Raw genomic sequence first — 42,170 nt, 5'->3', positions numbered from 1 at the left:
TACGACTCGCAGAACTACGGCGGCCAGGGCTACGGCTCGCAGCCGGGCTACGACCAGCAGGCCGGCGGGTACCCCACCCACTACCAGAACGGCTACCAGCAGCAGCCGTACGGCGGCCAGGACTACGGCAGCCAGGGGTACGGCGCCCAAGGGTACGGCGGCTACAACAACTACCCCGGCCAGGTCCAGGGCCCGGTTCCCGGCAAGGGTCTGGCCATCGCCTCCCTCGTGCTGGGCATCGTGGGTATCCTCTCCTTCTGGTTCCTGGGTCTGGGCGGTCTGCTGGGCCTGGTGGGTCTGGTGCTGGGCATCATCGGCCTGGTCAAGATCCGCCGGTCCAAGCGGGATTCGCCGGCACTGGCGATCGTGGGCATCGTGCTGTCCTCGCTCGCCCTGCTGGGCGGGATCCTCATGGCGGCTCTCTTCGCGTGGGTCTTCAGCACGTCCGACGACTGCCTGCAGTACGTGGAGCAGGGCAACCAGACGCAGTACCAGCAGTGCGTCGAGGGCTCGCTGAACGGGACCCTGGACTCCTGACACCCCTCGGTCACCCAGGCAGCTGGCCTCCGAGCTCACAAGGGGGGCTCTCAGGCGGGCCCAACCAGGAGCAGGACCTCTCGGCACCACGAGCCCGGCACCACTCGCACGAGTGGTGCCGGGCTCGTCCCGTTCTTTGTTTCAGAGGTGGACGGGGGCCGCGACAGCGGCGGGCTCAGTCGTGGCGCGTGCCGAGGACGTCGAGGGCGGCGTCGTGCAGGGCGCCGTTGCTCGCCAGGGCGTTGCCGCCGAAGGGACCGTCCTGGCCTGCCAGGGAGGTGAACCGCCCGCCGGCCTCGGTGACCACGGGCACGAGGGCGGCCATGTCGTACAGGTTGAGCTCGGGTTCGCAGGCGAGGTCCACGGCGCCCTCCGCCACCAGGCAGTAGGACCAGAAGTCGCCGTACGCGCGCGTGCGCCACACCCGGTCCGTGAGATCCAGGAACTGTTCGCGCACCCCCAGGTCCTTCCAGCCGCCCAGCGAGGAGTAGGACAGCGAGGCGTCCTGCAGGGTGGACACGGAGGACACTGACAGCCGCTGCGCCTGGGACAGCGAGCGGCCGGTGAACGCGCCGGAACCTGCCGCCGCCCACCAGCGGCGGTTCAGTGCGGGGGCCGAGACCACGCCCACCACCACCTCGCCGTCCTCCACGAGACCGATGAGCGTGGCCCACACGGGCACCCCGCGGACGTAGTTCTTGGTGCCGTCGATGGGGTCGATGACCCACTGCCGACCACCCGTGCCGGTGGTGCCGAACTCCTCGCCGATCACGGCGTCCCGGTTGCGCACCCGCCCCAGCTGGGCGCGGATGACCTGCTCGGCCTCGCGGTCCGCCTGGGTGACCGGTGTGAGGTCCGGTTTGGTGTCCACCGTGAAGTCCTGGGACTTGAACCGCTTCATGGTGGGCCCGTCCACGGAGTCCGCGAGGATGTGGGCCAGGCGGAGGTCGTCCGTGTAGTTGCTGGGTGCTCGCATGGGTCTACGTTATCGCCTGTCCGAGCCGCTTCTCGCTGGCCCCGCCCTGCGTCTGCCCGCGCGACGCCGCCAGCAGCCTCCGCAGCGATTCGAGCCGCTGCGGGGCGGCCGGGGACGCCTCCGGCCGCTGGACCCACGCGTCCAGCGCGCAGCCGGGGGAGCTCTCCATGTGCAGGCAGCCGCGGGGACAGTCCGCCGTGGCGGGCACGAGGTCCGTGAAGGCGTCCAGCAGGTTCTCCTCGGGCACGTGGGCGAGCCCGAGCGAGCGGATGCCGGGGGTGTCCACCACCCAGGTCCCCGGTGAGGTCCCGGGGACGGTCAGTGCCAGGGCGGACGAGGAGGTGTGGCGGCCGCGGCCCGTGACGTCGTTGACGCCGCCGGTGGCGCGCTCCGAGCCGGTCAGGGCGTTCACGAGGGTGGACTTGCCCACCCCGGAGGGACCCAGGAACACGCTGATGTGCCCGTCCAGCAGCTCTCGCAGCCGTGCGAGGGACTCCTCCGAGATGGCCAGGGACTCCTCGTGGCGCCCCGCCTCCGGGCGCTGACCGCGCTCGGTGGCCCGCTCCGTGGCGACCGTGAGCACGTCGAGGTCCTGCACGTAGGACAGGAACTCGGTGGGATCGGCGAGGTCGGACTTGGTCATGCAGACCACGGGGGTGATCCCGGCGTCCCACGCGGCCACCAGACCGCGGTCCACGAATCCGGTGCGCGGGGTGGGGGAGGCGGAGGCGAGCACCAGGACCAGGCGGTCCGCGTTGGCCACGATCACCCGTTCCACGGGGTCGGTGTCGTCCGCGCTGCGCCGCAGCACCGTGGCGCGGGGCTCGATGCGCACGATGCGGGCGAGGGTGTCGGCGGCACCGGAGACGTCCCCCACCACGCCCACCAGGTCACCGGGGACGATCGGCTGCCGCCGCAGCTCCTTGGCCCGCACGCACGTCACCGTGCGGGCAGCAGGACCGTCCTCGTCCACCACGCACGTGTACCGGCCGCGGTCCACGGCCACGACGCGCGCGACCACGGCGTCCTCGTGGGAGGGGCGCTGCTTGGTGCGGGGGCGGGAGCCGCGCTTGTTCGCCCGGACGCGGACGTCGGACTCGTCCCAGGTTCTGCCGGCCACGGCTCAGCGGCCCCCACTCACGAGGGAGGTCCACAGCTGCGGGAACTCCGGCAGCGTCTTGGCGGTGGTGGCCACGTTCTCCACGGTGATCCCGGGCACTCGCAGGCCCAGAACGGCTCCAGCGGTGGCCATCCGGTGGTCCTCGTACGTGTGGAACTCGCCGCCGTGCAGCGGCGCGGGCTCGATGGCCAGCCCGTCCGCGGTCTCCCGGACGCTGCCGCCCAGGGCGTTGAGCTCGGTGGTCAGTGCGGCGAGCCGGTCGGTCTCGTGGCCGCGCAGGTGCGCGATGCCGCGCAGCCGGGACGGGCCCTGGGCGAGCGCGCACAGCGCGGCCACCGTGGGGGCGAGCTCCCCGGCCTCGGAGAGGTCCAGGTCCACCCCCCGCTGCCGCTCTGGGCCGGTCACGCTGAGAACGCCGTCCCGGACCGTGACCTCGGCGCCGAAGCGCGGCAGGATGCGGCGCCAGTGGTCACCGCCCTGCGTGGTGCTCCCGGGCCAGTCGGGGATGCTCACGGTGCCCCCCGTGACCACCGCGGCGGCGAGGAAGGGACCGGCGTTGGAGAGGTCCGGCTCCACGGTTACGTCCAGGCCCGGCACGGCACAGGGGGCCACGCGCCACTCGCGCTCACCCGTGCGGCGGGCGTCGACGCCGGCGGCGCGCAGCACCTCCAGGGTCATGTCCACGTGGGGCAGGGACGGCACACCCCCGGCGGCGGGGTCGTGGCGCAGCACCAGGGGCGCGTCGAACCGGGTGGCCGCCAGCAGCAGCGCGGAGACGAACTGGGAGGAGCCGCTCGCGTCGATCGTCACGGTTCCACCGGGCACGGCGCCGGTGCCGACGACGCTCAGGGGCAGCGTGCCTCGGCCCTCGTCCACCACGTGCACGCCGAGCTGGCGCAGCCCGTGGAGCACGGGACCCATGGGGCGGACTCGCGCGGCGGCGTCGCCGTCGAAGTCCACGGTGCCCGAGCAGAGCGCTGCCAGCGCGGGCACGAAGCGCATGACGGTCCCCGCGAGGCCGCAGTCGATGCGGGTGGGGGAGAGGAGGGTCTGGTGCGCGGGCAGGGGCGTCACGCGCAGGTCCGGGCCGTAGGGGCCGGGGTCGGGAAGCGGGGTGATGCGAGCCCCCAGCGCCTCGAGAGCGGCGATCATGAGGGCGCTGTCACGCGAGTGCAGCGGCTTGCGCACCACCGAGGGCTCGGCGGCCAGGGCTGCCAGCACCAGGTACCGGTTGGTGAGGGACTTGGACCCCGGCACGGCGACCGTCCCGCTCACGGGTGAACCGTGCGGGAAGGGCGCCGGCCACGGGGTGGTGTCCTGGGCGTGCGACAAGCCGCTGCGCGTCACGTGGGGACCTCGGATCAGAAGGAGACGGCGTTCTGCACGGCCTTCTCGGCCTCGGTCAGCTTCTTCCTGGTGTCCTTGGCGACGTTCGCGGCGTTCTTGCGCACGTCGTCCGCGAGGTGGCTGGCGCGCCACGCGAGCGACGGGTTGCCGGAGGTGTCCACGGCGGCGATCATCACGCCACCCAGCAGGGACACGTTCTTCAGCAGACCGGCACGGCGCGCGGCCTTGCCCTCGGCGGTGGTGGCGTCCGCGGAACGGTACTGGGTGTAGCCGTTGAGCGCGGTGGTCCCCAGCAGCACGGTGGAGGACAGGCGCGGCAGCTTGCTCACGGCCAGCAGGGACGCGGCCGCGACCTGGGCCGCGGCGATGCCCTGGGCCACGACGGCGCGGTTGGCGGTCACGGGGCGCACCTGGGGGGCGGCCTTCTCCAGGGTCTTCAGCACGGGGTCCAGCTGCTTGGCGGCGGCGGACGAGTTGCGGAACGCGTCCACGCCTCCGGCGACGAAGCCGGTGGCGAGCAGCGGGCGGGCGAGACGACGAACAATGCTCATAATTCTCCTCCTTGGTCATCCCGGCATCTCCGGGAGGGCACGGCGTCCATCCTATCGGCCCGGGCACCGGGCATCCTCTGGGAATACCCGCACGCGCGACGCGTGTTACCCCGAATGTGCAGAAGCGCCACCCGCGTGCGGGGGCCACCACGACGGACCAGGGGAAGGCGGTGACGGCTCGCCATGAGCGCGCCCGCCCTAGACTGGCACGTGATGAACGATCAGCGAACTCACGATTCTCAGGCCGTGGAGCACCCCGAAGAGGTGCCCGACGGCGAGGAGTCCACCCAGCAGCGGCGGGAGCGCTTCGAGCGCGACGCCATGCAGTACGTGGACCAGCTCTACGCCGCGGCCCTGCGCATGGCGCGCAACCCCTCCGACGCCGAGGACCTCGTGCAGGAGGCCTACACCAAGGCCTTCTCCGCGTTCCACCAGTACAAGCCGGGCACCAACCTCAAGGCTTGGCTGTACCGGATCCTCACGAACACCTACATCAACCTGTACCGCAAGCGGCAGCGCGAACCCCGCCAGGCCAACACGGACACCGTGGAGGACTGGCAGCTGCACCGCGCGGAGTCGCACACCTCCACCGGTCTGCGCTCCGCCGAGGTCGAGGCCCTGGACCACCTCCCGGACTCGGACGTCAAGCGGGCCCTGCAGGAGCTGCCGGAGGAGTTCCGGCTGGCGGTGTACTTCTCGGACGTCGAGGGGTTCGCGTACAAGGAGATCTCCGAGATCATGGACACGCCCATCGGCACCGTGATGTCCCGGCTCCACCGCGGGCGCAAGCTTCTGCGCGAGAAGTTGGGCGACTACGCCCAGGAACGAGGATTCGACACGTCCAAGGCCCAGAAGAAGGCCCGGGGCGCGGCACCGGCGAAGGATCGAGGCTGACATCATGACGGAGAAACCGTGCAGCAACGGCTGCACCGACGAGCGCATCCAGCGGATCTACGAGTACCTGGACGGTGCTCTGACCACCGAGGACCTGCAGGAGATCCACGCCCACCTCACCGGGTGCTCGGAGTGCGAGCGCGAGTACAACCTGGAGTGCGTGATCCGCTCGGTCATGAGGCGCTCGTGCAACGAGACCGCTCCGGAGGACCTCAAGCGCTCGATCCTGGCCGGGATCGACGCACAGTGCAACGAGCACCCCGCCGCCTGAGGGCCGAGCCGCCGGGGCCTCCCGGCGACTGCCCCACGGCGGCCATCCGGAGGCTCGCCCCGCGCATGCGCTGAGGAGACGCAGAACGCCCGCAACCGGGAAGGTTGCGGGCGTTCCGTGTGTCGTGCGAAGAACCTCAGGAGTTGGGCCGCTTGCCGCGGTTTGCCGAGTTCTTGCGACGATCCTTGCGCTTACGTCCACGCTTGCTCATGATGTACCTCCTGCAGTGATTGGCTGGGACATCGTCCGCCAGTATCTCACATCCGGAGGCGCACCGTGTGCCGGGGAGGCCACGGGCCGTGGAAAGTGAGGAGCGGAGCCGACGACCGGTCAGCGGGGCTCGGGCAGCTGCAGCCAGTCGTACCAGCCGCGGTGGAGCACGAGCCACGCGATGAGCCCGTATCCGGCCTGCCCGGGGTTGCCGTGGTTTGCGGCCAGGTCCTTGCGCCACTGCTCGTGGTGCTGCAGGGGGTTGAACGTGTCCACGTACACGTGGTTGCGCCGCGTGGTGACGTCCCCGTACGCCGCGGAGAGGTCCGCGATCCTGCGGTTGCGCTGCGGGTCCAGCGTGGGGGGAGGGCCCACCACCAGCACCTTCGCGTTGTTCTGGGTGGCCTGGTCCACGATGTTGGCCATGTTCAGTCGGGACCGGGCGGAGGTGATGCCCAGGTCGATGTCCAGCGCGGAGGGGGCGATCACGAGACGGTTGTCGCACGCCGGGTCGAAGCGGCGCGCGGCCTCGTCGAACCAGCGCTCGTTGAGGCTCTCGCTGCCCTCACCCGGAGCGGCGAGGTTGTAGGCGTCCACGGGGACCATGTCCCGGGGGGTGCGGGCCATGACCCGACCGAACCAGCCGAGGGCACGGGGGTCGTCCACGCCGGCCAGCAGTTCGTCTCCCACGGCCACAATGCGGATCCTGCGTTGGTCCACTCTTTTACATCCTTCGTCTCGCTCATGAGGCCAGGGGGCCGTCGCGGGACGGCCCCCTGGCAGATCGGGTCCGACCGTGGTGGCCGGGGGAGGGTGCCCGCCGAGGGGGACGGCGGGCACCCTCCTCGGGATCACTCCCCGCGGTCGAACGCCTGCTGCACGAGCGTCTCCAGCTCCGCGGCGTGGCGCTTGGCCGAGCCGTTGGCGGGGGAGGCGGACGCCGGACGGGAGGCCAGGGTGACCGGGCGGTCCAGCTGCGGCACCAGGTTCACGGCCATGAACGGCCACGCGCCCTGGTTGGCCGGCTCGTCCTGGGCCCACAGGATGCGGGCGTCCGGGTACCGGTCCAGCTGCTCCTTGATCTCGTCCGCGGGCAGCGGGTAGAGCTGCTCCACGCGCACGATGGCGGTGGAGTGGTCGTCGGACTTCTTCCGCTGCGACTCGAGGTCGTAGTACAGGCGCCCGGACACCAGGATCACGTCCGTGACCTTGGAGTCGTCGAGCCCGGCCACGTCCGGGATCACCGGCTGGAAGTTGCCGTGCGTGAAGTCCTCCACGGGGGAGGCGGCGGCCTTCAGGCGCAGCAGCTGCTTGGGCGTGGCCACGATCAGCGGCCGCCGCGGGCGGGAGTATGCCTGGCGCCGCAGCAGGTGGAAGTGGTTCGCGGGGGTGGAGGGCTGGGCCACGATCATGTTCTTCTCCGCGCACAGCGCGAGGAAGCGCTCGATGCGCGCGGAGGAGTGGTCCGGGCCCTGTCCCTCGAAGCCGTGGGGCAGCAGCATCACCAGGTTGGAGCGCTGGCCCCACTTCTGCTCCGCGGAGGAGATGAACTCGTCCACGATGGTCTGTGCCCCGTTGGTGAAGTCGCCGAACTGCGCCTCCCACACGGTCAGCGCCTCGGGACGCTCCACGGAGTAGCCGTACTCGAAGCCCACCACGCCGTACTCGGAGAGCAGGCTGTTGTAGATCGAGAACCGCGCCTGGTCCGCGGAGAGGTAGTTCAGCGGGGTCCACTCGGCGCCGTTCTCGGCGTCGAAGAACACCGCGTGGCGCTGGGTGAAGGTGCCTCGGCGCACGTCCTGGCCGGACATGCGCACCGGCACCCCGTCCATCAGCAGCGAGCCGAAGGCCATGAGCTCGCCCATGCCCCAGTCGATGCCGCCCTCACGGGTCATGTCACGGCGCTTCTGCGCGAGCTTCTCCAGCTTGCGGTGCATGGTGAAACCCTCGGGCTGCTCCACGTAGACGTCGCCGATGCGCTGGGCGGTCTCCGAAGAGATGGCCGTGGTCTTGGGCACCGAGACCCCGGAGTCCGCCTGCTGGGCGGAGGGGCGCTCGATGTTCGCGATCGCGGCGGCGTCGCCGGTGACCAGCGGAACCGTGGAGTTCTGGGCCTCGTGGGTCTCCGCGAAGACCCGCTCCAGGCGCTCCTGGTAGTCCTTCAGCGCGCGGTCCGCCTCCTCCTGGGTGATGTCGCCGCGGCCCACGAGGTTCTCGGTGTAGACCTTGCGCGTGGAGCGCTTGCCGTCGATCAGGGAGTACATCAGCGGCTGGGTCATCGAGGGGTCGTCGCCCTCGTTGTGGCCGCGCCGGCGGTAGCACACGAGGTCGATCACGACGTCGTGGTGGAAGCGCTGGCGGTACTCGAAGGCGAGCTGCGCCACGCGGGCCACCGCCTCGGGGTCGTCCGCGTTCACGTGGAAGATCGGCGCCTGCACCGTGCGGGCCACGTCCGTGGAGTAGGTGGAGGTGCGTCCCGCGGAGGGCGCCGTGGTGAAGCCCACCTGGTTGTTGACCACCACGTGGATGGTCCCGCCCACGGTGTAGCCCTCCAGCCCGGACATCTGCATGACCTCGTACACGATGCCCTGCCCGGCCATGGCGGCGTCGCCGTGGACCTGGATGGGCAGCACGGGGAACTCGCCGTTGCCCTCGGGCCCGGCGCCGAGCACGTCGGTCTTGGCGCGGGCGATGCCCTCGATCACGGGGTCCGCGGCCTCCAGGTGGGAGGGGTTCGCGGCGAGGTAGACCTGGGTCTCGTTGCCGTTGTCCGAGGTGAACACGCCCTCGGTGCCCAGGTGGTACTTCACGTCCCCGGAGCCCTCGGAGGCCCGCGGGTCCTGGCTGCCCTCGAACTCGCGGAACACCTGGGCGTAGGACTTGCCCGCGATGTTGGTGAGCACGTTGAGGCGCCCGCGGTGGGCCATGGCGATGCCCACCCCGGCCAGGGAGGCGTCCGCGGCGTCGGAGATGATGGCGTCCAGCAGCGGGATCAGGGACTCCCCGCCCTCCAGGGAGAAGCGCTTCTGGCCCACGTACTTGGTCTGCAGGAAGGTCTCGAAGGCCTCCGCGGCGTTGAGCCGCTCCAGGATGTGGAACTGCTCCTCGCGGGCGGGCTTCTGGTAGTCCTGCTCCAGCTTGGCTTGGAACCACTCGCGCTGCTCGGGCTCCTGGATGTGCATGTACTCCACGCCCACCGTGCGGCAGTAGGCGTCCCGGAGCCGGCCCAGAATGGTGCGCAGGGTCAGCAGGTCCTCCCCGCCGAAGCCTCCGGTGGGCCACTCGCGGTCCAGGTCCCACAGCGTGAGCCCGTAGGTGCGGATGTCTAGGTCCGGGTGCTTGCGCATCACGTACTCGAGCGGGTTGGTGTCCGCCATGAGGTGCCCGCGCACGCGGTAGGAGTGGATCAGCTGCTGGATCCGGGCGACCTTGTTGACCTGGATCTCGGGGTTGACCTGGTTGTCCACGGCCCAGCGCACGGGCTCGTAGGGGATGCGCAGGGCCTCGAAGATGCGGTCGTAGAAGTCGTCCCCGCCCAGCAGGTAGTGCTCCACGAGCTTCAGGAACTCGCCGGAGCCCGCACCCTGGATCACGCGGTGGTCGTAGGTGGAGGTGAGGGTGATGACCTTGGAGACGGCGTTGCGGGCAATGGTGCGGGGCGAGGCGCCCTTGTACTCCGCGGGGTAGTCCAGTGCGCCCACGCCGATGATGCAGGCCTGGCCCTTGGACAGCCGCGGGACGGAGTGCACGGTGCCGATGCCACCGGGGTTGGTCAGCGAGACCGTGGTGCCGGCGTAGTCCTCCATGGTCAGGGCGCCGTTGCGCCCGCGCTTGACGATGTCCTCGTAGGCGGTCCAGAACTCCTGGAAGGACATGGTCTCGGCGCCCTTGATGTTGGGCACCACCAGGTTGCGCGAACCGTCCTTGTTGGGGATGTCGATGGCGATCCCGAAGTTCACGTGCGCCGGGTGCACCGCTGCGGGCTTGCCGTCCGGCTCGTCGTAGATGACGTTCATGGACGGGAAGTTGGACAGCGCCCGGATCACCGCGTAGCCCACCAGGTGGGTGAAGGAGACCTTGCCGCCGCGGTTGCGGGCCAGGTGGGAGTTGATGACCAGCCGGTTGTCGATCAGCAGCTTGGCCGGCACTGCTCGCACGGTGGTGGCGGTGGGCACACTGAGGGAGGCGTCCATGTTGGCGGCCACGGCCTTCGCGGGACCGCGCAGCTTGACCACGGTGTCCTGGGCGGGCTCCTCCTGCGCGGGGGACTCGTCGTTCTTGCGGTCCTCGGGCTGCGCCCTGATGGGGCGCTTGGTGCCGGTGCCCTCGTTGCTCTCGCTCTCACTGTCCACGCCCTCGGGGCGTCCCTTCGCCTTCGAGCCGGCGGTGGCCGGAGCGGGCGACGCCGCGCGCTCGGGCGTGGCGGCACCCGGCTTCGCCGCCGGGGTGGCGGCGGGAGCGCCGGGAGTGGGGGTGCTCGAGGTGGACGTGCCGCGCGGGGCCGCCGGACGGGAGGGTGCGGAGGCGGGTGCCGAGGTCCTGCCCTCGCCGTCCATCTGCTCGAAGATGGGCCACCACTTCTTGTCCACCGAGTTCTTGTCCGCCCGGTATTTGTCGTAGAGCTCGTCCACGAGCCATTCGTTGCCGGCAAATTCTTCGGGGATAAGGTGATGCGGCTGGTCTGGCACGAGTGATACGCCTCTTCCGTGTGTGCTTGGTGTCCCGGGTGGCGAGCTGGTCCTCGCGGCCCCTGTCCGACTCCTCCGGATCCTACCGAGGGGAGTCGCGTGCGGGCTTCATGGGCGAAGCCGTCCCGAGTCCGCAGTCTAGTGAGGCGGCCGGACGCGTGCCACCTATCACGCCCGCGGGGCACGGTGCCCGTCATGGCCGGGCGCCCACCCCGTAGACTCCGTGCTCGTGCGCTTCCTGACGACTCCTACCACGGACCTGACCTACAACGACGTCTTCCTGGTTCCCTCCATGTCCCGGGTGACCTCGCGCTTCGACGCGGACCTCTCGCCCGACGACGGCACCGGGGCCACCATTCCGCTCGTGGCCGCGAACATGACCGCGGTGACGGGGCGGCGGATGGTGGAGACCATGGCCCGGCGCGGTGGGCTGGGGATCCTGCCGCAGGACATCCCCCTGGACGTGATCGAGGAGGTGACGGCCTGGGTCAAGGACCGTTCACCGCGCTACGAGACCCCGGTGGTGCTGCGCGTCGACGACACCGTGCAGGACGCCCTGGGCATCATGCACAAGCGGGCCCACGGTGTGGTGGTCGTGGTGGACGAGGGCGGACGCTTCGCGGGCATGGTCCTGGACGCCGACTGCCGGGACGTGGACCGCTTCACCCAGCTGGGGGACCTGGCCCGGACCGACGGTCCGCGGTTCCAGGTGTCCGAGTTCTCCGGGACCTCGGAACCGGAGACCCTGCGCGCGGCCTACGAGGCCCTCTCCGACGCGCGGGTGGGCTCGGCGCCCGTCCTGGACGGGCAGACCGTGGCGGGGATCGTCACGCGCCAAGGGCTCGTGCGCTCCACCATCTACACGCCCGCCCTGGACGCCCGGGGCAGGCTGCGGGTGGGAGCCGCCGTGGGCATCAACGGGGACGTCGCGGGCAAGGCGGCCCGGCTCCTGGACGCGGGGGTGGACGTGCTGGTGGTGGACACCGCCCACGGCCACCAGGTCAAGGCCATGGACGCCGTGGCCGCGGTGCGCTCGCTGGATCCCGGGGTGCCGGTGGTCGCTGGAAACGTGGTCACGGCCGACGGCGTGCGCGACCTCGTCTCCGCGGGCGCGGACATCGTCAAGGTCGGGGTGGGCCCCGGGGCCATGTGCACCACGCGGATGATGACGGCGGTGGGTCGCCCGCAGTTCTCGGCGGTCGTGGAGTGCGCCGAGGCCGCCGCGGACCTGGGGGCCCACGTGTGGGCCGACGGGGGCGTGAAGCACCCGCGCGACGTCGCCCTCGCCCTGGCCGCCGGTGCGAGCCAGGTGATGGTGGGTTCCTGGTTCGCGGGCACCCACGAGGGGCCGGGTGAGCTGAACGTGGACGCGAACGGGCGCGCCTACAAGGAGTCCTTCGGGATGGCCTCGGCGCGCGCCGTGCGCCACCGCACCCTGGGTGAGGACCGCTTCTCCCGCGCGCGCAAGGCGCTGTTCGAGGAGGGGATCTCCAACTCCACCATGTACCTGGACCCGAGGCGCCCGGGGGTGGAGGACCTGCTGGACCACATCACCTCCGGAGTGCGCAGCTCCATGACCTACGCGGGTGCCACGTCCCTGCCGCAGTTCGCCCCCCGCGCGGTGGTGGGCATCCAGTCCGCCTCCGGCTACGACGAGGGCAGGCCCCGCTCCGAGTCCTGGTCCTGACGGGGCGGCCGTGGGGCGTTCTCATCCCGCCGCTACATGAGAATCGTTCGTGATATGCTCACGCCCGTTAACATGACACTGATTCTCATCGGCAGGCGCCGGGAGTCCGAGAGGGAGATGACGCCCATGTCCGCACCACGCACCGTCCGGCCCGCGGCCAGGACCGCTCTCGCGCTGGGGGCCCTGGTGGCCCTCGCCCTGACCGGGTGCTCCTCCCAGGGAGAAGGCGGGGCCACGGGCGGGGACCAGAAGATCCGCGTGGTGACCTCCACGAATGTGTACTCGGACCTGGCGTCCCAGGTGGGCGGCGACAAGGTGGAGGCCACCCCCGTGATCGACTCCACGGCCCAGGACCCCCACTCCTACGAGGCCACGCCCCAGGACCGGCTGACCGTGGAGAAGGCGGACCTGCTAGTGCGCAACGGCGGCGGGTACGACCAGTTCATGACGGACCTGGCCAAGGACGGCCAGCCCGTGGTGGACGCCGTGGACGTCTCCGGACTCCAGTCCCAGGAGGACAAGGACGCGGCGGCGGAGCACGAGCACGCGACGGAGTCCGGCGATGGGCACCAGCACGACCACGGGAGCTTCAACGAGCACGTGTGGTACGACGTCGAGAGCATGTCCAAGGTGGTGGACCGCATCGCCCAGCAGCTCGGGGACGTGGACCAGGGCAACGCGCAGTACTACACGGACAACGCCACCCGGGTGAAGGGCGAGCTGGACACCCTGGAGAAGAAGGTCAAGGGCATCGGCGCGGATGGCGGCTACGTGGCCACGGAGCCCGTGCCCGGGTATCTTCTGGAGGACGCCGGTCTGCACAACGACACCCCGGCGGCGTTCACCGAGGCCATCGACTCCGAGACGGACGCCTCGCCGGCCGTCCTGGAGCAGACCCTGAACCTGGTGAAGGACGAGCACGTGAAGCTGCTCGCCCTCAACAGCCAGACCTCCACGGGCCAGACGGACCGGCTGCGCAGCACGGCGGAGGACTCCGCAACGCCCGTGGTGGAGTTCACCGAGACCGAGCCGGACGGCCAGAACTACCAGCAGTGGATGACCCGGAACGTGGAGCACGTGGCCGAGGCCCTGAAGAAGTAGGGACATGGATGCAGCGATGACGGGCGGCGCCGAGCGGCGCGGCCGTGGACCCCGTGACGGGGAGAGGGCCGTGATCCGGCTCGAGGACGCGGAGCTGGCGTTCGGGGACCGCACCCTGTGGTCCGGGCTGGACCTGGAGGTCGTGCCGGGGGAGTACCTCGCGGTGCTCGGCTCCAACGGGACCGGCAAGACCAGTCTGCTGCGCGTGCTGCTGGGGCTGCAGCAGCTCACGAGCGGGTTGGTCAGGGTCAACGGCACCAGCCCGCGCGCGGCGGCCTCCCACGTGGGGTACGTGCCGCAGCAGCGCGGCTTCCCGGCACGCACGCCGCTGCGTGCCCGGGACCTCGTGGCCCAGGGCGTGGACGGCCACCGCTGGGGCGTCCGGCTGCACCCCCGCCGCGTGCACCGGCGCGTGGACGAGCTGCTGGCCCGGGTGGGGGCCGCCGAGTACGCGGACGCGCCCGTGGGTCTGCTCTCCGGCGGCGAGCAGCAGCGGCTGCGGATCGCCCAGGCGCTCGCCGCGGACCCCACCGTCATGCTGTGCGACGAGGCCCTGCTGTCCCTGGACCTGCACCACCAGCACGTGGTCAGCGAACTGGTCCACGAGCAGCGCGAGCGCACCGGGTGCGCGGTGGTGTTCGTGACGCACGACGTGAACCCCATCATCGAGCACGTGGACCGCATCCTGTACCTGGCCAACGGCTCGTTCCGCATCGGCACCCCGGACGAGGTGCTGCGCTCCGACGTGCTCTCCGAGCTCTACGGCACCCGGATCGAGGTGCTGCGCAGCAACTGCCGCATCCTCGTGGCCGGCAGCCCCGACAGCACCCACCACACCGAGTCCCCGGAGGAGCTGGTCCCGTGATCACGCCCGTCATGGACGCGAGCTCTTTCCTGGGTTCCGTGTTCGTCTTCGACAACTACGGAGAGCTGCTGGCCCTGCTGCGCAACTCCCTCTGGGCGGGTGCGGTCCTGGGTCTCGTGGGCGGCCTCGTGGGCACCTTCGTGATGATGCGCGACCTCGCGTTCGCGGTGCACGGCATCGCGGAGCTCTCCTTCGCGGGGGCGGCGGCCGCGCTGCTCGTCGGCTCGGACGTGGTCACGGGCTCGCTCGCGGGCTCCGTGCTCGCGGCTATCGTGATGGGCTTCACCGGTCTGCGCGCCCGCGAGGGCAACTCCTTCGTGGGCGTGCTCATGCCCTTCGGGCTGGGCCTGGGGATCCTCTTCCTCTCGCTGTACGAGGGCCGCTCGTCCAACAAGTTCTCCCTGCTCACCGGCCAGATCGTGTCCGTCTCCTCCCTGCAGCTGACGTCCATGGTGGTGCTCTCCGCGGTGGTGGTGGTGATCCTCGTGGCCGTGTGGCGACCCCTCACGTTCGCGAGCACCGATCCGCTCGTGGCCCGCGCCAAGGGGCTGCCGGTGCGTGGGCTGTCCCTGCTGTTCATGGTGCTGCTGGGGATCTCCGTGGCGCTGTCCGTGCAGATCGTGGGCTCGCTGCTGGTGCTCGCGCTGCTCATCACCCCCGCGGCGGCGGCCATGAACCTCACCGCGAGTCCCGCGCGGACCGTGGTGCTGTCCGTGGTCTTCGCGGAGCTCGCCATGGTGGGCGGGATCCTGCTGGCCCTGGGCGGGAACATCCCCATCAGCCCCTACGTCACGACCATCTCGTTCGTGCTGTGGCTCGTCTCCCGGGCCGTGCGCGCGGTGCGGGAGCGGACGTCGTCGTACCGGCGGGGCACGACGACGCCGCGCGGCCACCGGGGGCCCGCCCCGCACCAGTGCGTCCCGCTCCAGAACGTCTCGCACCAGCACACGGGGTCCTGACCGGCCCGCGCTCCCTGCCGTGGGGTCCGCCGCGTGGTGGCACGCCCGCGGACGCACCCTCCAGGCGGATGCACCCTCTGGGGTGACCCCTCCCACGGTCTGACGCGGCGGCTCGCCGGGCGGGGGGAGCGCGCCGCCCAGGGACGCACCGGGCCACCCGTGGTGACCGGCCGCCGTCGTCCCCCGCGGGGACGCGTGCCTCAGAAGAGGACGAGCTGGGCGCCCGGCAGCAGCCGCAGGGACACGGGCAGCGGTCCGAGGCGCTCGCCGTCCCCGTGCGCGGCGTCCCGCACGGGGTGGGCGGACGCCGCGCCCGCCAGGGCCACGGTGGCCCGGACCGCCGGTTCCACGGCGACCTCCGGCAGGGCCTCGTGGGTGCGCCGCCACAGTCGCGGCAGAGCACCCAGGAGCCGCGCGGGGCCCACGTCCGAGACCGTGAAGAGCTCCGCGACACCGTCCGCGGCGTCGGCACGGGGGACGATGCCCAGGCCGCCGCCGATCGAGGACGTGTTCGCCACACAGAGGAAGGTCAGCTCCCGCTGCTCGGCGCGCCCGGTGCCGTCCGGGGCCGTCCAGCTCAGGTCGTAGCGCCGGGCGCGCAGGGCCGCTGTCTCCAGCACCAGGGCCACCGCGTACTTCGCGGACGAGCGGACGCGGGGCCAGCCGTTGGCGCGGGCGTTGATCCGGGCGTCCAGGCCCAGGCACACCGCCGTGGTGCACACGTGCTCCGAGCCGTCGGCGCACCGCACGTGCAGCAGGTCCGTGCGGCGCGGCGGCGACTCCAGACCCCGCAGCACGCGTCCCGCGGCCTGTTCCGGGTCGTGGGTGGGCACCCCGTGGAAGCGGGCCAGGTCGTTGCCGGAACCGGCGGGAACGAGCCCCAGTGGAAACTCCACCCCCTGTCCGGCCAGGGTGCGCAGGCACTGCAGCACCAGGTGCGCGGTGCCGTCCCCGCCCACGGCGACCACCGCCGCGGTGGTCAGCGGGTGGGCCCGCAGGTGGGACGTCACCTCGTCCGCGAGGCGGGCCGCGGTGTCCGCGGCCAGCGGGACGGGGCGGCAGCCCCCGGCGCGCACGATGCCCGCGGCGCGGTGGCAGGCGTCCCGCGCGGCGGCGGAGGCCGCGCTGTGGACCAGCAGGACCTCCGGGGTGGTGCGGGTGGTCACCGGGCGGCGTCGGCCGGGTCCGGTGCCGGGGTGGCGCGGCGGCGGCACTCGGCGCAGATCCCCGAGATCTCCACGGTGTGGTCCACCTCGGCGTAGCCGTAGCGGCGTGCGGTGGCCTCGGCCCAGGTCTCGATGTCCGGGGCCTCCAGCTCCACCGCGGCCCCGCACGAGCGGCACACCAGGTGGTGGTGATGGTGCTGCGCCTCGCAGCGGCGGTAGATGGCCTCGCCCTCCACGTTGCGCAGCACGTCCACCTGGCCCAGCTCCGCCATGGACTGCAGGATCCGGTAGGTGGTGGCCAGGGACACGGACTCGCCCTCGTCCCGGAGCAGCCGGTGCAGGTCCTGGGTGGAGATGAAGTCCTCCAGGCGCTGCAGGGCCCCCGTGACGGCACGGCGCTGCTTCGTGTTGCGAACCTCTGCGGGTTCGGTGGTCTTGGTGCTCAACCCCGGCGTCCTTTCCGCAAGTGGGCGTTCACGACATGCTAACGCCCGGGCGCGTGCGGGTGTTCCACCCCCGGTCTCCCCGCGAACGGTGCCCCACCGGGCCGGTGCGGGCGGGTGCCCAGCCACTAGGCTGGGAGCATGCTGCTGACGAAGTTCACCCACTCGTGCGTGCGCCTGGAGAAGGACGGCGCGGTCCTCGTGATCGACCCCGGGACGTTCTCCGAGGTGGAGGAGGCACTGGAGGGCGCGGACACCGTGCTCATCACCCACGGGCACCCGGACCACGTGGACGCCGAGCGGCTGGGCGCAGTCCTCACGGCCCGCCCGGAGCTGTCGGTGCACGCGCCGGGGTCGGTGGTGGCCGACCTGGCCGGGCGCGCACCCCGTCCCGAGCGGCTGCACGCCGTGACCGCGGACACCACGTTCGCGGCCGGGCCGTTCTCGGTGCGCACGTACGGTGGCCAGCACGCACTCATCCACCCCCTGATCCCCACCGTGGCCAACGTGGGGTACGTCGTGGACGACGCCCTGTTCCACCCCGGGGACTCGTTCACCGTCCCGCACGGTCTCACCGTCCCCACCGTTCTGGTGCCCCTGCACGCCCCGTGGTCCAAGATGGCGGAGGTCATCGACTTCGTGATCGCCACGCGCGCCACCCGGGTGCACCAGATCCACGACGCCCTGCTCTCCGACACCGGCTTCCAGGTGGTGGAGAAGCAGGTGGCCCACTTCGCGGGCGTCTACGGCTCCGAGTACCAGCACCTGGCCCCGCGGGAGACCGTTGAGGTTCCCGCGGTCTGAGAACCGCCCACCACGCCGTGGATCCGCCGCGGATCCGCCCCGACGAGAGGACCCGTCATGAGTTCAGTGTTCACCAGGATCATCGAGGGCGAGCTGCCCGGGCGCTTCGTGTGGGCGGACGCCCGGTGCGTGGCGTTCCTCTCCATCCAGCCGCTCGCGCAGGGCCACGTGCTGGTGGTTCCTCGCGAGGAGATCGACTCGTGGGTGGAGCTGCCCACCGAGCTCGCCGCGCACCTGATGACCGTCTCGCAGCAGATCGGCCGCGCCATCGACGCCGCGTTCAACCCCCGGCGGGTGGGGCTCATGATCCAGGGCTTCGAGGTGCCCCACACCCACCTGCACGTGTGGCCCACCAACTCCATCGAGGAGTTCGACTTCGCCAACGTGGACCAGGACCCGGACCCCGTGCTCATGGAGGAGTCCGCCGAGCGCATCCGCCGCGCACTGGAGGAGCAGGGCCACCACGACGAGGTGCCGCAGCAGGCCTGAGCCCGCTCCCCGGCCGACCCCTTCCGGAGCACGTGGTCCGGAAGGGGTCAGCCGAGGTCCCGCAGCTGCTTGCGGATCCGCTTCTCCGACACCGAGTGGGCGGTGCCCAGCTCCTGGGCGAAGAACGAGATCCGCAGCTCCTCGAGGTCCCAGCGCACGGTGGTGAGACCCGGGGGAGTGGGGGCGTTCGCGGGCACCGCCTCACGTGCTGCCCGGTACTCGGCCTCGAGGTCGTGCACGGTCTGCATGGCCACGGCGTCCCGCTGCAGGTGTCCGGACAGCTTGTCCAGGCGTGCGTTCACGCCCGCCAGGTAGCGGGGCAGGTGCTGCAGGGCCCCCCACCCGGTGCGTGCCACGAAGCCCGGGTACACCAGCCGGTCCACCTGCTCGGACATGTCCGAGAACGCGGCCACCGCGCCCAGCGAGCCGGGCTTGCGCAACCGCTTGCGCACGGTGGCGGTCTCGGTGAGCGTGGTGGTCACCAGGGACGTCACCGCGAACACGGTGTCGATGAGCTCCGCCCGCACGTGCTCCGCGAGCTCCCGGAACTGGGCGCCGGTGAAGGGCGGGTCCGCGGGGACCAGGCGGTCCACCGCGGCCACGGTGCAGTCGTGGATCAGGGCCTCCACCGAACCGTGCGGGTTCTGGGTGAAGATCAGCCGCTCCCGCTGGCTCAGGTGCTCCACCATGTAGCGGTGCACGGAGGGCAGCACGTGCTGCAGCAGGGCGATCACACCGTCCCGCTGGGCGGCGCGCTGCTCCTCGGGCGAGCTGAGGATCCGCAGGTCCACGCGGGGGATCTGCCGGTCCTTCCCGGTCACCGCCACCAGGGAGGGGTAGCCGGTGACGGTCTGGCCGGCCACCACGGTCTCCACGCTGCGCGGCGGGTCCGGCTCGGGCCACGCCGCAAGGTCGGTGCGCTCCAGGGACGCGGCAGGGCTCGTGGCGGCCCCGGCGCCGCGACGGCCGGGGCGGCGTCGTCCGCGCCCTCCCGGGGCACGGTCCTCACCGGGGGAACGCTCGGCTGCGGAAGGCTGGACTCCCGCGGCGGCGGCGGCGTCGTAGAGCTGCGCGGCGGCTCCACCCAGGGACTGCGCGAGGGCCTCTCGGATCTGGGGGCGCAGCCGCTGCTTCAGCTCGGTGAGGTCCTCACCGCGGCCGAGCACGCGGTTGCGGGCGTCCCGCACCTCGAAGCGCATGCGCAGGTGGGCGGGCAGCGCCTCGGGGTGGAAGTCCGCGGCCGTGACGGTGTGGCCCCGCAGCCGCTGCAGCACGGTGGCCAGGGACGGCAGGAGGGGATCCCGGGCGGGGTCGAACTCCTCGTCCAGCCGGGCGACGGCCGTGGCCGCCGTGTCCGGCGCGGGCACGAAGTTGCGCCGCACGGCCTTGGGGAGGGACTTGATCAGGGCGGTCACGAGCTCCACGCGCAGCCCGGGGATGTGCCACGCGAACTGCTCGGGCGCCAGCCGGTCCAGGAACAGGACGGGCACGCGCACGGTGACGCCGTCCGCGGTGTCCGCGCCGGGGGCGAACTCGTAGTCCAGGTCCAGGCTCAGCTCGCCGTCCGCGGAGGCCACGGTCCACGAGCGCGGGAACGAGTCCGTGTCCAGCGTGGGCGCCTCCGGGGTGATCAGGTCCTCGGGGGTGAGGTCCAGCAGGTGCTCGTCCTGCTGGCGCGCCTTCTTCCACCACGAGTCGAAGTGGCGCTGGGAGACCACGGACTCCGGGACGCGCGCGTCGTAGAAGTCGAAGACCACCTGGTCGTCCACGCGCAGGTCCTTGCGGCGCATGCGGTTCTCGAGCTCCTCGACCTGCGCGAGCGCCTGGCGGTTGCGCTTCACGAAGGTGTGGCGGGTGGCCCAGTCGCCCTCCACGAGCGCGTGGCGGATGAACAGCTCCCGCGAGAGCGCGGGGTCCACCGCCGAGAACAGCACGGGGCGCTCGCTCACCAGGGGCAGCCCGTACAGGGTGACCTTCTCGTTCGCCACCACCGCGCCGCGCGAACGGGACCAGTGGGGTTCCGAGTAGCTGCGCCTGACCAGCTGCGGGGCGATCTCCTCGACCCACTCCGGCGAGATCGCGGCGTTCGTGCGGGCCCACAGCCGGGAGGTCTCCACGAGCTCCGCGGAGACGATCCAGTCCGGGGCCTTCTTGAACAGCGCCGAGCCGGGGAAGATCGCGAACCGGGTGCCACGGGCGCCGCGGTACTCGCGGGTCCGCTCGTCCCGCGCGCCGATGTTGCTCAGCAGCCCGGACAGCAGCGACTTGTGGACGGCGTCCTGGTTCGCGGCCACGTCGATCTCGCGGGAGGCCCCGGCGTCGATGCCCACCTGGCGGGCGATCTGGCGCAGCTGCGCGTAGAGGTCCTGCCACTCGCGGATGCGCAGGAAGTTCAGGAACTCGCGCTTGCACAGTTTCCGGAACTGCGAGGAGGACAGCTCCGTCTGCTGCTCCTGCAGGTACTGCCACAGCAGTCCGAAGGAGAGGAAGTCGGAGGTCTTGTCGCGGAAGCGGGCGTGGAACTCGTCCGCGGCCTGGCGCTTCTCGAGCGGGCGCTCGCGCGGGTCCTGCACGGTCAGCGCCGCGGTGAGCACGAGCACCTCGCGCACGCACCCGCGGCGCTGGGACTCCACGATCATCCGACCCAGCCGCGGGTCCACGGGCAGCGCGGCGAGGATCTCCCCGGTGCGGGTGAGCGGGCCACGACGCTCCCGCCCGCCCCTGCCGCCGCGGGAGCGACGCCGCCCGCGACCCCGGGTGGGCGACGGCGCGGCGTCGTCCTCGTGCGGATCGCCGGACCCGCGCAGCGCGCCGAGCTCTCGCAGCAGCACCACACCGTCCTTCACGGCGCGGGAGTCCGGTTTCTGCACGAACGGGAAGTCGGCGATGTCCGAGGGCTCGGCGGCCACGCCCACGGAGATCATCTGCAGGATCACCGAGGCCAGGTTGGTGCGCAGAATCTCCGGGTCCGTGAACTCGGGCCGGGACTCGAAGTCCTCCTCGGAGTAGAGCCGGATGCACACGCCGTCGGACACGCGCCCGCAGCGGCCCGCGCGCTGGCGCGCGGAGGCCTGGGAGATCCGCTCGATGGGCAGGCGCTGCACCTTGGTGCGCGCGGAGTAGCGCGAGATCCGCGCGGTTCCGGGGTCCACCACGTACTTGATGCCGGGCACGGTGAGGGAGGTCTCGGCCACGTTGGTGGCGAGCACGATCCGCCGGTGCGACGAGGCGGAGAACACGCGGTTCTGCTCGGCCATGGACAGCCGCCCGAACAGCGGCAGGATCTGCGTGCCCGCGAGCGAGCGGTGCGAGTCGATCACCTTCTGCAGCGCGTCCTGGGCGTCGCGGATCTCGCGCTCGCCGGCGAAGAACACGAGGATGTCCCCGCGGGGCTCGCGGGAGAGCTCCACCACGGCGTCGCACACGGCGTCGATCGGGTCCCTGTCCTCGTCCGCGAGACCGTCCCCGGCGTCGTCCCCGTCCGTGCCGCCGTCCCCGGTGCGCTCCTGGGTGAGCGGTCGGTAGCGGATCTCCACGGGGTAGGTGCGCCCGGAGACCTCGATGATGGGCGCCGGGACCGGGTCCGCGTCCGGGTGCCGGGGGTCGGGCAGCGCGAAGTGCTCCGCGAAGCGCTGCGGGTCGATCGTGGCGGAGGTGATGATGACCTTCAGGTCCGGGCGCTGCGGCAGCAGCCGGCGCAGGTAGCCCAGCAGGAAGTCGATGTTCAGGGAGCGCTCGTGGGCCTCGTCGATGATGATGGCGCTGTAGCGGGACAGCTGCGGGTCGTGGCTGATCTCCGCAAGCATGATGCCGTCGGTCATGAGCTTGATCCGCGAGTCCCGGCCCACCTCCGACGTGAAGCGCACCTGGTAGCCCACGGTGGCTCCCACGCGCTCGCCGAGCTCCGAGGCGATGCGCTCGGCCACGGAGCGCGCGGCGATCCTGCGTGGCTGGGTGTGCCCGATCAGTCCGGTCTCGCCGAGCCCCAGCTCCAGGCACATCTTGGGCAGCTGGGTGGTCTTGCCGGATCCGGTCTCACCGGCCACCACGACCACCTGGTGGTCCCGGATGGCGGCCATGATGTCCTCCCGGCGAGCGCTGACGGGGAGGTTGTCCGGGTACACGATGCGGGGCGGGGTGCTGGGCTCAGTCATGACAACGCAGAAGTCTACGGCCCGCCCCGGACACGCAGGCCCCGCCCGGGGCGGGCGGCGGGTAGCATCCACCCACGGGTGACCCGCCACGGAAGGAACCGCCACACATGAAGCGACTGCTGCCGATCGTCGCCGCCGCCCTGCTGCTCACCGGCTGCGGCTCCTCCGGCGAGCAGCCCCGGGAGACGGCCACCGCCGGCAGGGTCACCGTGGGCATCTCCCAGTTCGCGGGCAACCCCTCGCTCGACGCCGCCCGGCAGGGTTTTGTGCGCGCGCTCGCAGACGGCGGGTACACGGAGGGGGAGAACCTCACCCTGGATGTGCGGGACGCCGCGGGGGACCAGGCCGCGGCGACGGAGAGCGCCTCGCACTTCGCGGCCACCCGAGAGGACCTGGTGCTGGGCATCGCCACCCCTGCCGCGCAGCCCCTCGTGCAGGAGATGACCGACGAGCCGCTGCTGTTCACCGCGGTCACGGACCCGGTGGATGCGGGCCTCGTGGACTCCACGGACGCCCCGGGGGGCAACGTCACCGGGACCACGGACGCCAGCCCCGTGGCCGAGCAGGTCAAGCTGGTGAAGCAGCTGGCACCGGACGCGAAGACCCTGGGCATCCTGCGCAGCGCGGGGGAGAGCAACGCCCAGGTGCAGGCGGAGCAGGTCCGGAAGGCCGCCCAGTCGGAGGGGCTGAAGGTGCAGGAGAAGACTGTGGCCTCCACGGACGAGGTGGCGCAGGCGGCGGCGTCCCTCACCACGGACGCCCTCTACGTCCCCACGGACAGCACGGTGGTGGCCGGGATGGACGCCGTGGTGGCCGCGGCGCAGACCCGCAGGATTCCCCTGGTGGTGGGGGACGTGGACTCCGTGCAGCGCGGGGCGGTGGCCACCCGCGGCATCGACTACGAGCAGCTCGGGGAGCAGACCGGCAGGATGGCCGTGCGCATCCTCAAGGACGGCGCTGCGCCCGGGGGCATGGCGGTGGAGTCCCCGGAGGAGACCGAACTCGTGCTCAACCTCCGGGCGGCCAGGGCCATGGGGGTCCAGGTTCCCCAAAGTCTGCGGGACAGGGCCGACACCGTCATCGACTGACGGCCGCGGCGGCGTCGTCGTGGCGTCACCGTGCCGAGCTGCAGGGGGCCGTGGACCGTGGAACCGGGCCGTGCCGCGCACCGGAGCATGCGCTGGACCGGACCGTGCGCACGGGCGGGGTCCCGGTGCCCGTGCCCGCGGCGCTACGCTTCTGGAAACAGCTCGCAGCGCCCGGTGGCGTGCGCCCGCCGTGGGCGGGGACCGTCGCCGCGGTGCCACCAGTGGCGGATCTCCCAGCGCGGGGGATGCGCCGGAAGGACCGTGACCTCCGTGAAGCAGCCCAGTCGCACGCACCGCAGGACCACCGCGATCACCGCCGTGGGACTGGTGCTGCTGTTCGTGTGCTGCTTCGCGTTGCCCGAGGCACTCGTGTCCCTGTCCCAGGCCTCCGCGCAGCGCGGGGGGCAGCCGCTGACCGAGCGCGGCTGGGTCATGGTGGTGGTGGGGTTCGGCACCCTCGCGGTGGGCGGGGTGCTGAGCATCGTGGGGATCGTGCTGCGCCGCACCGCGGCCCCGCAGCCGCTGGAGGAGGACGAGCTGCTGGCCGAGCAGTACGGGGAGGGCTCCGTGGTGAACGAGTACGACCCGCTGCAGCTGAACCCCAACTTCAAGGTGCGGGAGGAGCGGCGCGAACGGCGCTGACCCCCGCGCCCTGCCCCGCTCCGTGCCAGAGGTGCGCAAGCACCCGGGCGTACGAGAAAGGCCCCGGCAGTGCCGGGGCCTTCGTCGTGATGTGTGCCCGCGATAGGATTCGAACCTACGGCCTTCTGCTCCGGAGGCAGACGCTCTATCCACTGAGCTACGCGGGCCTGTCCTGCCGCTGTCCCGGCGGTGGCCGGTGGGCGACGACTCGACGATACTACCAGGTGAGCGGCGCGGACCAATCCCCGCGAGTCGGCCCGCGGGAACCCGCCCCGCTACACTGGCACGGTGACTCCTGAAGAACTCTCCACAGCCGTGTCCGCATGCCTGCAGGACGCCGTGGCCGCCGGTGAACTGACCCCGGCGGACGGCGTCGAGCTGCCGCAGGCCCGGGTGGAGCGGCCCAAGAACCGCGAGCACGGGGACTGGGCCACCACGGTGGCCATGCAGGTGACCAAGCTGGTGGGCAGGCCACCCCGGGAGGTCGCCCAGGTCCTGTCCCGGCGTCTGGCCGAGGTGGCTGGCATCCGCTCCGTGGAGATCGCCGGTCCCGGGTTCCTGAACATCACCCTGGACGCCGCCGCCGCCGGTGAGCTCGCGCAGAGCATCGTCACGCAGGGCCGCGCGTTCGGCACCGCGGACACCCTGGCCGGGACCACCATCAACCTGGAGTTCGTCTCCGCCAACCCCACGGGGCCCATCCACCTGGGCGGCACCCGCTGGGCCGCGGTGGGGGACTCCCTGGCGCGCGTGCTGGACTCCCAGGGCGCGGACGTGGTGCGCGAGTACTACTTCAACGACCACGGCACCCAGATCGACCGCTTCGCGCGCTCGCTGCTGGCCCGCGCCCGCAACGAGGCCGCGCCCGAGGACGGCTACGGCGGGCAGTACATCGCGGAGATCGCGGATCAGGTCCTCGCGCAGCGCCCCGACGCCCTGGAGTCCGAGGACCCCCAGGAGGTCTTCCGCGCGGTGGGTGTGGAGCTCATGTTCGAGCAGATCAAGTCTTCCCTGCACGAGTTCGGGGTGGACTTCGACGTCTACTTCCACGAGAACTCGCTGTTCGAGGGCGGGCAGGTGGAGACCCTGCTGGAGCAGCTGCGCTCCTCCGACTCCCTGTACTTCGCGGACGGCGCCTGGTGGCTGCGCTCCACCGACCACGGGGACGACAAGGACCGTGTGGTCATCAAGTCGGACGGCAACGCCGCGTACATCGCCGGCGACATCGCCTACTTCAAGAACAAGCGGGACCGCGGCGCGGACCTGTGCATCTACATGCTGGGCGCGGACCACCACGGCTACGTGGCACGGCTCAAGGCCGCCGCCGCGGCTCTGGGGGACTCCCCGGACGCCGTGGAGGTGCTGATCGGGCAGATGGTGAACCTCGTCAAGGACGGCACCGCCGTGCGGATGTCCAAGCGCGCGGGCACCGTGGTCACCATGGAGGACCTCGTGGAGGCCGTGGGCGTGGACGCCGCCCGCTACTCGCTGACCCGCTACTCGGTGGACTCCAACATCGACATCGACCTGGACGTCCTCACCCGGCGCTCCAACGAGAACCCCGTGTTCTACGTCCAGTACGCGCACGCCCGCACGTGCGCCGTCGCCCGCAACGCCGAGGCCGCCGGGGTGCGCCGCACGGCCGAGGACGGCACCCCGCAGTTCGACGCCGCCCTGCTCATCCACCCGCGCGAGGCGGACCTGCTGGCCGCCCTCGGGCAGTACCCGTCCGTGCTCGCCCAGGCCGCGGTCTTCCGCGAGCCGCACCGTGTGGCCCGCCACCTCGAGGCCCTGGCCGGCGCCTACCACCGCTGGTACGACGCGTGCCGGGTCACTCCCCAGGGCGAGGGCGAGGTGGAGCCCCTCCACCACACCCGCCTGTGGCTCAACGACGCCGTGCGCCAGGTCCTCTCCAACGGCCTGGACCTGCTGGGGGTCTCGGCCCCGGAGAGGATGTGACGCGGTGAACGAGATGATCCCCGAGCACCCGCTCGCTCCATCCTGGCTGCGTCCCCCGCGGGACCCCGCGGCGCTGGACCCCCTGGTCTTCACGTCCCAGTACGCCCGGGACGAGTCCGGGTGCGTGACCGTGGACTCCGTGCCCGTCACCGAGCTCGTGGCGCGCTTCGGCTCCCCGAGCTACGTGGTCTCGGAGCGCACGTTCCGGGAGCGCGCCCGCGGGTTCCGCGAGGCGTTCGAGTCCGCGCTGCGTCCGGTGGGTGCGGAGGTGGCCGTCTACTACGCCTCAAAGGCCCTGCTGAACACCGCTGTGGCCCGGTGGGCGGTGGAGGAGGGGCTGAACGTGGACACCGCCTCCGGGGGAGAACTCGCCGTGGCGCTGGCCGCGGGGGTGCCCGGTGAACGGATCGCCCTGCACGGCAACAACAAGTCCGCCGAGGAGATCTCCCTGGCCCTGCGCAGCGGGGTGGGGCGGATCGTGGTGGACTCGCTCGCGGAGATCGAGCTCGTGGCGGCACTGGCCCGGGAGCTCGGCACGCGTGCGCCCGTGATGATCCGGGTGACTCCCGGCGTCCACGCCTCCACCCACGAGTTCATCGCCACGGCCCACGAGGACCAGAAGTTCGGGCTCTCGCTCAACCCCGCCGCGGACGGTGAGGACTCTCCCGCGCTGCAGGCCGTGGCGGCGTGCGTGGCGGCCTCCGACGCCCTGGACCTGCGCGGGCTGCACTGCCACATCGGCTCCCAGATCTTCGCGGCGGAGGGCTTCGCGCAGGCCGCCGAACGCGTGCTCGCGCTGCGCGACGCCGTGGCGCGGCGCTGGGACCTCGTGCTCCCGGAGGTGGATCTGGGCGGGGGTCACGGAGTGGCCTACACCGCGGCGGACAGCCCCCGTGAGGTGGGCGCCATCGCCGCGGACCTGGCTGGTCAGCTGGATGCCGCATTCACGGCGTCGGAGCTGCCCGTGCCCCACGTGTCCTTCGAGCCCGGGCGCTTCATCGCCGGCCCCGCCGGGTGCACCGTGTACACGGTGGGCACGGTGAAGACCGTGGCCGTGGCCCCGGGGGTGGAGCGGCGCTACGTCTCCGTGGACGGCGGCATGAGCGACAACGCCCGCCCCGTGCTCTACGAGGCCGACTACACCGCGGTGCTGGCCAACCGCGTCTCCGGGCAGAGCCCCGTCCTCTCCCGGGTGGTGGGCAAGCACTGCGAGTCCGGGGACGTGGTGGTCAGGGACGTCTACCTGCCGGGTGACGTCCGCGCCGGGGACCTGCTGGTGGTGCCCGTGACCGGCGCCTACTGCTGGTCCCTGTCCAGCAACTACAACTGGCTGCCGCGCCCCGGGATCGTGGCGCTCGGACCCGACGGGACGCCCTGGGAGATCGTCCGCCGGGAGACCGTGCAGGACCTGCTGGCCCGAGACACCGGGGTCTGACCCGCTTCCCCGGGCCCGGGGGCGCATCCCGGCCCCGCGGCCCGACACCTGGTGGGGCCACCTCGTCACCTCCACACCCCGACACCCAACACCTCGACCTGCGAAGGAACACCGCGCACCATGACGACCACACCTGCCGCCGAACGAGTGACCCCGGTCCTGAGGGTGGGCCTGCTGGGCGCCGGGACCGTGGGCTCCCAGGTGGCCCACGTGCTGCTCACGCGCGCCGACGAGCTCGCGCTGCGCAGCGGCGTGCGCCTGGAGCTGTCCGGGATCGCCGTGCGGGACACCGCAGCGCGCCGTGACGTGGAGCTGCCCGCACAGCTGCTCACCACGGACGCCGACTCCGTGATCGACGGCGCGGACGTGGTCGTGGAGCTCACGGGCGGCATCGATCCCACCCGCGAGCGGGTGCTGCGCGCGCTGCGCGCCGGGAAGTCCGTGATCACGGGCAACAAGGCGCTGCTCGCCCAGTCCGGGCGGGAGCTGCAGGACGCCGCGACGGCCTCCGGGGCCCAGCTGTCCTACGAGGCGGCCGTGGCGGGCGCGATCCCGATCGTGCGTCCCATGCGCGACTCCCTCGCCGGTGACCGCGTGGAGCGCTTCCTGGGCATCATGAACGGCACCACGAACTTCGTCCTGGACCAGATGGACTCCACCGGCGCCGCGTTCGACGACGCCCTGGCCGAGGCCCAGCGCCTGGGCTACGCGGAGGCGGACCCCACCGCGGACGTGGAGGGTTACGACGCCGCCGCGAAGACCGCCGTGCTCGCGTCCCTGGCGTTCCACTCCAGCTACACGATCGACGACGTCCACTGCCGGGGGATCACCGGCGTGTCCGCGGAGGACGTCGCAGCGGCGAGGGAGGCCGGCTACGTCATCAAGCTGCTCTCCGTGGGGGAGCGCTGCGGTGAGGGCGTGAACCTGCGGGTGGAGCCGGTGATGATCCCGCGCGAGCACGTGCTCGGCGGAGTGCGGGGCGCGTACAACGCGGTCTTCGTGGAGGCCGCCGCCGCCGGGTCCCTCATGTTCTACGGCCAGGGCGCGGGGGGTGAGCCCACCGCGTCGGCGGTGCTGGGGGACCTGGTCTCCGCCGCACGGGCCATCGCCCTGGGAGCACAGGGAATCCCGCTGGCGGACTATGCAGGGCTGCCGGCCGTGAGCATGGACGACGTCATCACCCGGCTGGCGGTCACGCTGGCCGTGACGGACCGTCTGGGCGTGCTGGCGCGGCTCGCGCAGGTCTTCGCGGACCACGGCGTGTCCATCTCCACCATGCAGCAGAGCGAGGACCCCCGAACCACCGAGACCTCCATGCTGCGCCTGGTGACCCACGCGGGGCGCCACGCGGACCTCATGGCCACGGTGGAGGCGCTGCGGGACCTGGAGGTGGTCCGGCACGTGGTGTCCGTGACCCCGGTGGAGACCGGGGAGTAGGCCAGGGGCCCACGGCAGGCCGGGCGGCGTCGTCGTCCCGGCGGCCCACGAGGGTCCGCCGCCGCACCACCGCCGCGGAAGAACCCGCCGCCGGGGAGGCCGGCACCAGCCGCCCGGACACCCGGGACGGCACGAGAACCGAACGCAAGCACCCGATCCGAGGAGCACACGGCATGGCACACGTCTGGCAGGGCGTCATCAACGAGTACAGGGACCGGCTACCCGTGACCGAGCAGACCGAGGTCATCACCATGGGCGAGGGCGGCACGCCGCTGATCCGCGCCCGGGCGCTGTCCGAGCTCACGGGCTCGACCGTGTGGCTGAAGTTCGAGGGCATGAACCCCACCGGATCCTTCAAGGACCGTGGGATGACCATGGCCATCACCAAGGCCAAGGAGTCCGGGGCGCAGGCCGTGGTGTGCGCCTCCACGGGCAACACCTCCGCATCCGCCGCGGCGTACGCCAAGCAGGCGGGCATGCGCTGCGCGGTGCTCGTGCCGGAGGGGAAGATCTCCGTGGGCAAGATGTCGCAGGCCGTGGCGCACGGCGCGGACATCATCCAGATCGACGGCAACTTCGACAACTGCCTGGAGGTGGCCCGCAAGCTCTCCGAGTCCTACCCGGTGTTCCTGGTGAACTCGGTGAACCCGTACCGCATCGAGGGGCAGAAGACCGCGGCCTTCGAGGTCGTGGACACGCTGGGCGACGCCCCGGACATCCACGTGCTGCCCGTGGGCAACGCCGGGAACATCACCGCGTACTGGAAGGGCTACCGCGAGTACTCGCAGTCCATGACCGCCACCTCCGGAGAGGACCTGGCCCCCGTGGCCACGCACACCCCCGCCATGTGGGGCTTCCAGGCGGAGGGCGCGGCCCCGCTGGTGCTCGGCCACCCGGTGACGGAGCCCGAGACCATCGCCACGGCCATCCGGATCGGCAACCCCGCGTCCTGGGACACCGCCGTGGCCGCCCGCGACGAGTCCGGTGGGCTGATCGACGCGGTCTCGGACGACGAGATCCTGGCCGCCCACCGCTGGCTCTCCTCCCGCGAGGGCGTGTTCGTGGAGCCCGGTTCTGCCGCCAGCGTGGCGGGACTGCTGAAGAAGGCCCGCGCGGGCGAGGTCCCCTCGGGCAAGACCATCGTGGCAACCGTGACCGGCCACGGTCTGAAGGACCCCCAGTGGGCCATCAAGGGCGCGGAGGCCGAGGACCCGCACGCCGCCGAGCCGCGCCGCGTCCCCTTCGACGTGGTCCCCGTGGCCGCCGCGCTCGGACTCGAGTGAGCGGGGACACCGTGGCAGCTTCACCCGAGCCACCGGCCCCGGCGATTCCCGTGGGGGCCTCGGTGCGCGTGAGCGTCCCGGCCTCCACGGGCAACGTGGGCCCGGGCTTCGACTCCCTGGGGCTCGCCCTGGAGCACCGGGACACCCTGGAGGCCACCCGCATCGAGCGTGGCCTCGAGTTCGAGCTCTCCGGGGAGGGCTCCGCGGACGTCCCCCGCACCGCGGATCACCTGGTGGTGCGTGCCATGCAGGCCGCGTTCGACGCCGCCGGCGCCGGGTCCCTGCCCCCGCTGCGGATCACCGCTCACAACGTGATCCCCCACGGCCGGGGCATGGGATCCTCCGCCTCCGCCGTGGTGGCGGGGGTGCTCGCGGCGAACGCCCTGCTGCCGGAGGCCTCCCGGCTGGACGCGGACGAGGTGCTGCAGGTCTGCTCCCGGCTGGAGGGCCACCCGGACAACGTGGCGCCCACGCTGCTGGGCGGGCTCACCGTGAGCTGGGAGGACGGCGGGCGCTTCCGCACCGTGCCCGTGGCCGTGCACCCGGACGTGGTGCCCGTGGTGGCCGTGCCGGACTTCGAGGTGGCCACCTCGGTGGCCCGCGGCCTGCTCCCCGACACGGTGGCCCACCACACCGCGGCGGTCAACGCCGGGCGGGCCGCGCTGCTCGTCGCGGCACTGGGGGAGCACCCGGAGCTGCTGCTCGACGCCACGTTCGACCTGCTCCACCAGCCGTACCGGGCCCAGGCCATGGCGCCCAGCTGGGAGCTCGTGACCCGGCTGCGCGGGCGGGGGCACGCCGCGCTCATCTCGGGGGCGGGACCCACGGTCCTCACTCTGGCGCGCGGCCAGGACGGCGCCCGCGCCGCCGCGGCCGCGGTCGAGGAGATCCTGGGGGAGGCGGCGTCGCCCGCCGGAACGTACCGCGGCGAACCGGTGCAGTGGCGCGTCCATGTCCTGCGGGTTCCCACCGAGGGTGCTAGGGTGGAAGCATCCACGCAATAGGCCCCGGGCTCGTCTCCGCCTGACGGACGGCGAAGCCCCGCAGTTGAGCCCCGTGCGCAGCTACCCACCGCAGGTGTTCGAAGGCGTCGCCTCTCTGCGATCCTCTCCCGTGTACCCCAGCCACCTCTGTGACGTGGCAGTTCCGGGCCCGCGGGGGAGTCGGGGGACTTCATTGCCGATGGCGCGTGCTCTTCGCGCGTCTTCCCGTGGCCCGCAGCGGCGGCCCACACCCACGTCGTAGGGCTGCTGGCGATCTGAATGCCGCAGCCCCCAGTCGAGTCAGAAGGAACCTTCGTGACAGAATCCACCGCCCCCGAACAGGGAACGGAAACCTCCCCCGCCCAGAGCACCGGGCTGTCCGGGCTGAAGCTCGCGCAGCTGCAGGCCCTGGCCGCGCAGCTCGGCATCACGGGCGCGCGCCGCATGCGCAAGTCCCTGCTGGTCGAGGCCATCCAGGCCCACCAGCGCGGTGGCGCCGTCGCCGAGCGCGACAAGGCCGTGGAGGAGAAGATCGAGCAGACCGCCCGCAAGGCCTCCCAGCGCCACACCTCGCCCTCCGACGACGACGCCGCGTCGCAGGGTGACAAGGAGTCCACCCCGCGCTCGGGCGAGGACTCCGCCGAGGGCGAGTCGGGTGAGCAGGGCGGCAGGCGTCAGAGCGGCTCGCGCCGCTCCCGCCGTGCCACCGCCTCCGGCAGCGGTGAGCGCCGCGGCGGCCAGTCCTCCGAGGACCGCGCCCAGAGCGACTCCGCACAGCAGGGTGGAGAGGACCACGGGGACGCCCAGCAGGGCGGCTCCGAGCAGTCCGACGAGTCCAAGGACGGCGGTGGTCGTGGCAACCGCGGCCGCGGCAACCGTGGCGGGAAGTCCGGGCAGCAGGAGCGCGAGAACTCCGGCCAGGGCGAGAAGTCCCGCGAGGACGGTTCCGGCGAGTCCGGCCGCGAGGACAAGCGCCAGGAGAAGTCCGAGGGCGGCCGGGGCCGCAACCAGCACGGCAAGGACCAGGACGGCCGGCGCGAGTCCAAGGACTCCCGCGACGGCAAGGACTCCCGCGACTCCAAGGACAGCGACGGCACCCAGGACGGCTCCGGACGCAACGACCGGCGCGAGCGCGGCAACCGCGGGAACAACGGCAACGACGGCGAGGGCGGCTCGCGCCGCAACCGCCGCAACCGCAACCGCAACGAGCGCGGGGACCGCAACGACCGGAACGAGCGCGGGGACCGCAACGAGCGCCGCAACCGCCGCAACCGCAGCAACGGCCCGGACGTGGACGACGTCGAGATCACCGAAGACGACGTCCTGCTGCCCGTGGCGGGCATTTTGGACGTGCTGGACAACTACGCCTTCGTGCGCACCTCCGGCTACCTCCCGGGCCCCTCGGACGTGTACGTGAGCCTGTCGCAGGTGAAGAAGAACAACCTGCGCAAGGGCGACGCCGTGGTGGGCGCCATCCGCGCCCCGCGCGAGGGAGAGCAGAACAACGCCTCCCGCCAGAAGTTCTCGGCCCTGGTGCAGCTGACCACGGTCAACGGGCGCAAGCCCGAGGAGAACAAGGAGCGGGTGGAGTTCAACAAGCTCGTGCCGCTGTACCCGCAGGAACGGCTGCGCCTGGAGACCGATCCCAAGAAGATCGGCCCCCGCGTGGTGGATCTCGTGGCGCCCATCGGCAAGGGTCAGCGCGGCCTGATCGTCTCCCCGCCGAAGGCCGGCAAGACGCTCATGCTGCAGTCGATCGCGAACGCGATCACCACCAACAACCCCGAGGTCCACCTCATGATGGTGCTCGTGGACGAGCGCCCCGAGGAGGTCACGGACATGCAGCGCACGGTGAAGGGCGAGGTCATCGCCTCGACCTTCGACCGTCCCGCGGACGACCACACCACCGTGGCGGAGCTCGCGATCGAGCGCGCCAAGCGCCTCGTGGAGATGGGCATGGACGTGGTGGTCCTCCTGGACTCCATGACCCGCCTGGGCCGCGCCTACAACCTCTCCGCCCCGGCCTCCGGCCGCATCCTCTCCGGTGGTGTGGACTCGGCGGCGCTGTACCCGCCCAAGAAGTTCTTCGGCGCCGCACGCAACATCGAGAACGGCGGCTCGCTCACCATCCTGGCCACCGCGCTGGTGGAGACCGGATCCAAGATGGACGAGGTCATCTTCGAGGAGTTCAAGGGCACCGGCAACATGGAGCTGCGGCTGTCCCGCCAGCTGGCGGACCGTCGGATCTTCCCGGCGGTGGACGTCAACTCCTCCGGCACGCGCCGCGAGGAGAACCTGCTGTCCTCCGAGGAGATCAAGATCATGTGGCGCCTGCGCCGCGTGCTCTCGGGCCTGGAGCAGCAGCAGGCGCTGGAGCTGCTCACCAGCAAGCTGCGGGACACCCAGTCCAACGCCGAGTTCCTGCTGCAGGTCCAGAAGACCACGCTGGCCGGCCACTAGGAACCCGCGGGCGCCGCACGGCGTCTCGCACCCGCCCGTCGAGAAGGAGACCACCCCATGTCCGATCCCGTTCAGCCGCTGCTGGACGAGCACGCCCAGCTGCAGCGCGAACTGGCGGATCCCGCCGTCCACGCGGACGCCGGGCGGGCCCGGAAACTGGGGAGGCGCTACTCCGAGCTCAACGGCATCGTGGAGGCGCACCGCCGCGTGGAGCGGCTCTCCGAGGACCTCGGGGCCGCGCGCGAGCTCGGGAGCATGGATCCCGAGCTCGCCGCGGAGGTCAAGCCCCTCGAGGAGGAGCTGGCGGCCGCGCGGGAGACCCTGCGCCGCAAGCTCGTCCCGCGGGACCCGGACGACGGCCGCAACGTGATCCTCGAGGTCAAGGCGGGGGAGGGCGGGGACGAGTCCGCGCTCTTCGCCGGGGACCTGCTGCGGATGTACATGCGGTTCGCGGAGCAGTCGGGTCTCAAGACCGAGATCCTCTCCGCCACACCCACGGAGCTCGGCGGCTACAAGGACGTCCAGCTCGCCGTGAAGGGCAGCTCCTCGGACCCGTCCGAGGGTGCGTGGGCGCGCTTCAAGTACGAGGGCGGGGTGCACCGCGTCCAGCGCGTTCCCGTCACGGAGTCCCAGGGCCGTGTGCACACCTCCGCGGCGGGGGTGCTCGTGTTCCCCGAGGTGGACGAGCCGGACGAGATCGACATCAACCAGAACGACCTCAAGATCGACGTCTACCGCTCCTCCGGGCCCGGTGGGCAGTCGGTCAACACCACGGACTCGGCGGTGCGCATCACCCACATGCCCACCGGGATCGTGGTGTCCATGCAGAACGAGAAGTCGCAGCTGCAGAACCGTGAGGCCGCCATGCGCGTGCTGCGCGCCCGGCTGCTCGCGCACCAGCAGGAGCAGATCGACGCGGAGAACGCGGCGGCCCGCAAGTCGCAGGTGCGCACGGTGGACCGCTCGGAGCGCATCCGCACGTACAACTACCCGGAGAACCGGATCGCGGACCACCGCACCGGCTACAAGGCCTACAACCTGGACCACGTGCTGGACGGTGCCCTGGAACCGGTGATCGCCTCCGCCGTGGAGCTGGACGAACGGCACCGGCTGGAGCAGCTGGGCCAGGACGCGGCGGAGCAGGGGTCCGCGGGCCGCAGGGGCTGACCCCGTGACGGACACACTCGCCAGGGCGCTCGCGTGGGGACGCACGGTCCTGCGCGACGCCGGCGTGGCCTCCCCGGATGCCGACGCCGCCCTGCTCGCCGCCCACGCGCTGGGTCTGTCCCGCGGAGAGGCCGAGGCGCGGGCCATCCTCGGAGCCCCGGAGCCCGAGGGCTACCGCGAGCTCGTGGAGCGGCGCGCACGGCGCGAGCCCCTGCAGCACATCACCGGCAGGGCGCCGTTCCGGCAGCTGGAGCTTGCCGTGGGCCCGGGAGTCTTCGTGCCCCGCCCCGAGACCGAGCTGCTCGTGCAGCTGGCCCTGGACCACGCGCGGGCGTGGCGTGCGAGCGGACGGGCCCACCCCGATGTCGTGGACCTGGGAACGGGCAGCGGCGCGATCGCCCTGGCCGTGGCCACGGAGGACCCGGCCTGCCGCGTGACCGCCGTGGAGCGGGAGCCCGCGGCCCTCGCCTGGACCCGCCACAACCTCGCCGGGTCACCGGTGCGGCTCCTGGAGTGCGACTACCGGGACGTCACGCCGCAGAACGCGGGTCGCTTCTGCGTGGTCGTGACCAACCCGCCCTACGTGCCTGAGAACGAGGTCCCCGAGGACCCCGAGGTGCGGGACTGGGATCCCGCCACGGCACTGTACGGCGGGGACGAGACCGGGATGCCCCTGCCGTGCGCGGCCATGGACACCGCCCGCCGCGTGCTGCTGCCGGGCGGGTCGTTCATCATGGAGCACGCGGAGTCACAGGTGGCGCCCGTGGCCCGTGCGCTGGCAGAGCGGGGCTTCCAGGACGTGACGGTCCACCAGGACCTCACGGGCCGGCCCCGAGCGACAACCGCACGGCTGCCGGGAGCGCTCACCTGAACCCGGGACCGCATCCACAGACCACGAGAGCAAGGAGCACCGCGTGAGTGAGATCATCCCCTGCGCCACGGAGCAGGACCTCGAGACCGCCGTGGCGCGCGCGGCCGATGTCGTGGCGGACGGCGAGTGCATCGTCCTGCCCACGGACACCGTGTACGGCATCGGGTGCGACGCGTTCTCCGCGCCCGGCGTCCAGACCCTGCTGGGCGCCAAGGGCCGCACGCGGGAGATGCCCCCGCCCGTCCTGATCGCCCGCCCCGAGGTCATGTCCGGTCTCGCGGACGAGGTCTCCGACGACGCCCGCGCCCTCGCGGAGGCGTTCTGGCCGGGTGCCCTCACCATCGTGTGCTGGGCCCAGCCCTCCCTCGGGTGGGACCTGGGGGAGACGCACGGCACCGTGGCCCTGCGGGTTCCGGACGACCGCGTCGCACGCGCGGTGCTGGAACGCGTGGGCCCCATGGCGGTGTCCTCCGCGAACCGCACGGGTCTGCCGGCGGCGGCCACCGCCCACCAGGCCCGGGAGATGCTCCAGGACCGGGTGGCGCTCTACCTCGACGACGGCCCTCGCCCCCCGGCGGACGCCCCCGCGGGTGTCCGCGACGCCGCCTCCACCATTGTGGACTGCACGGGGGAGACCCCGGTGGTGCTGCGTCACGGGGCCATCCCGCTGCAGCGGCTGCGGGAGGTCGTCCCGTCCGTCCACGGCGGAGCCCAGGACGACGACGCCGCCGGCGGCCCCGCGCCCGAGGGCGCCGCGGTTGCCCCCTCCGAGGCCGGTGCCGGTGGCACTGAACCGCATGCCGGCACCGTGGTGCCCTCCGCAGCCACGGCGGGTGCGGCGGCGACACGCCCGGCCGCGGGGCCCACGGAATCCGCGGAACCCGCTCGGCCCACGGGATCCACGGAGGCGCTGTCCGGGGTGACGTCGAGCGCGGCGGGCGAGTCGGCGGCGTCGACCACCGGGGAGCAGCCCTCGGACGAGGACCTGGTCGCGGCACTGGTGGGGGAGTCCACTCCTACCCCCGGCGCTCCCGTGGACCAGGGCAGGGACCGTGCACAGCACACGGAACCGCGCTGGGACGGCACGTCCGCCCTCGGCGTGGCCGAGGCACGACGGCTCGTGGCCGGGGACGACCTCGGCACCACCGCCTGACCGCTCGGCGGTCCCCACCGCGCACCGGAGCGCCGGTGCCATGACGACGGCGGGCCCGCCCCGTGACCACCGCGCACTGCGCGGGGGCATCCGGGGCGGGCCCGCCGTGGTGCGGAGCGGCCTGGGTCAGCGTCCCAGGGCGAGGTGCGCCTGGCGCAGCACCTCCTGGACGTGGGGCTCGGGCAGCACGCCGTTCTCGTGGGCCCAGCCGGGAACCTGGCGCTGCCCGAACCAGGTGACCTCCAGACGCCGGATGAGACCGGCGTAGCGGTGGCCCGCGGCGGCCGAAACCCCGCGCGCAGCGCTGATGGCCGCGCGGCAGAACCATGCGGGCAGGCGCAGCGGCTGGCGCCGACCGGCGTCGCGCAGCACGGAGGCGGTGGTGGCGCCCTCCCAGGGCTGCAGGATCACCGGGGGCAGGGGGCGGGGGAACTCGCCCACGGCCACGGTGAACTGGGCGAGCGCGGTCACGGACGTCACCGGCGTGGGCGCGGAGCCGTCCCCGGCGACCGAGCTCAGCGGCGAGGACGCGAAGCTGGCGAGCATCCGGGTGGTGCGGCGACCGCTGCCCATCACGGACGTGGCCCGGATGACGGTGAGCTCCGGGGCGCCGTCCTGGGCGCGCCACTCGGACTGCAGCCGGTACAGCGCCGACTCCCCGAGGGCCTTGGAGAAGGAGTAGGGGGAGAACGGGGCGGTGCGGATGGACTCGTCCAACACGGGTGCGTCCGCCTGCACCGAGGCGGAGCTCATGTGGATGACCCGGCGGACTCCCGTGCGGTGCGCCGCGAGCGCCACGAGCACGGGGAGCAGGGCGTTCGCCCCGGTGAGCGACTGCTGGTGCGTCTGGTCCGGCGCGGCCAGCCCGGCGGCGTTGACCACCGTGTGGGCGCCCGCGAAGGACTCCGCGAGGTAGTCGATCACCGACTCCAGCCGCTCGGCGTGCTCCATGAGGTGGTGGACGGTGGTGGCCGGGGAGGCCAGTCGCGGCGAGGCCACCGGTGTCACCGGGATGTCCCGGGACTGCAGGGCCGTGGTGATGGCGGAACCGATGAAGCCCGTGGCTCCGAGAACGCGCCAGCTGTGTGCCGTCACTGTGTGTCTCCTCCCGTGGTGGTTCGTCCATCGTAGGGTAGCGTCCCGCGCACTCCGCCCGGTGGGCGCGGCCCCGGCGGTCGTCCGGGGGAGGTTGGTACACTCCGGACGTTCCCCCGCCCTCGCCGTGCACCCGCCACGGTGGCACGCGTGGACGGGGAACCGCACCAGCACACCACCACTCGTCCCGGGGGGCGTCATGACGCAGACCAGCTCGCGCTCGACAGATCATGCTGGAGGGGCCGTGGGTGTGGCCTGCGTCACGCAGGACCGGCCCGAGGACGTCCTCACGCTCATCGCCGCGCTGCGCGGGCAGACCGAGCCCGTGGCCAGCCTCAGCCTCGTGGACGCCGGGCGCACCCCTCTGGACGAATCCCTCCTGCGGGAGCGGATCGGCGGGGCCTTCGAGCTGAACTACCGCCGCTCCCTGGCGAACCTGGGCGGGGCTGGCGGTTTCGCGCTGGCCATCCTCACCGCGCTCTCCACCGGCGCGGAGCAGGTGTGGCTCATGGACGACGACGCCCACCCCGAGGACCCCGACTGCCTGCGGGTGCTGCGCGAGGCCGCCCGGCAGCGCGGACTCGCGGTGGTGTCCCCCCTGATCGTGGCGCCCCAGGACCACGAGCTGCTGTCCTTCCCCTACCGGCTCGAGGGCGGGATCACCCACCGGCGCGCCGACCTGGAGCCCCTGGGGTTCCTGGAGTCCTACGCCAACTTCTTCAACGGGGCGCTCGTGGACGAGTCCGTGTTCTTCGTGGTGGGGCTGCCGGACCTGAAACTCTTCCTGCGCGGGGACGAGGTGGACTTCCTGGTCCGGCTGCGCCGCAGCGGCCTGCCGTTCGGCACCGTGACCACCACCGCGGTCTCCCACCCGCCGGGGTGGGAGGAGGAGCACGTGGTGGTCCCCGGCAGGCTCCAGGTGCTGATCCCTCCGGGGGAGTTCAAGCAGCGCCACTTCTTCCGCAACCGGGGGTACGTCTCGTGGCGCTACAAGCGGGTGGTGCAGCTGGGTGCGGACGCGATCGGCTACCCCGCCCACTACCTCAAGCAGCGTGACCTGCCCGGTCTGCGGCGCTGGCTGCGCCTCTACACGGACGGCATGCGCGGACGGGGCTTCGGTGGGCCTCGCTGAGCCGCTGGACCCCCGACGGCGCCCCGTCCCGTTCTCACTGCTCGTCCCCGTGTACCGCGGGGACACGCCCGGGCGGCTGCGCCGCGCCGTGGAGTCCAGCACGGTGGAGCAGACCCGCCCGCCGGCCGAGGTCGTGGTCGTGCGCGACGGCCCGGTGCCGTCGCCCGTGCAGGCCGAGCTGGACCGGCTCGTGGCCGAGTCCCCGGTGCCGGTGCGGCTCGTGGAGCTCCCCGAGAACGGCGGCCTGGCCCACGCCCTGCGCCTGGCCCTGCCCCGGTGCGCGCACGACGTCGTGGCCCGGGCGGACGCCGACGACGTCTCCTACCCCCGGCGCTTCGAGACACAGCTGCCGCTGCTCGAGGACGGCGCGGACGTGGTGGGTGCGGCCATGGACGAGATCGGCGACGACGAGACCCGCCCGATCGCGCGGCGGGAGGCCCCGGTGGGTGCGGCGCGGATCGCGGCGGTGAGCAGGCGCCGCAACCCGCTGTCCCACCCCACAGTGGTGCTGCGACGCAGCGCCGCGGATGCCGTGGGCGGCTACGAGGACGTTCCCATGGCCGAGGACTACTGGCTCTGGGCAAGGCTGCTCCACGCCGGAGCGGACGTGCGCAACGTGGCGGAGCCCCTGGTGGGCTACCGCGTCTCCGCCGGGTCCTACGAGCGCCGTGGCGGATACCGCGTGCTGCGCGCCGAGCTGCACCTGCAGTCCAGGCTCCGGGCGCTCGGGCACGTGGGGTTCCTACAATGGGTCGTGAACGTCGTGGTGCGCGGCGGCTACCGGTTCGTGCCCCTGCCGGTGCGAGAGACGGCGTACCGGCTCATGGTGGGCCACCGCAACGGCTGAGCCCCACCCCCGAAAGGACCCTTCCCCGATGCCCCATCCCGTGAGCACCACCCCCCGAGCGGACAAGCCGGTCGCGTGGCTGTGGATCCAGATGATCCTGGACTCCGTGGCGTGGATCGTGGCCCTGTGGGTGGCCGTGCTCCTGCGGTTCGAGCTCCACGTGGATCTCGTCTCCGTGGGCGGGGTGGTCGTCTCCTGCGTGGTGGCCGTGGTCCTCCAGCTGCTCGTGGGCTTCTCCTTCGCCCTCTACAAGGGCCGGTACTCCTTCGGCAGCTTCGACGAGGCCAAGCTGCTGGTGGTCGTCACGGTGATCGTGGCGGCCCTGCTCGAGAGCGTGCTGCTGGTGTTCGGGGTGAGGCTGTGGGTCCCGCGCTCCCTGGGCCTGATCGCGTTCCCGTTCGCGTGCCTGCTGATGGCCGCGTTCCGCTACCTGAAGCGGATGTACCAGGAGTCCACCGCCAAACCGGGGGACCAGGCCCAGCACGTGGTGGTGTTCGGCGCGGGGGCCCTGGGCACCTTCCTCGTCCACCGCATGATGCAGGACCCGGCCTCCGGGTTCCTGCCCGTGGCCCTGCTGGACGACGACCCCGCCAAGAAGCACCTGCGGATCTCCTCCGTGCCGGTCATGGGCACCCTGCACGACGCCGCCTCGGTGCTGGAGCACACGCGCGCCGGGGTGCTGATCGTGGCCGTCGCGGACGTTGACCCGCGCACCATGCAGCGCGTCTCGGACGCCGTGGCCGGAACGGGCACCCGCGTGATGACCGTCCCGCCGCTCACCGAGATGCTCACGGGCGCCCAGCAGAGCGTGGACCTGCGCGACGTGTCCATGGAGGACCTCATCGGCCGGCGCCCCGTGGACATCCACGTGGAGTCGATCGCCGGGTACGTGAGCGGCAGGAGGGTGCTCGTCACCGGGGCCGGGGGCTCGATCGGCTCCGAGCTGTGCCGCCAGCTCGTGGGCTTCGAGCCGGAGGAGCTCATCATGCTGGACCGGGACGAGTCCGGCCTGCAGGCCACCCAGATCTCCATCACCGGGCGCGGGCTCCTGGACGGCCGGGACACCGTGCTGTGCGACATCCGCGACGCGGACGCCCTCTCCGCCGTGTTCCGGGACCGCCGGCCCCAGGTGGTGTTCCACGCCGCGGCGCTCAAGCACGTCTCGCTGCTGGAGCAGTACCCGGACGAGGCGTGGAAGACGAACGTCCTGGGCTCCCTCAACGTGCTGAGCGCGGCCGCGGACGTGGACGTGGACGTGTTCGTGAACATCTCCACGGACAAGGCCGCGAACCCCACCACGGCGCTGGGCCACTCCAAGCGGGTGGCGGAGAAGCTGACCGCGTGGACGGGGGACCGCACGGGCAAGCGCTACGCCTCCGTGCGCTTCGGCAACGTGTTCGGCTCCCGCGGGTCCATGCTCCCGCTGTTCGCGGAGCAGATCCGCCAGGGCGGGCCCATCACGGTCACCCACCCGGACGCCACCCGCTACTTCATGACCATCCCCGAGGCCTGCCAGCTGGTGATCCAGGCCGGGGGCATCGCCCGCGGCGGGGAGGTGCTCATCCTGGACATGGGCGAGCCCGTGCGGATCCTGGACATCGCCCGGCGGCTGCGCGCCATGTCCGGGCGGGAGGACATCGAGATCGAGATCACAGGCCTGCGCCACGGCGAGAAGCTGCACGAGGACCTGATCGGCACGGGGGAGACGGACGAGCGGCCGTTCCACCCCAAGATCTCCCACGCGAGGGCCGAGCGCCTGGACCCCGCCAACCTGGACCGCCACGTGTGGAAGGTCCGCGGGGGGATGCTCTTCACGGGCTCCATCCCCACCGTCACCGTGAGCACCCAGCCCCGGATCACGGACTTCTCGGTGCCGCGCGCCGCGGAGTGCGCCGCGCCGTCGTCCGCGCCCGCGGAGACCGCACCCGGCCCCGAGAACCCCACGCCCCACGTCGAGAACCCCGCGCCGGACCATGCAGACCCGGAGGCCCGCCCGTGAGCATCCTGATGCCGCTCTCCGCCCCGCCGCTCGCCGCGCTGCCGGCTCTCGTTACGGGACCCGCCGCGCTCTCCGACGGCCAGGCGCTGCGCCAGGTGCTGCACCTGGCGCCCTGGACCCTCGTGCTCTCCTTCGTCCTCTCGCTCGTGCTCCCGTTCGTGGTGAAGCCGTGGCTCACTCGCTGGGGGATCATCGACATCCCCTCGGACAGGTCCTCCCACTCCCGCCCCGTGCTGCGCGGGATGGGTCTCGCCGTGGCGCTGTCGCTGCTGCTCAGCTACGGACTGGCGCTGCTGAGCGGGCTGATCCCCGTGGACCGCTCGATCGCGCTCGTGGTGCTCGCCATGATGGCGGGCA

Annotated in this window: 34 protein-coding genes and 1 tRNA gene (1 of these 35 only partly in view); 24 read left to right on the top strand and 11 right to left on the bottom strand. The window is 72.2% G+C overall.

The window, feature by feature from the left end; all coding sequences use genetic code 11:
* Positions 1–537, top strand: a 537-nt coding sequence (locus tag Q4A22_RS03665) for a DUF4190 domain-containing protein (protein WP_303177303.1), incomplete at its 5' end; no start/stop codon positions are given.
* A 175-nt stretch (positions 538–712) separates the two neighbouring features.
* On the opposite strand, the gene hisN is transcribed toward Q4A22_RS03665, so the two are convergent.
* The 4 genes from hisN to Q4A22_RS03645 are packed head-to-tail and all read right to left on the bottom strand — an operon-like array spanning position 713 to position 4,531.
* Positions 713–1,513, bottom strand: coding sequence for a histidinol-phosphatase (hisN, locus tag Q4A22_RS03660; RefSeq protein WP_303177302.1), 801 nt, complete (start codon positions 1,511–1,513; stop codon positions 713–715).
* A gap of 4 nt (positions 1,514–1,517) precedes the next feature.
* Complete coding sequence (gene rsgA / locus Q4A22_RS03655) at positions 1,518–2,633, bottom strand: ribosome small subunit-dependent GTPase A (RefSeq protein ID WP_303177300.1); 1,116 nt, start codon at positions 2,631–2,633, stop codon at positions 1,518–1,520.
* Positions 2,634–2,636: 3 nt separating this feature from the next.
* Positions 2,637–3,980: a 3-phosphoshikimate 1-carboxyvinyltransferase gene (gene aroA / locus Q4A22_RS03650; RefSeq protein WP_303177298.1), complete on the bottom strand. Its 1,344-nt coding sequence runs from the start codon at positions 3,978–3,980 to the stop codon at positions 2,637–2,639.
* A gap of 14 nt (positions 3,981–3,994) precedes the next feature.
* Positions 3,995–4,531, bottom strand: a complete 537-nt coding sequence (locus tag Q4A22_RS03645) for a DoxX family protein (protein WP_303177297.1) — start codon at positions 4,529–4,531, stop codon at positions 3,995–3,997.
* A gap of 213 nt (positions 4,532–4,744) precedes the next feature.
* Here Q4A22_RS03645 and Q4A22_RS03640 point away from each other — a divergent pair, with 213 nt between their 5' ends.
* Together Q4A22_RS03640 and rsrA are read left to right on the top strand one after the other, a co-directional pair.
* Positions 4,745–5,425, top strand: a complete 681-nt coding sequence (locus tag Q4A22_RS03640) for a sigma-70 family RNA polymerase sigma factor (protein ID WP_303177295.1) — start codon at positions 4,745–4,747, stop codon at positions 5,423–5,425.
* 4 nt (positions 5,426–5,429) lie between these two features.
* Entirely contained in the window at positions 5,430–5,696 is a 267-nt protein-coding gene (rsrA, locus tag Q4A22_RS03635; protein ID WP_303177294.1) for a mycothiol system anti-sigma-R factor, read from the top strand.
* 330 nt (positions 5,697–6,026) lie between these two features.
* On the opposite strand, the gene Q4A22_RS03630 is transcribed toward rsrA, so the two are convergent.
* Together Q4A22_RS03630 and Q4A22_RS03625 are read right to left on the bottom strand one after the other, a co-directional pair.
* Positions 6,027–6,626: a GDSL-type esterase/lipase family protein gene (locus Q4A22_RS03630; RefSeq protein ID WP_303177293.1), complete on the bottom strand. Its 600-nt coding sequence runs from the start codon at positions 6,624–6,626 to the stop codon at positions 6,027–6,029.
* Between the two features lie 131 nt (positions 6,627–6,757).
* On the bottom strand, positions 6,758–10,594 hold the full coding sequence (locus tag Q4A22_RS03625) for a multifunctional oxoglutarate decarboxylase/oxoglutarate dehydrogenase thiamine pyrophosphate-binding subunit/dihydrolipoyllysine-residue succinyltransferase subunit (RefSeq protein ID WP_303177292.1): 3,837 nt from the start codon (positions 10,592–10,594) through the stop codon (positions 6,758–6,760).
* 229 nt (positions 10,595–10,823) lie between these two features.
* Here Q4A22_RS03625 and Q4A22_RS03620 point away from each other — a divergent pair, with 229 nt between their 5' ends.
* The 4 genes from Q4A22_RS03620 (at position 10,824) to Q4A22_RS03605 (ending at position 15,206) form a co-directional block, all read left to right on the top strand.
* Positions 10,824–12,281, top strand: a complete 1,458-nt coding sequence (locus Q4A22_RS03620; RefSeq protein ID WP_303177290.1) for a GuaB1 family IMP dehydrogenase-related protein — start codon at positions 10,824–10,826, stop codon at positions 12,279–12,281.
* 72 nt (positions 12,282–12,353) lie between these two features.
* Positions 12,354–13,382, top strand: coding sequence for a metal ABC transporter solute-binding protein, Zn/Mn family (locus tag Q4A22_RS03615; RefSeq protein ID WP_303177289.1), 1,029 nt, complete (start codon positions 12,354–12,356; stop codon positions 13,380–13,382).
* Between the two features lie 16 nt (positions 13,383–13,398).
* Complete coding sequence (locus Q4A22_RS03610) at positions 13,399–14,247, top strand: metal ABC transporter ATP-binding protein (protein ID WP_303177401.1); 849 nt, start codon at positions 13,399–13,401, stop codon at positions 14,245–14,247.
* A gap of 11 nt (positions 14,248–14,258) precedes the next feature.
* On the top strand, positions 14,259–15,206 hold the full coding sequence (locus Q4A22_RS03605; protein ID WP_303177399.1) for a metal ABC transporter permease: 948 nt from the start codon (positions 14,259–14,261) through the stop codon (positions 15,204–15,206).
* Positions 15,207–15,406: 200 nt separating this feature from the next.
* On the opposite strand, the gene Q4A22_RS03600 is transcribed toward Q4A22_RS03605, so the two are convergent.
* Positions 15,407–16,372 (bottom strand): diacylglycerol kinase family protein, encoded by a 966-nt coding sequence (locus Q4A22_RS03600; protein ID WP_303177286.1) that lies wholly within the window; start codon positions 16,370–16,372, stop codon positions 15,407–15,409.
* A complete protein-coding gene (locus Q4A22_RS03595; RefSeq protein WP_303177284.1) occupies positions 16,369–16,818 on the bottom strand; it encodes a Fur family transcriptional regulator in 450 nt (149 codons plus the stop codon). Before Q4A22_RS03595 ends, Q4A22_RS03600 begins: the two co-directional genes overlap by 4 nt.
* 138 nt (positions 16,819–16,956) lie before the next feature.
* Here Q4A22_RS03595 and Q4A22_RS03590 point away from each other — a divergent pair, with 138 nt between their 5' ends.
* Positions 16,957–17,619, top strand: coding sequence for an MBL fold metallo-hydrolase (locus Q4A22_RS03590; RefSeq protein ID WP_303177282.1), 663 nt, complete (start codon positions 16,957–16,959; stop codon positions 17,617–17,619).
* 57 nt (positions 17,620–17,676) lie between these two features.
* The gene (locus Q4A22_RS03585) at positions 17,677–18,108 is read left to right on the top strand and encodes an HIT family protein (RefSeq protein ID WP_303177280.1); all 432 of its coding nucleotides are present in this window, start codon (positions 17,677–17,679) and stop codon (positions 18,106–18,108) included.
* A gap of 47 nt (positions 18,109–18,155) precedes the next feature.
* Here the strand turns inward: Q4A22_RS03585 and hrpA are convergent, their stop codons facing one another.
* Positions 18,156–22,262 carry an ATP-dependent RNA helicase HrpA gene (gene hrpA, locus Q4A22_RS03580; RefSeq protein WP_303177278.1) on the bottom strand — a complete coding sequence of 1,369 codons (4,107 nt, stop codon included), beginning with the start codon at positions 22,260–22,262 and terminating at the stop codon, positions 18,156–18,158.
* A 107-nt stretch (positions 22,263–22,369) separates the two neighbouring features.
* On the opposite strand from hrpA, the gene Q4A22_RS03575 reads away from it, so the two are divergent.
* Together Q4A22_RS03575 and Q4A22_RS03570 are read left to right on the top strand one after the other, a co-directional pair.
* Positions 22,370–23,350 carry an ABC transporter substrate-binding protein gene (locus Q4A22_RS03575; RefSeq protein WP_303177276.1) on the top strand — a complete coding sequence of 327 codons (981 nt, stop codon included), beginning with the start codon at positions 22,370–22,372 and terminating at the stop codon, positions 23,348–23,350.
* Positions 23,351–23,620: 270 nt separating this feature from the next.
* Positions 23,621–23,992, top strand: coding sequence for a hypothetical protein (locus Q4A22_RS03570; RefSeq protein ID WP_303177273.1), 372 nt, complete (start codon positions 23,621–23,623; stop codon positions 23,990–23,992).
* Between the two features lie 94 nt (positions 23,993–24,086).
* Here Q4A22_RS03570 and Q4A22_RS03565 read toward each other — a convergent pair.
* A tRNA-Arg gene (locus tag Q4A22_RS03565) sits at positions 24,087–24,159 on the bottom strand.
* 121 nt (positions 24,160–24,280) lie between these two features.
* On the opposite strand from Q4A22_RS03565, the gene argS reads away from it, so the two are divergent.
* The 9 genes from argS to Q4A22_RS03520 all read left to right on the top strand — a co-directional run bounded on the left by argS (position 24,281) and on the right by Q4A22_RS03520 (position 36,740).
* Positions 24,281–25,951, top strand: a complete 1,671-nt coding sequence (argS, locus tag Q4A22_RS03560) for an arginine--tRNA ligase (protein WP_303177272.1) — start codon at positions 24,281–24,283, stop codon at positions 25,949–25,951.
* A 13-nt stretch (positions 25,952–25,964) separates the two neighbouring features.
* Positions 25,965–27,386, top strand: coding sequence for a diaminopimelate decarboxylase (gene lysA, locus Q4A22_RS03555; RefSeq protein WP_303177398.1), 1,422 nt, complete (start codon positions 25,965–25,967; stop codon positions 27,384–27,386).
* 120 nt (positions 27,387–27,506) lie between these two features.
* On the top strand, positions 27,507–28,823 hold the full coding sequence (locus Q4A22_RS03550; RefSeq protein ID WP_303177271.1) for a homoserine dehydrogenase: 1,317 nt from the start codon (positions 27,507–27,509) through the stop codon (positions 28,821–28,823).
* Positions 28,824–28,996: 173 nt separating this feature from the next.
* Entirely contained in the window at positions 28,997–30,106 is a 1,110-nt protein-coding gene (gene thrC / locus Q4A22_RS03545; protein WP_303177269.1) for a threonine synthase, read from the top strand.
* 11 nt (positions 30,107–30,117) lie between these two features.
* Entirely contained in the window at positions 30,118–31,110 is a 993-nt protein-coding gene (gene thrB, locus Q4A22_RS03540) for a homoserine kinase (protein WP_303177267.1), read from the top strand.
* A 294-nt stretch (positions 31,111–31,404) separates the two neighbouring features.
* Positions 31,405–33,549: a transcription termination factor Rho gene (gene rho / locus Q4A22_RS03535; protein ID WP_303177266.1), complete on the top strand. Its 2,145-nt coding sequence runs from the start codon at positions 31,405–31,407 to the stop codon at positions 33,547–33,549.
* A 57-nt stretch (positions 33,550–33,606) separates the two neighbouring features.
* Entirely contained in the window at positions 33,607–34,716 is a 1,110-nt protein-coding gene (gene prfA, locus Q4A22_RS03530) for a peptide chain release factor 1 (protein ID WP_303177264.1), read from the top strand.
* Positions 34,717–34,720: 4 nt separating this feature from the next.
* Complete coding sequence (gene prmC, locus Q4A22_RS03525) at positions 34,721–35,587, top strand: peptide chain release factor N(5)-glutamine methyltransferase (RefSeq protein WP_303177263.1); 867 nt, start codon at positions 34,721–34,723, stop codon at positions 35,585–35,587.
* Between the two features lie 43 nt (positions 35,588–35,630).
* Positions 35,631–36,740, top strand: coding sequence for an L-threonylcarbamoyladenylate synthase (locus tag Q4A22_RS03520; RefSeq protein ID WP_303177261.1), 1,110 nt, complete (start codon positions 35,631–35,633; stop codon positions 36,738–36,740).
* Between the two features lie 126 nt (positions 36,741–36,866).
* Here the strand turns inward: Q4A22_RS03520 and Q4A22_RS03515 are convergent, their stop codons facing one another.
* Entirely contained in the window at positions 36,867–37,835 is a 969-nt protein-coding gene (locus tag Q4A22_RS03515; RefSeq protein ID WP_303177259.1) for an NAD(P)-dependent oxidoreductase, read from the bottom strand.
* A gap of 199 nt (positions 37,836–38,034) precedes the next feature.
* On the opposite strand from Q4A22_RS03515, the gene Q4A22_RS03510 reads away from it, so the two are divergent.
* The 4 genes in view from Q4A22_RS03510 to Q4A22_RS03495 are tightly spaced (at most 28 nt apart) and all read left to right on the top strand, a layout consistent with a single transcriptional unit that may run on beyond the window.
* A complete protein-coding gene (locus Q4A22_RS03510; RefSeq protein WP_303177257.1) occupies positions 38,035–38,967 on the top strand; it encodes a glycosyl transferase in 933 nt (310 codons plus the stop codon).
* A complete protein-coding gene (locus Q4A22_RS03505; protein WP_303177256.1) occupies positions 38,954–39,814 on the top strand; it encodes a glycosyltransferase in 861 nt (286 codons plus the stop codon). The genes Q4A22_RS03510 and Q4A22_RS03505 overlap by 14 nt, the downstream gene beginning before the upstream one ends.
* A 28-nt stretch (positions 39,815–39,842) precedes the next feature.
* Positions 39,843–41,813, top strand: coding sequence for a nucleoside-diphosphate sugar epimerase/dehydratase (locus Q4A22_RS03500; RefSeq protein ID WP_303177255.1), 1,971 nt, complete (start codon positions 39,843–39,845; stop codon positions 41,811–41,813).
* On the top strand, positions 41,810–42,170 hold the 5' portion of the coding sequence (locus Q4A22_RS03495) for a glycosyltransferase family 4 protein (RefSeq protein WP_303177254.1). 758 nt of this gene lie beyond the right edge of the window; the window shows 361 of its 1,119 coding nt (coding positions 1–361); the start codon lies at positions 41,810–41,812; the stop codon falls past the right edge of the window. The genes Q4A22_RS03500 and Q4A22_RS03495 overlap by 4 nt, the downstream gene beginning before the upstream one ends.

Source organism: Kocuria sp., from assembly GCF_030530945.1.
GTDB lineage: Bacteria > Actinomycetota > Actinomycetes > Actinomycetales > Micrococcaceae > Kocuria.
Note: the sequence above shows the minus strand (reverse complement) of the source record. Positions and strands in the feature narration are given on the sequence as shown.

Coding starts and splice junctions, on each gene's coding strand:
- hisN (WP_303177302.1), bottom strand. CDS start 1,513: ATGCGAGCACCCAGCAACTACACGGACGACCTCCGCCTGGCCCACATC.
- Q4A22_RS03645 (WP_303177297.1), bottom strand. CDS start 4,531: ATGAGCATTGTTCGTCGTCTCGCCCGCCCGCTGCTCGCCACCGGCTTC.
- Q4A22_RS03640 (WP_303177295.1), top strand. CDS start 4,745: ATGAACGATCAGCGAACTCACGATTCTCAGGCCGTGGAGCACCCCGAA.
- rsrA (WP_303177294.1), top strand. CDS start 5,430: ATGACGGAGAAACCGTGCAGCAACGGCTGCACCGACGAGCGCATCCAG.
- Q4A22_RS03615 (WP_303177289.1), top strand. CDS start 12,354: ATGACACTGATTCTCATCGGCAGGCGCCGGGAGTCCGAGAGGGAGATG.
- Q4A22_RS03610 (WP_303177401.1), top strand. CDS start 13,399: ATGACGGGCGGCGCCGAGCGGCGCGGCCGTGGACCCCGTGACGGGGAG.
- Q4A22_RS03605 (WP_303177399.1), top strand. CDS start 14,259: ATGGACGCGAGCTCTTTCCTGGGTTCCGTGTTCGTCTTCGACAACTAC.
- Q4A22_RS03590 (WP_303177282.1), top strand. CDS start 16,957: ATGCTGCTGACGAAGTTCACCCACTCGTGCGTGCGCCTGGAGAAGGAC.
- Q4A22_RS03585 (WP_303177280.1), top strand. CDS start 17,677: ATGAGTTCAGTGTTCACCAGGATCATCGAGGGCGAGCTGCCCGGGCGC.
- hrpA (WP_303177278.1), bottom strand. CDS start 22,262: ATGACTGAGCCCAGCACCCCGCCCCGCATCGTGTACCCGGACAACCTC.
- Q4A22_RS03575 (WP_303177276.1), top strand. CDS start 22,370: ATGAAGCGACTGCTGCCGATCGTCGCCGCCGCCCTGCTGCTCACCGGC.
- lysA (WP_303177398.1), top strand. CDS start 25,965: ATGATCCCCGAGCACCCGCTCGCTCCATCCTGGCTGCGTCCCCCGCGG.
- Q4A22_RS03550 (WP_303177271.1), top strand. CDS start 27,507: ATGACGACCACACCTGCCGCCGAACGAGTGACCCCGGTCCTGAGGGTG.
- thrC (WP_303177269.1), top strand. CDS start 28,997: ATGGCACACGTCTGGCAGGGCGTCATCAACGAGTACAGGGACCGGCTA.
- prfA (WP_303177264.1), top strand. CDS start 33,607: ATGTCCGATCCCGTTCAGCCGCTGCTGGACGAGCACGCCCAGCTGCAG.
- Q4A22_RS03510 (WP_303177257.1), top strand. CDS start 38,035: ATGACGCAGACCAGCTCGCGCTCGACAGATCATGCTGGAGGGGCCGTG.
- Q4A22_RS03500 (WP_303177255.1), top strand. CDS start 39,843: ATGCCCCATCCCGTGAGCACCACCCCCCGAGCGGACAAGCCGGTCGCG.